Source organism: Massilia sp. TS11 (assembly GCF_022012445.1).
Classification (GTDB): Bacteria; Pseudomonadota; Gammaproteobacteria; order Burkholderiales; family Burkholderiaceae_D; genus Telluria.
On sequence record NZ_JAKLTS010000008.1, the window covers coordinates 110,907 to 166,670 of the forward strand.

Annotated in this window: 53 protein-coding genes and 1 riboswitch (2 of these 54 running past the window's edge); of the genes, 17 read left to right on the top strand and 36 right to left on the bottom strand. The window is 67.2% G+C overall.

Features of this window, described 5'->3' with window-relative positions; translation table 11 throughout:
• The 11 genes from LZ005_RS13775 to LZ005_RS13825 all read right to left on the bottom strand — a co-directional run.
• Positions 1–797, bottom strand: partial view of a UvrD-helicase domain-containing protein gene (locus LZ005_RS13775; RefSeq protein WP_237808648.1) — the 5' portion only. It extends 1,489 nt beyond the left edge of the window; only the first 797 of its 2,286 coding nucleotides appear in the window; the start codon lies at positions 795–797; its stop codon lies off the left edge, out of view.
• A 121-nt stretch (positions 798–918) separates the two neighbouring features.
• Positions 919–2,775, bottom strand: coding sequence for a M56 family metallopeptidase (locus tag LZ005_RS13780; protein WP_237808649.1), 1,857 nt, complete (start codon positions 2,773–2,775; stop codon positions 919–921).
• A 179-nt stretch (positions 2,776–2,954) separates the two neighbouring features.
• The gene (locus tag LZ005_RS13785) at positions 2,955–3,722 is read right to left on the bottom strand and encodes a response regulator (RefSeq protein WP_237808650.1); all 768 of its coding nucleotides are present in this window, start codon (positions 3,720–3,722) and stop codon (positions 2,955–2,957) included.
• Positions 3,723–3,732: 10 nt separating this feature from the next.
• A complete protein-coding gene (locus LZ005_RS13790) occupies positions 3,733–5,349 on the bottom strand; it encodes a methyl-accepting chemotaxis protein (RefSeq protein ID WP_307727805.1) in 1,617 nt (538 codons plus the stop codon).
• 226 nt (positions 5,350–5,575) lie between these two features.
• Positions 5,576–6,208 carry an ANTAR domain-containing response regulator gene (locus LZ005_RS13795; protein WP_237808651.1) on the bottom strand — a complete coding sequence of 211 codons (633 nt, stop codon included), beginning with the start codon at positions 6,206–6,208 and terminating at the stop codon, positions 5,576–5,578.
• Positions 6,209–6,271: 63 nt separating this feature from the next.
• On the bottom strand, positions 6,272–6,880 hold the full coding sequence (gene thiE, locus LZ005_RS13800; RefSeq protein ID WP_237808652.1) for a thiamine phosphate synthase: 609 nt from the start codon (positions 6,878–6,880) through the stop codon (positions 6,272–6,274).
• Positions 6,880–7,638 (bottom strand): bifunctional hydroxymethylpyrimidine kinase/phosphomethylpyrimidine kinase, encoded by a 759-nt coding sequence (locus LZ005_RS13805; protein ID WP_237808653.1) that lies wholly within the window; start codon positions 7,636–7,638, stop codon positions 6,880–6,882. Before LZ005_RS13805 ends, thiE begins: the two co-directional genes overlap by 1 nt.
• Positions 7,635–8,426, bottom strand: coding sequence for a thiazole synthase (locus LZ005_RS13810; protein ID WP_237808654.1), 792 nt, complete (start codon positions 8,424–8,426; stop codon positions 7,635–7,637). Before LZ005_RS13810 ends, LZ005_RS13805 begins: the two co-directional genes overlap by 4 nt.
• Before the next feature lie 19 nt (positions 8,427–8,445).
• A complete protein-coding gene (gene thiS, locus LZ005_RS13815) occupies positions 8,446–8,649 on the bottom strand; it encodes a sulfur carrier protein ThiS (RefSeq protein WP_237808655.1) in 204 nt (67 codons plus the stop codon).
• A 2-nt stretch (positions 8,650–8,651) separates the two neighbouring features.
• Positions 8,652–10,532 (bottom strand): phosphomethylpyrimidine synthase ThiC, encoded by a 1,881-nt coding sequence (gene thiC, locus LZ005_RS13820; RefSeq protein WP_237808656.1) that lies wholly within the window; start codon positions 10,530–10,532, stop codon positions 8,652–8,654.
• Positions 10,533–10,592: 60 nt separating this feature from the next.
• A riboswitch (TPP riboswitch) is annotated at positions 10,593–10,695 on the bottom strand.
• Between the two features lie 41 nt (positions 10,696–10,736).
• Positions 10,737–11,666, bottom strand: coding sequence for an MBL fold metallo-hydrolase (locus LZ005_RS13825; protein ID WP_237808657.1), 930 nt, complete (start codon positions 11,664–11,666; stop codon positions 10,737–10,739).
• An 88-nt stretch (positions 11,667–11,754) separates the two neighbouring features.
• On the opposite strand from LZ005_RS13825, the gene LZ005_RS13830 reads away from it, so the two are divergent.
• From LZ005_RS13830 to LZ005_RS13850, 5 genes are all read left to right on the top strand, one after another.
• On the top strand, positions 11,755–12,645 hold the full coding sequence (locus LZ005_RS13830; RefSeq protein WP_237808658.1) for a LysR family transcriptional regulator: 891 nt from the start codon (positions 11,755–11,757) through the stop codon (positions 12,643–12,645).
• Between the two features lie 163 nt (positions 12,646–12,808).
• The gene (locus LZ005_RS13835; protein WP_237808659.1) at positions 12,809–15,607 is read left to right on the top strand and encodes a valine--tRNA ligase; all 2,799 of its coding nucleotides are present in this window, start codon (positions 12,809–12,811) and stop codon (positions 15,605–15,607) included.
• Between the two features lie 21 nt (positions 15,608–15,628).
• Positions 15,629–16,078, top strand: coding sequence for a DUF2147 domain-containing protein (locus tag LZ005_RS13840; RefSeq protein WP_237808660.1), 450 nt, complete (start codon positions 15,629–15,631; stop codon positions 16,076–16,078).
• 9 nt (positions 16,079–16,087) lie between these two features.
• Positions 16,088–16,426, top strand: coding sequence for a hypothetical protein (locus LZ005_RS13845; protein WP_237808661.1), 339 nt, complete (start codon positions 16,088–16,090; stop codon positions 16,424–16,426).
• A 76-nt stretch (positions 16,427–16,502) separates the two neighbouring features.
• Positions 16,503–18,632, top strand: coding sequence for a TonB-dependent receptor (locus tag LZ005_RS13850; RefSeq protein ID WP_237808662.1), 2,130 nt, complete (start codon positions 16,503–16,505; stop codon positions 18,630–18,632).
• 38 nt (positions 18,633–18,670) lie between these two features.
• Here the strand turns inward: LZ005_RS13850 and LZ005_RS13855 are convergent, their stop codons facing one another.
• The 13 genes from LZ005_RS13855 to tyrS all read right to left on the bottom strand — a co-directional run bounded on the left by LZ005_RS13855 (position 18,671) and on the right by tyrS (position 29,282).
• Positions 18,671–19,912, bottom strand: coding sequence for a hypothetical protein (locus LZ005_RS13855; RefSeq protein ID WP_237808663.1), 1,242 nt, complete (start codon positions 19,910–19,912; stop codon positions 18,671–18,673).
• Positions 19,913–19,958: 46 nt separating this feature from the next.
• Positions 19,959–20,474 (bottom strand): phosphatase PAP2 family protein, encoded by a 516-nt coding sequence (locus LZ005_RS13860; protein ID WP_237808664.1) that lies wholly within the window; start codon positions 20,472–20,474, stop codon positions 19,959–19,961.
• 4 nt (positions 20,475–20,478) lie between these two features.
• Entirely contained in the window at positions 20,479–20,838 is a 360-nt protein-coding gene (locus LZ005_RS13865) for a DUF6404 family protein (RefSeq protein WP_237808665.1), read from the bottom strand.
• The gene (ruvB, locus tag LZ005_RS13870) at positions 20,829–21,881 is read right to left on the bottom strand and encodes a Holliday junction branch migration DNA helicase RuvB (RefSeq protein ID WP_237808666.1); all 1,053 of its coding nucleotides are present in this window, start codon (positions 21,879–21,881) and stop codon (positions 20,829–20,831) included. Before ruvB ends, LZ005_RS13865 begins: the two co-directional genes overlap by 10 nt.
• 3 nt (positions 21,882–21,884) lie before the next feature.
• The gene (gene ruvA, locus LZ005_RS13875) at positions 21,885–22,463 is read right to left on the bottom strand and encodes a Holliday junction branch migration protein RuvA (protein WP_237808667.1); all 579 of its coding nucleotides are present in this window, start codon (positions 22,461–22,463) and stop codon (positions 21,885–21,887) included.
• Between the two features lie 33 nt (positions 22,464–22,496).
• Positions 22,497–23,030 carry a crossover junction endodeoxyribonuclease RuvC gene (ruvC, locus tag LZ005_RS13880; protein ID WP_237808668.1) on the bottom strand — a complete coding sequence of 178 codons (534 nt, stop codon included), beginning with the start codon at positions 23,028–23,030 and terminating at the stop codon, positions 22,497–22,499.
• Positions 23,030–24,598 carry a bifunctional phosphoribosylaminoimidazolecarboxamide formyltransferase/IMP cyclohydrolase gene (gene purH / locus LZ005_RS13885; RefSeq protein ID WP_237808669.1) on the bottom strand — a complete coding sequence of 523 codons (1,569 nt, stop codon included), beginning with the start codon at positions 24,596–24,598 and terminating at the stop codon, positions 23,030–23,032. Before purH ends, ruvC begins: the two co-directional genes overlap by 1 nt.
• A 79-nt stretch (positions 24,599–24,677) precedes the next feature.
• The gene (locus tag LZ005_RS13890) at positions 24,678–24,911 is read right to left on the bottom strand and encodes a helix-turn-helix domain-containing protein (RefSeq protein WP_237808670.1); all 234 of its coding nucleotides are present in this window, start codon (positions 24,909–24,911) and stop codon (positions 24,678–24,680) included.
• A gap of 71 nt (positions 24,912–24,982) precedes the next feature.
• Positions 24,983–26,008 carry a tRNA dihydrouridine synthase DusB gene (gene dusB, locus LZ005_RS13895; protein ID WP_237808761.1) on the bottom strand — a complete coding sequence of 342 codons (1,026 nt, stop codon included), beginning with the start codon at positions 26,006–26,008 and terminating at the stop codon, positions 24,983–24,985.
• Positions 26,009–26,247: 239 nt separating this feature from the next.
• Positions 26,248–26,877 (bottom strand): histidine phosphatase family protein, encoded by a 630-nt coding sequence (locus tag LZ005_RS13900; protein ID WP_237808671.1) that lies wholly within the window; start codon positions 26,875–26,877, stop codon positions 26,248–26,250.
• Positions 26,877–27,536 carry a YbhB/YbcL family Raf kinase inhibitor-like protein gene (locus tag LZ005_RS13905; protein WP_237808672.1) on the bottom strand — a complete coding sequence of 220 codons (660 nt, stop codon included), beginning with the start codon at positions 27,534–27,536 and terminating at the stop codon, positions 26,877–26,879. Before LZ005_RS13905 ends, LZ005_RS13900 begins: the two co-directional genes overlap by 1 nt.
• A gap of 67 nt (positions 27,537–27,603) precedes the next feature.
• A complete protein-coding gene (dtd, locus tag LZ005_RS13910) occupies positions 27,604–28,050 on the bottom strand; it encodes a D-aminoacyl-tRNA deacylase (protein WP_237808673.1) in 447 nt (148 codons plus the stop codon).
• Positions 28,047–29,282, bottom strand: a complete 1,236-nt coding sequence (gene tyrS / locus LZ005_RS13915; protein ID WP_237808674.1) for a tyrosine--tRNA ligase — start codon at positions 29,280–29,282, stop codon at positions 28,047–28,049. Before tyrS ends, dtd begins: the two co-directional genes overlap by 4 nt.
• 157 nt (positions 29,283–29,439) lie before the next feature.
• Between tyrS and LZ005_RS13920 the strand changes: the two genes are divergently transcribed.
• Positions 29,440–30,819, top strand: a complete 1,380-nt coding sequence (locus LZ005_RS13920; RefSeq protein ID WP_237808675.1) for a M23 family metallopeptidase — start codon at positions 29,440–29,442, stop codon at positions 30,817–30,819.
• Between the two features lie 4 nt (positions 30,820–30,823).
• Positions 30,824–31,915, top strand: coding sequence for an anhydro-N-acetylmuramic acid kinase (locus tag LZ005_RS13925; RefSeq protein ID WP_237808676.1), 1,092 nt, complete (start codon positions 30,824–30,826; stop codon positions 31,913–31,915).
• 50 nt (positions 31,916–31,965) lie between these two features.
• On the opposite strand, the gene erpA is transcribed toward LZ005_RS13925, so the two are convergent.
• From erpA to rplM, 5 genes are all read right to left on the bottom strand, one after another.
• A complete protein-coding gene (gene erpA / locus LZ005_RS13930; protein WP_237808677.1) occupies positions 31,966–32,328 on the bottom strand; it encodes an iron-sulfur cluster insertion protein ErpA in 363 nt (120 codons plus the stop codon).
• Positions 32,329–32,351: 23 nt separating this feature from the next.
• Entirely contained in the window at positions 32,352–33,002 is a 651-nt protein-coding gene (locus LZ005_RS13935) for a hypothetical protein (protein WP_237808678.1), read from the bottom strand.
• Positions 33,003–34,034 (bottom strand): N-acetyl-gamma-glutamyl-phosphate reductase, encoded by a 1,032-nt coding sequence (gene argC / locus LZ005_RS13940; protein ID WP_237808679.1) that lies wholly within the window; start codon positions 34,032–34,034, stop codon positions 33,003–33,005.
• Between the two features lie 119 nt (positions 34,035–34,153).
• A complete protein-coding gene (gene rpsI, locus LZ005_RS13945; protein ID WP_237808680.1) occupies positions 34,154–34,546 on the bottom strand; it encodes a 30S ribosomal protein S9 in 393 nt (130 codons plus the stop codon).
• 9 nt (positions 34,547–34,555) lie between these two features.
• Entirely contained in the window at positions 34,556–34,984 is a 429-nt protein-coding gene (rplM, locus tag LZ005_RS13950) for a 50S ribosomal protein L13 (RefSeq protein WP_237808681.1), read from the bottom strand.
• 214 nt (positions 34,985–35,198) lie between these two features.
• Here rplM and LZ005_RS13955 point away from each other — a divergent pair, with 214 nt between their 5' ends.
• The 4 genes from LZ005_RS13955 to LZ005_RS13970 are packed head-to-tail and all read left to right on the top strand — an operon-like array spanning position 35,199 to position 39,011.
• Positions 35,199–36,632, top strand: a complete 1,434-nt coding sequence (locus LZ005_RS13955) for an alpha/beta fold hydrolase (RefSeq protein ID WP_237808682.1) — start codon at positions 35,199–35,201, stop codon at positions 36,630–36,632.
• A gap of 11 nt (positions 36,633–36,643) precedes the next feature.
• Positions 36,644–37,378, top strand: coding sequence for an ATP-binding cassette domain-containing protein (locus LZ005_RS13960; RefSeq protein ID WP_237808683.1), 735 nt, complete (start codon positions 36,644–36,646; stop codon positions 37,376–37,378).
• Complete coding sequence (locus LZ005_RS13965) at positions 37,375–38,559, top strand: ABC transporter permease (protein WP_237808684.1); 1,185 nt, start codon at positions 37,375–37,377, stop codon at positions 38,557–38,559. The genes LZ005_RS13960 and LZ005_RS13965 overlap by 4 nt, the downstream gene beginning before the upstream one ends.
• Before the next feature lie 29 nt (positions 38,560–38,588).
• Positions 38,589–39,011, top strand: coding sequence for an OsmC family protein (locus tag LZ005_RS13970; protein ID WP_237808685.1), 423 nt, complete (start codon positions 38,589–38,591; stop codon positions 39,009–39,011).
• Positions 39,012–39,098: 87 nt separating this feature from the next.
• On the opposite strand, the gene LZ005_RS13975 is transcribed toward LZ005_RS13970, so the two are convergent.
• From LZ005_RS13975 to LZ005_RS13985, 3 genes are read right to left on the bottom strand one after another with little or no spacing between them, the layout of a single operon-like run.
• A complete protein-coding gene (locus tag LZ005_RS13975; protein ID WP_237808686.1) occupies positions 39,099–40,682 on the bottom strand; it encodes an amidohydrolase family protein in 1,584 nt (527 codons plus the stop codon).
• Between the two features lie 18 nt (positions 40,683–40,700).
• Entirely contained in the window at positions 40,701–41,345 is a 645-nt protein-coding gene (coq7, locus tag LZ005_RS13980) for a 2-polyprenyl-3-methyl-6-methoxy-1,4-benzoquinone monooxygenase (protein WP_237808687.1), read from the bottom strand.
• Positions 41,346–41,401: 56 nt separating this feature from the next.
• Complete coding sequence (locus LZ005_RS13985; protein ID WP_307727806.1) at positions 41,402–41,824, bottom strand: hypothetical protein; 423 nt, start codon at positions 41,822–41,824, stop codon at positions 41,402–41,404.
• 44 nt (positions 41,825–41,868) lie between these two features.
• Here LZ005_RS13985 and LZ005_RS13990 point away from each other — a divergent pair, with 44 nt between their 5' ends.
• From LZ005_RS13990 to LZ005_RS14015, 6 genes are all read left to right on the top strand, one after another.
• Positions 41,869–42,696 (top strand): transporter substrate-binding domain-containing protein, encoded by an 828-nt coding sequence (locus LZ005_RS13990; protein ID WP_237808688.1) that lies wholly within the window; start codon positions 41,869–41,871, stop codon positions 42,694–42,696.
• Between the two features lie 135 nt (positions 42,697–42,831).
• The gene (locus LZ005_RS13995) at positions 42,832–43,734 is read left to right on the top strand and encodes an ABC transporter ATP-binding protein (RefSeq protein ID WP_237808689.1); all 903 of its coding nucleotides are present in this window, start codon (positions 42,832–42,834) and stop codon (positions 43,732–43,734) included.
• Positions 43,734–47,306 carry a M1 family aminopeptidase gene (locus LZ005_RS14000; protein WP_237808690.1) on the top strand — a complete coding sequence of 1,191 codons (3,573 nt, stop codon included), beginning with the start codon at positions 43,734–43,736 and terminating at the stop codon, positions 47,304–47,306. The genes LZ005_RS13995 and LZ005_RS14000 overlap by 1 nt, the downstream gene beginning before the upstream one ends.
• An 84-nt stretch (positions 47,307–47,390) precedes the next feature.
• On the top strand, positions 47,391–48,359 hold the full coding sequence (locus tag LZ005_RS14005; protein WP_237808691.1) for a methyl-accepting chemotaxis protein: 969 nt from the start codon (positions 47,391–47,393) through the stop codon (positions 48,357–48,359).
• A gap of 3 nt (positions 48,360–48,362) precedes the next feature.
• Positions 48,363–49,766 (top strand): chemotaxis protein CheW, encoded by a 1,404-nt coding sequence (locus tag LZ005_RS14010; protein ID WP_237808692.1) that lies wholly within the window; start codon positions 48,363–48,365, stop codon positions 49,764–49,766.
• A gap of 7 nt (positions 49,767–49,773) precedes the next feature.
• On the top strand, positions 49,774–50,400 hold the full coding sequence (locus tag LZ005_RS14015; RefSeq protein WP_237808693.1) for a hypothetical protein: 627 nt from the start codon (positions 49,774–49,776) through the stop codon (positions 50,398–50,400).
• Positions 50,401–50,527: 127 nt separating this feature from the next.
• Here the strand turns inward: LZ005_RS14015 and LZ005_RS14020 are convergent, their stop codons facing one another.
• The 4 genes from LZ005_RS14020 to LZ005_RS14035 form a co-directional block, all read right to left on the bottom strand.
• Positions 50,528–53,119 carry a DNA topoisomerase III gene (locus LZ005_RS14020; protein ID WP_237808694.1) on the bottom strand — a complete coding sequence of 864 codons (2,592 nt, stop codon included), beginning with the start codon at positions 53,117–53,119 and terminating at the stop codon, positions 50,528–50,530.
• Positions 53,120–53,239: 120 nt separating this feature from the next.
• Positions 53,240–53,707, bottom strand: a complete 468-nt coding sequence (locus tag LZ005_RS14025) for a DUF494 family protein (RefSeq protein WP_237808695.1) — start codon at positions 53,705–53,707, stop codon at positions 53,240–53,242.
• A gap of 40 nt (positions 53,708–53,747) precedes the next feature.
• Complete coding sequence (gene dprA / locus LZ005_RS14030) at positions 53,748–54,914, bottom strand: DNA-processing protein DprA (protein ID WP_237808696.1); 1,167 nt, start codon at positions 54,912–54,914, stop codon at positions 53,748–53,750.
• 11 nt (positions 54,915–54,925) lie between these two features.
• Positions 54,926–55,764: the 3' portion of a LysM peptidoglycan-binding domain-containing protein gene (locus tag LZ005_RS14035; RefSeq protein WP_237808697.1), read on the bottom strand. Its footprint extends 268 nt past the window's final position; 839 of the gene's 1,107 nt are visible here — the last part of the coding sequence; its start codon lies beyond the right edge, outside the window; its stop codon occupies positions 54,926–54,928.

The following is a 55,764-nucleotide window of genomic DNA, read 5'->3' on the forward strand; positions in this document are numbered from 1 at the left end:
CTCATATTGCCGACATTGGCGCCGCGGAAGGCGTAGATCGACTGGTCGTCGTCGCCGACGGCAAACAGGGCGCCGCCCTGGCCGCTGCCAAAGCCGGACATCAGCTTCAGCCATTTGTACTGCAGGTCGTTGGTATCCTGGAACTCGTCGACGAGGATGTGGCGGAAACGCGCCTGGTAGTGCTCGCGCAGCGGCTGATTGCGCAGCAGCAGTTCGTAGCAGCGCAGCAGCAGCTCGGCGAAATCGACCACGCCTTCGCGCTGGCATTGCTGCTCGTACAGCGCGTACAGCTCGAGCAGCTTGCGCTCGTTCGGATACACGGCCTCGACCTCGTGCGCGCGCAGACCCTGCTCCTTGTTGTTGTTGATGAAGTACATCAAGTCCTTGGGCGGGTAGCGCTCGTCGTCGACATTGTTCGCCTTCAGCAGGCGCTTGATCATCGACAGCTGGTCCTGGCTGTCCATGATCTGGAAGCTCTGGGGCAGACCGGCGTCGCGGTGGTGGGTGCGCAGCAGGCGGTTGCACAGGCCGTGGAAGGTGCCGATCCACATGCCGCGCGTATTAATCGGCAGCATGGCCGACAGACGCGTGAGCATTTCCTTGGCGGCCTTGTTGGTGAAGGTCACGGCCATGACGCCGCTCGGCCCGACCTGGCCGGTCTGGATCAGCCAGGCGATGCGGGTGGTCAGCACGCGGGTCTTGCCGGAGCCGGCGCCCGCCAGGATCAGGGCATGTTGGGGAGGAAGCGTGACCGCAGCCAGCTGTTCCGGATTGAGCGTGTCGAGGAGATTCTGCATCCCGGCATTATACCGGTGCAGGGCGGATCGCCAGGCGCACGCGCCCGTGAGCGAGGGCAGCTTTTGGGGGAAAGACTGTCTCGACGCGTGCGCCTGGCGATCCGCCCTGCGGGGTCTGCCCTTACAGGCTGACCGGCTGCACCAGGCCGGCCTTGCGGGCCTCCTGGATCAGGCCGCGCACCTCGGCTTCAGCGCGCCGGGATTCGGCTTCCATCTGCTTGCCCAGCTCGCCCATCTGCTTGCCCAGTTCGGACATCGGCTTGCTGGCCTCGCGCATCTGGCGGCCGATGGCCTCGGCCTGACCGGCGTGGCGCGCGGCGGCCTGCACATGCAGCTGCTCGGCCTGGGCTTCGGTCTGGGCGCGCGCCACTTCCATGGCCGCTTCGGCCGCTGCGCGCTTGGCCCGGGCCTGCTCGCTGTCGCCGTTCTGTTCGGCCTCGCGGGCGGCGCGCGCCAGCGCCCGGGCGGCCTTGCGCTGCTCGTTGGCGGCGCGCCGCATCTCCTGCTGCAGACGGCGCATCTCGGCGCGTTCGGGTTCGCGCGCCGCGGCTTCCTCGCGCATCTGATCGCCGAGGACGCGCATGCTGTCGCCGTGCACGCGCATCTGGGCGCCCAGGCCTTCCATCTGGCTGCTCAGGGCGTCGAGCGGGGCCAGGGCGGCGCGCGCCTTGGCGACGGTGGCGGCATCCTTCACGACATACGCCTTGCCGTCTTCGCGGAACCAGATGAAGTCGCTGCCGATCGTGGGCTTGAGCTTGTCGATCTCGGCGCGGTCGCCGGGGCCGGTGTTGTACATGCCGCCCTTGTCGTCGGCGCGCACGATGGCCAGGCCGTCGCCGTGCGTCTGGCGCACAGCGCGCAGCGGCTTGCTTGGGCGGGCCGGGGCCGCTTCCGGCGTGCTGGCCGGGACCGACGCGGCGGCGGCCACGGCCGGCGCAGCGGGGGCCGCCGGGGCGGGATTGCCGGCCCAGGCATACAGGCCGGTACAGGCGAGCGACAGGCCGAGGATCGGCAGCGCCAGCTTCCAGTTCAGCGGTTCTTGGGTGGGGCGAACCAGGCGTGTGATACGAGACATCAGTTTTCCTCCATGTGCCGCGGGGGCAAGTTGGGAAGTGGAGAACTGGAACAAGTCCAGTTCGGACAAAGCAAGCGCGAGACGCCTAGGTTCGCCCAGCATGCTTGCAGCAAGGTCATCCGCAATCTGCTCGCGTTCGACGCGAATCCGGTGCGACAGCCACCACACGGTCGGGTGGTAGAACAGCAGCACTTCGATCGCGCTTTGCAGCAGATTGACGAGGTAATCGTGGCGGCGCACATGCGCCAGTTCGTGCGCCAGCAGGGCTTCGAGCAGGGGCGCCGGCATGCCGCTGAGCAGCGCGACCGGCACCAGCACCAGCGGTTTGAGGCAGCCGGCCGTGACCGGGCCGCTGAGCGCATCGCTGAGCACCAGGCGCACCGGACGGCGCAGGCCCATGCGCGCGGCCAGCGCGTCGAGCCGGGCCTGCCACAGCGGCGGCGTGGGCGCGGCCGGGGTGTGGCGTTGGCGGCGTACCCAGGCCAGACCGCTGAGCAGGCGCAGACCGAGCAGCCCTGCCCCGGCCGACCAGAGCAGCACCACCAGCGGCAGGCGCGGCTGCAGTGCCGCGCGCCAGCCGGCCAGCTGGCCGAGCGTGGCCGCGGCCACCCCGCTGTCGGCGCCGCTGCCGGCGGCGTCCTCGGCGGCCAGCAGCGGCAAGGGCAGCAGGCTGGCCGGCGCGGCGGCGCTGTCGGCCAGGCGCGTCAGCAGCCCGGCCAGCGGCAGGGCCACACAGGCGCCCAGGGCCAGACAGGCCAACAGATAGCGCGTCTGCGGCCGCGCGCCGCGCAGGGCGCCGAGCAGCAGGGCCGTGATCCAGCCGATCAGCAGGCCCTGCCAGACAAAGTCGAGCAAGGCCCAGGCGAGGCTGGGCACGAGGTGGTTGAGCAGGCTGGCAGTCATGGTGTCTCCGTCGATGAAACTAGCGTAAATGATCTAGAGGCTTTTGTCTAGATCATTTTGTCTACTTTCGGATATGCATTAGCCTGGCCAGCTTAGGCCGGGCCGCTGGCCCAAGCCAGCGCGATGCGACGGAATGCACAAACAGCGCCCTGGAAAGCGGGCAGGCGCCCGCCCGGCGCTTAGAACGCCTCGGTTTCGGTTTCGGTCTCGGCCTCGATCTCGATGCCGAGCATGCGCGCGACGGTCTGCCAGATCTGGCGCTGGCTGCTCCACGGCTTGATCAGGAAGCCGTCGGCGCAGCTGTGCCAGGCGGCGTGCTGGCGCGCGTGCACGAGCAGCGCGGTGCTGCCCAGTTCGGGCAGCAGCTCGGCGCCGTCGCCGTCGGACAGTTCGGGGTCGAGCACGAGCAGCTCGAAATGCTGGTGGCGCAGCAGGGTGCGCGCTTCGGCCAGCGTGCCCACGTGGGTCACGCGGGCGTCGGTCGACAGCAGCGCGGCCAGGGTGGCGGCGCCGTCTTCGTCGCTGTCCACGTGCAGCACGCGCGGCACCGCCAGTTCGGCCGCGCGCTGGGCCACGCGGGCGCGCTCGGCAGCGGCCTGGCTGGCCGCGGCCGGCGCCAGTGCCGGCAGCACGCTGTCGCGCACCTGGTCGCGCAGGCGGGTCAGGTCGGCCAGAGCCGTTTCCAGATTGGCCAGGGCCTTGCGCACCGTCGCGGCCGGCATGCCGGTGGCCAGCTCGCCATCGAGGGCGCGGCGGGCCTGCTCGCCGATGCCGCCTTCGATATGGGCGAAGGCGTCGAGGGCTTGCGGCACCATCAGCAGCGGTGCGGCGGCGCGGCGCGGACGGCGGCGCGGCGCATGCGGGCCGGGCGGACGCTGGACCGGGGTGGCGCAGGTGGCGCTGGCGGCGCTGATCAGGCAGCGCAGGGCGGGGTAAGCGATCTTCATGCGGCCCTCCTCAATACGCGCTGAGCGCCGGTTTGCCACGGCCGGCCGGGCGCCGCGGCGCGGACGCGCCCAGCTGGTTGGCGTCGAGCTTGAACTGGCTGACCGTCTGCTTCAGGCCGGCCGCCTGGTTGCGCATCGCGTCGGCCGCGGCGGCGGCCTGTTCGACCAGGGCGGCATTCTGCTGGGTGCTGTGGTCCATCTGGGTGATCGCCTCGTTGACCTGGGCCACGCCCGAGGCCTGCTCGGCGCTGGCCAGGCTGATCTCGGAGATGACCTGGCCCACGCTCTGGATGCTGGTGACGATCTTTTCCATCGTCTCGCCGGTCTGGCGCACCAGCTCGGCGCCCTTGCCGACCTTGTCGACCGAGTCGTCGATCAGGGTCTTGATCTCCTTGGCGGCGCTGGCCGAACGCTGGGCCAGATTGCGCACCTCCTGGGCCACCACGGCGAAACCGCGCCCGGCCTCGCCGGCGCGCGCCGCTTCGACGGCGGCGTTCAGGGCCAGAATATTGGTCTGGAAGGCGATGCCGTCGATGGTGGTGATGATGTCTTCGATGCGGCGCGCCGATTCTTCGATCGAGCTCATGGTGCCGACCACTTCGCTGACCAGCATCCCGCCCTGCTGGGCCACGCCGGTGGCCTCGCGCGCCATCTTGTCGGCGTGCTGGGCATGGTCGGCGTTCTGGCGCACGGTCGAGGTCAGTTCCTCGACCGAAGCGGCGGTTTCTTCGAGCGAACCGGCCTGCTGTTCGGTGCGGGCCGACAGGTCCTGGTTGCCGGCGGCGATCTCGTCCGAGGCGGTGGCGATCATGTCGGTGCCGCTGCGCACTTCGCTGACCAGTTTCTGCAAGCTGCCATTCATGGTCTCGAGCGCTTCCAGCAGCTGCCCGGTTTCATCCTGCGATTCGGCGCGGATATGCGCGGTCAGGTCGCCCTCGGCCACGCGCTGGGCGACGCCGACGGCGGCGCGGATCGGCTGCGCGATCATGCGCGCCACCACGCTCGAGGTGACCAGGCCCAGGGCCACGGCCACGACGATGGCGGCGGCAATCGCCATGCGCGCGCTCTGGTAGGTGCTCTCCGCATGCTTGCCGGCGCGCGCGGCGCCCTCCACATTGACCTGCACCAGCTTGTCGAGATCGGTCATCACGGCCAGGAAGCTGGCCGCCAGCGGGCCGGCCATCAGGCGGCGCGCATCGTCAAAACGCGCTTCCTTCATCATCGCCAGGGCCTGCTGGTGGCCGGCCAGGAAGCTGTCGAGCTCACGCGAAATCTTCGGATACAGGCGCTTTTCTTCTTCCTCGCTGATCATCGGCTCGTACAGGGCGCGCGCTTTCTGCAGCGCGGCCAGGCTGTCGGCCAGACCCTTGTCGGCGCGCGCTTCGGCGGCCTCGTCGGCGGCGATCAGGCGCGCCAGCTGGAAGCGGCGAAACGCGTTCAGGCCCGACTTGTAATCATTGATGGTGGCCACCGAGGGGCCCCAGTTGGTCGTCAGTTCTTCGACCTCGTCATTGAGCACCGCCATGCGCCAGATCGCAAACACGCCGACGAAGACGGTCAACAGCAGAATGCCAACATTCACCACGAACAGTTTGTTGGCGATTCTCAGATTTTGAAACGCAGACATGAGTTCTCCCAAATCGCACTCCTGCACGCAATGGGGCAGGAACCACAATCGGCGGAGCTGGGCCGAGACGAAAATTCGGCCGCGGGGGACATGGCGGCTGGCGCCGTCAGGCAGCGGGGTGGGGCTGCGGGGGACGGGAAAGCGTACAGCGACGCTTCGTTAGCAAGTGTACTCTATTTTCCTGACGGGAACTTTACGCTTTACGAAATTAATTCTTCCGCAATGCTCATTTACCCTTGAGGCGGGAATTGAAGGCCGCGTGCAGGCTGTTCAAGACCTCCTCGGCGGCCAGCAGCTGCTCGGCCACTTCATTGATCTTGCGCCGGTTCGAGCGCGCATGGTCGCGCAGCACCTCGAAGGCGGTGTTGCGGTCGGACTGGAACTTGGCCATCAGCAGGCCGACGGCCAGGCTGGTCTCGCGCCCGGCGGCCAGGGCCGTGTTCAGATTGATTTCGGTGCGGCGCAGATGGCGGATCTCATCGGCGCGGGCCAGCGCCGCCTCGAAGGCCGGCATCAGGCGGGCCGCGTCGACCGGCTTGACCACATAGCCGACGGCGCCGTAGGCGGCGGCCTGCTTGGCCGAGTCGGAATCGCCGCTGGCGGACAGGAACATGAAGGGCACGGCCGTCTCGGCATGCAGCTGGCGCGCCAGCTCCAGGCCGGACATGCCGGGCATATTGATGTCGAGCAGGGCCATGTCCGGCTCGACCTTCTCGATGATGGCCAGGGCCTGCTCGGCCGAGGTCGCCTCCTGGGTTTCATAGCCGGCGCTGCTCAGTACGGCACTGAGAAACTGCAGCAACAGCTGGTCGTCGTCCACGATCAGAATGCGGCGTTTGGCGCGGGGCTGGCTCGTCATCATCTTTCCTCACGTCAATTCATTTGCCTCGATTATACGGCCCGTCCGAGGAAAAAAACCAGTTCATGCGAACAAGTTTGTGAAGGCGCGCGCGGCCGCTTCGGGATCGGGCGCGGCGCACACGCTGGTGATCGCGGCCACCATGTCGGCCCCGCGCGTGACCAGGGGCGCGGCCCGGTCCGGCGTCATGCCGCCGATCACCACCAGCGGCAGCGCATAGCGTGCGCGCGCCGTGTCGAGCAGGGCCGGCGGCGTGACGAAGTCGTAGCGCTTGACCGGCGACGGATAGAAGCCGCCGAAAGCCAGATAGCTGGCGCCCGCGGCCGCGGCAGCATCGGCGCGCGCCAGCTCGCCGTAGCAGGAGGCGCCGACGATCTTGTCCGGCCCGAGGGCGGCACGCGCCTCGGCCACGCTGATGTCGGTGCCGCCCACATGCAGGCCATCGGCGCCGAGCGCCTGGCACAGGGCCAGATGGTCATTGATCACTAGCGGCACCTGGTAGCGCCGGCACACGGCCAGCAGGGCCGCGCCCTGCTCCACCCGCAGCGCCGGCGCGGCCTCCTTGTGGCGGTACTGGACCAGCACGGCGCCGCCGCGCAGGGCGGCCTCGGTCACGGCCAGCAGACGGGCCGTGTCATCCCAGTTGGGGCTGACGAAATACAGTCCACGCATCAGATCTCCTTCTCACACCATCGTTCGGGAATGCGCTGGCCGGGGCCGATGGCATAGGCCCCGGCCAGCGTCGCATGGGTATAGGCCTGGGCCGCCTGCAGCGCCGCGTCGAGCGGCTCGCCCAGGGCCAGGCACGCGGCCAGGCTGGCCGCCAGGGTGCAGCCGCTGCCATGGAACTCGCCGTCCAGACGCGGCCAGCGCCAGCTGCGCTCGCCGTGGGGGCCGCGCCAGCGGTTGCAGACCTCGGGGCCGTCCCCATGGCCGCCGGTCTGCAGCACCTCGGGGCCGCCCTGCCACGGGCCGTCCAGACCCAGGGCGGCCGCCTCGGGGCCGTTCGGCAGCACCACGCTGGCCAGCGGCAGCAGGGTCTGCACGGCCAGACGCGCATCGTCGCGCGCCAGCGGATCGCCGCGCCCGCTGGCCAGCACCGGATCGAGCACAATCGGCAGGGCCGGCTGACGCGCGCGCAGGGCCGCCAGCTGCGTCGCCAGCGCGGCCGCATTGGCAAGGCTGCCGCAGATGCCGATCTTGACGGCGGCCAGCGGCAGCGCCGCCGTCAGCGCCTGCAGCTGCTGGTCCAGCAGGGCCGGATCGACCGGCTGCACGGCGTACACGCGGTTCTGGTCCTGGACGGTCAGTGCGGTGACCACGGGCAGCGCATGCGCGCCCTGGGCGGCGATGGCCTGCACATCGGCCGTGATGCCGGCCCCGCCCGACGGATCGAGCCCGGCCAGCACCAGCACGCACGGGCGCCTCATGCGTTGACGCGCCCGGCCATCGGCGACGAGGGCGCGGCCGCGAACTTGCGCGGCATGCGCCCGGCCAGGTAGGCTTGGCGACCGGCCTCGACGGCCAGCTTCATCGCACGCGCCATGCGCACCGGCTCGCGCGCGGCGGCGATGGCGGTGTTCATCAGCACGCCGTCGCAGCCGAGTTCCATCGCAATCGCCGCATCCGAGGCGGTGCCGACGCCGGCATCGACCAGCACCGGCACGCGCGCCTGTTCGATGATCAAGGACAGATTCCAGGGATTGAGGATGCCCATACCCGAGCCGATCAGCGAGGCCAGCGGCATGATCGCGCAGCAGCCGATGTCCTCCAGCATGCGCGCCTGGATCGGGTCGTCGCTGCAGTAGACCATCACGTCAAAGCCGTCCTGCACCAGCATGCGCGCGGCCTTCAGAGTCTCCGGCATATTCGGGAACAGGGTCTTCTCGTCGCCCAGCACTTCGAGCTTGACCAGCTTGTGCCCGTTGAGCAGCTCGCGCGCCATCTGCAGCGTGTAGACGGCGTCCTCGGCATTGAAGCAGCCGGCCGTGTTGGGCAGGATCGTGAATTCCTGCGGCGGCACATAGTCGAGCAGGCTGGGCGCGTGCGGGTCCTGGCCGATGTTCACGCGGCGGATCGCCACCGTGATGATCTCGGCCCCGGCGGCCAGCGTGGCCGCGCGCGTCTGCTCCAGGCTCTGGTATTTGCCGCTGCCGACCAGCAGGCGCGATTGGTAGGTTTTTCCTGCGATGCTCAGCAGGTCGGTATCGGTGTGCATGATGACTCCTGAAAAAAGTTCAGCCCCCGCCGATGGCGCGGACAATATCAATCTGCTGGCCCGGCTGCAGGCGGAAGCCGGCCCACTGGGGCCGCGGCACCACGCGCCGGTCGACCGCCACGGCCACGGCCTGCTGGCCGAGCGCCAGGCTGGCGACCAGCTCGGCCAGGGTCTGTTCCGGCGCCAGCGGCTGCGCCGTTCCGTTGACGAGAATGCTGGCCATGCTCACACCTTGCTGTACAGCTCGGCCCCGCGGCGCACGAACTCGACCGCCTTTTCCTGCATGCCCTGCTCGGCCGCCGCGCGCACGTCCTGGGTGATCTTCATCGAGCAGAAATGCGGGCCGCACATCGAGCAGAAATGGGCGACCTTGGACGACTCCTTGGGCAGGGTCTCGTCGTGGAACTGGCGCGCCTTGTCGGGGTCGAGGCCGAGGTTGAACTGGTCCTGCCAGCGAAATTCGAAGCGCGCCTTGGACAGGGCGTTGTCGCGCAGCTGGGCGCCCGGATGGCCCTTGGCCAGATCGGCCGCGTGGGCCGCGATCTTGTAGGTGATGATGCCGTCCTTGACGTCGTCCTTGTCGGGCAGGCCCAGGTGTTCCTTGGGCGTCACGTAGCACAGCATGGCGGTGCCGTACCAGCCGATCTGGGCCGCACCGATGCCCGAGGTGATGTGGTCGTAGCCAGGCGCGATATCGGTCGTCAGCGGGCCCAGCGTGTAGAACGGGGCCTCGCCGCACTGGGCCAGCTGCAGGTCCATGTTCTCCTTGATCAGCTGCATCGGCACATGGCCCGGGCCTTCGATCATCACCTGCACATCGTGGCGCCAGGCGATCTGGGTCAGCTCGCCCAGGGTGCGCAGTTCGCCCAGCTGGGCGGCGTCGTTGGCGTCGTAGATCGAGCCCGGACGCAGGCCGTCGCCGAGACTGAAGGCGACGTCATAGGCCTTCATGATCGCGCAGATGTCCTCGAAGTGGGTGTACAGGAAGTTCTCCCGATGGTGGGCCAGGCACCACTTGGCCATGATGGCGCCACCGCGCGAGACGATGCCGGTCAGGCGCTCGGCCGTCAGCGGCACATAGCGCAGCAGCACGCCGGCGTGGATGGTGAAGTAGTCGACGCCCTGCTCGGCCTGTTCGATCAGGGTGTCGCGGAAGATCTCCCACGTCAGGTCCTCGGCCTTGCCCTTGACCTTCTCGAGCGCCTGGTAGATCGGCACGGTGCCGATCGGGACCGGGCTGTTACGGATGATCCATTCGCGCGTCTCGTGGATGTGCTTGCCGGTGGACAGGTCCATCACCGTGTCCGCGCCCCAGCGGATCGCCCAGGTCATCTTCTCGACTTCCTCGCCGATCGAGGACGTGAGGGCCGAATTGCCGATATTGGCATTGACCTTGACGAGGAAATTGCGGCCGATGATCATCGGCTCGCTCTCCGGGTGGTTGATGTTGTTCGGCATGATGGCGCGGCCGCGCGCGATTTCGCTGCGCACGAATTCGGGCGTGATCTCGGCCGGGATGCTGGCCCCGAAGGCCTGGCCCGGATGCTGGCGCCCCATCACCTCGGCCAGGCGCGCGCCCTGCGGCCCGCTGGCGCGCAGCGCGGCCAGATAATCCTGGCGGCGCAGGTTCTCGCGCAGGGCGACGAATTCCATCTCGGGCGTGATGATGCCGCGCCGCGCATAGTGCATCTGGGTGACATTGGCGCCGGCGCGTGCGCGCCGCGGCGTGCGCTGCAGGTCGAAGCGCAGCGCCGCCAGTTCCGGGTCGTGCAGGCGGGCCGCACCAAAGGCCGAGCTGGGGCCGGCCAGCAGTTCGGTATCGGCGCGCTCATCGATCCAGGCCGCGCGCAGCGGCGCCAGGCCGCGCCGGATATCGATCTGCACGGCCGGGTCGGTGTAGGGGCCCGAGGTGTCGTACACGGGCAGCGGCGGATTGGCCTCGCCGCCAAAGCCGCTCGGCGTGGCGTCCTGGGCGATTTCGCGCATCGGCACGCGCAGGTCGGGCCGGCTGCCGGTCACATAGATTTTGCGGGATTGGGGCAGCGCGGACAGCGCGGCCGGGTCCGCCGAGGCGGTGGCGGACTGGAACTTCGGTGTAGCGTTCATGTGGCTCCTTTGCTTGCAGGAGCCAGCAAAGGAATGGACGGACGCCCGGCCGGATCGCGGCCACGCTCAATCTTGCTTCCCTTCGCTGGCATTATCCAGATCAGGTTCGGAGGGTATTTCTCACCCGCGCAGCTGGTGCAGCGCAGGACCCCTAGCGATTGCCGCCCCGTTGGCGGCGCGCCCATTATACGGGAAGCGTGCGCCTCATGGCTGATGGCCGAGGCGCACCCGCATGGCCGGATGGCGCGCCGCCAGCGCCAGCAGGCGTTCGAGCTGCCGCTGGTTGCCGTCCAGATCGGCCGTGAAGTCGCCCGGGCCGACCGCATGCTCCCAGCCCCAGCGCGTGTGGCAGGTGTCGCCGGCCAGCAGCACCGGGCCGTCGGGCGTGCGCACCACATAGGCCACGCTGCCCGGCGTGTGGCCCGGCACGCTGATGGCGAACAGGCTGGCGTCGCCGAACACATCGAGCACCCCGTCGAAGCGCCCGTCCGGATCGGGGCGGAAGGCGAATTCGCGCAGCGCCGCCTTGCCGTTGAGCAGAGCATCGCTGCTGCCGCGCACGAACAGGTTCTGCCAGCTGCGCGCGCGCGCCTCGCCCGGGCCGACGAACAGCGCGCTATTGGCCGGAATCGCCGGCAGGCCGCTGATGTGGTCCAGATGCAGGTGGGTAAACAGCACGCCCTGCAGCGGGCCGGACAGCTGGGCGAGCACGTCCTCGGTCGGCGTGCGCAGGCGCAGGGTGTCGAGCGCCATGGCACGCGCGACCAGCCAGCCGAGGCCGGCGCCGCCGGGGTCCGCGGCCAGCCGGCGCGCGACGCCCGTATCGACCAGGAAATTGCCATACACGGGATGGCGCAGCACATGCGTGTACACCTGGATGGCTTCGCTGTGATCGCGCAGGCCGGCGCGGCGTGCGGCCGCGTGATCGAGGTTCAGCAGGCCCGCCAGCGGCACCTGCCAGTCGGCCGTGTTGACCGATTCGAGCTGGATCGGGCCGGGCGTGTCGAGCAGACGCTCCATGGCCGAACTGGCCACAGGCACGCCGGGCGCGGCCACCGGACTCAGGGGATGGGTGCTGAGCGAGCAGGCCGCGAGACTGAGGGCGGCCACGGCCGCGCCAAGAGAACGCCACATGAGACTTTCCTTCCAAGACGAGATGCGCTATTGTCTCCATCCATAAATGCATTAGCAATTGACTAAATATTGATACAGTCATCCGATTATGAATAGCCAACTCGCCTGGGACGATCTGCGCCTGTTTCTGGCCGTGGCCGAGAATGGCAGCCTGAGCGCGGCGGCGCGCCAGCTGCGCCTGGGCCAGCCGACGCTGAGCCGGCGCATCGGCGAGCTCGAGGCGGCGGTCGGCGAGACCCTGTTCGTGCGCGAGAACCACGGCACCCGCCTGACCCCGCTCGGCGAGAAGCTGCTGCCGGCCGTGCAGCAGATGGCCGAGTGGGCGCGCGCGGCCGAGGCCGTGCTCGAGCAGGACGGGCGCCGGCCCGAGGGGCGCGTGCGCGTGACCGCCCCGCCCGGCATCGCGTTCGAGTTTCTGGCCCCGCTGGCGGCCGAGATCCGCCAGACCCATCCGCGCCTGCAGCTCGATGTGCTGTCCAGCATCGACATGCTCAACCTCAGCCGCGGCGAGGCCGACATCGCGCTGCGCAGCCTGCGCCCGCAGGATCCCGACCTGGTCGTGGTCGACCTGCTGCGCGTGCCGATGCGCGTGTACGCCAGCGCCGCCTATGCGGCGCGCCTGCCGGCCCAGCCGCGCGTCGAGCAGCTCGACTGGATCGCCTTCGCCGCCCCCTATGCCGATCTGAGCGTGAACCGCGAGCTGGCGCGCCGGATCCCCGATTTCCGGCCGGTATTCGCCTCGGACGACTTCAATGTGCAGGTGGCGGCCTGCAAGGCCGGGGTGGGCGCGATGGTGCTGGCGCACGCGCCGCATCCGCACTCCGTGCTGCAAGGCCTGGTGGCCTTGCCGATCGACCTCGGCGGGGCCGAGGGCGAGCTGGTGCTGGTCTGCCACAAGCGCCACCGCCACCTGCCCAAGGTCGAAGCCGTGCTGACCCATCTGCAGCGCGGCTTCGCCGCCGTGCGCGCCGCCCTCTGAGCCACCCGCGTTTCCGCGCAAACAAATCGGGGTCAGACCCCATTTTCCCGCACGGGAAAATGGGGTCTGACCCCGATTTGTTTGCGCGGAAACGGCTTTGTTTAGACTGCAAGGCGACGCCTCCCTTATAATCGAAGCTTTCGCCAAAAAAACACGTCGAATCATGGAATTAGCAAAATCTTTCGAGCCGGCCGAGATTGAGAAGCACTGGCGCGCCGAGTGGGAAGCGCGCGGCTATTTCGCCGCCAGCATGGACGCCCAGCAGCCCGCCTTCAGCATTCAGTTGCCGCCGCCCAATGTCACCGGGACCCTGCACATGGGCCACGCCTTCAACCAGACGGTGATGGACGGCCTGACGCGCTACTACCGCATGCGTGGCTTTAATACGGCCTGGGTGCCGGGCACCGACCACGCCGGCATCGCCACCCAGATCGTGGTGGAACGCCAGCTCGACGCGCAGAAGATTTCGCGCCATGACCTCGGCCGCGAGGCCTTCGTCGAGAAGGTCTGGGAGTGGAAGGAAAAATCGGGCTCGACCATCACCGGCCAGATGCGCCGCCTCGGTACCTCGCCCGACTGGCAGCGCGAATACTTCACGATGGACGAGCCGCGCTCGAAAGTCGTGGCCGAAGTCTTCGTGCGCCTGTATGAGCAGGGCCTGATCTACCGCGGCAAACGCCTGGTCAACTGGGACCCGGTGCTGGGCACGGCCGTGTCCGACCTGGAAGTGGCGCAGGAAGAAGAAGACGGTTCGATGTGGTTCATCCGCTACCCGCTGGCCGATGGCAGCGGGCATCTGACGGTGGCCACCACGCGTCCGGAAACCATGCTGGCCGACGTGGCCGTGGCGGTGGACCCGACCGACGAACGCTACCAGCACCTGGTCGGCAAGATGCTGACCCTGCCCCTGGTCGGCCGCGCCATCCCGATCATCGCCGACAGCTATGTCGACAAGGCCTTCGGCACCGGCTGCGTGAAGATCACCCCGGCCCACGATTTCAATGACTATCAGGTCGGCCAGCGCCACCAGCTCGACATGCCCTGCATGCTGACCCTGGACGCCAAGATCGCCGACTGGGCGCCGGAAGCCTATCGCGGCCTCGACCGCTTCGTGGCGCGCAAGGCCATCGTCGCCGACCTCGACGCCCTCGGCCTGCTCGAACAGGTCAAGCCGCACAAGCTGCAGGTGCCGCGCGGCGACCGCACCGGCGTCGTGATCGAACCGATGCTGACCGACCAGTGGTTCGTGGCGATGAGCAAACCGGCCCCGGCCGGCACGTTCAATCCGGGCAAATCGATTGCCGAAGTGGCGCTGGAAAAAGTCGCCAGCGGCGAAATCCAGTTCGTGCCGGAAAACTGGACGACCACCTACAACCAGTGGCTCAACAACATCCAGGACTGGTGCATCTCGCGCCAGCTGTGGTGGGGCCACCGCATTCCCGCCTGGTATGACGAGCAGGGCAAGGTGTACGTGGCGCGCAGCGAAGCCGAAGCCCAGGCCCAGGCCGGCGCCGGCGTCGCCCTCAAGCGCGACGACGATGTGCTCGATACCTGGTTCAGCTCGGCCCTCGTGCCCTTCTCGACCATGGGCTGGCCCGAGCAGACGCCCGATCTGGCGGCCTTCCTGCCGTCCTCGGTGCTGGTCACCGGCTTTGACATCATCTTCTTCTGGGTCGCGCGGATGGTCATGATGACGGCCCACTTCACCGGCAAGGTGCCGTTCAAGACTGTCTATGTGCACGGCCTGGTGCGCGATTCGAGCGGCCAGAAGATGTCCAAGTCCAAGGGCAATACGCTCGACCCGATCGACCTGATCGACGGCATCGACGTCGACACCCTGGTCAGCAAGCGCACCACCGGCCTGATGAACCCGCGCGACGCCGAGAAGATCGCCAAGGCCACGCGCAAGGAATTCCCGAACGGCATCCCGGCCTTCGGCGCCGACGCCGTGCGCTTCACGATGGCCTCGTATGCCTCGCTGGGCCGCAACATCAACTTCGACCTCGGCCGCTGCGAAGGCTACCGCAACTTCTGCAACAAGCTGTGGAATGCGACCCGCTTCGTGATGATGAATACCGAAGGCAAGGACTGCTCGGCCAGCGAGGCCGACCTGTCGCTGGCCGACAAGTGGATCATCTCCCTGCTCAACCGCACCGAACTCGAGGTGGCCCAGGGCTTTGCCGACTACCGCTTCGACAATATCGCCTCGGCCATCTACAAATTCGTGTGGGACGAATACTGCGACTGGTATCTGGAACTGGCCAAGGTCCAGGTCCAGAACGGCAGCGAAGGCCAGCAGCGCGCCACCCGCCACACCCTGCTGCGCGTGCTCGAAGTGGTGCTGCGCCTGGCCCACCCGGTGATTCCCTTCGTGACCGAAGAACTGTGGCAGGCCGTGGCCCCGCTGGCCGGCAAGGCGCCGGACGCGCAGCGCGCCACCATCATGCTGCAGCCCTACCCGATCGCCAATGAAGCGGCGCTCGATCCGGCGGCCGAAGCCTGGATGGCCGAGTTCAAGGCCCTGACCGACGCCACCCGCGGCCTGCGCGGCGAAATGAAGATCGCACCGACCGTGCGTCTGCCGCTGATCGTCGAGGCGGCCGACAGCGCCGAGCAGGCGCGCCTGGCCGTGTATGCCCCGTATCTGCAGACCCTGGCCAAGCTGTCCGAAGTGCAGATCGTGGCGGCCCTGCCGGAGTCCCCGGCCGCGGTCGCCGTGGTCGGCACCACCAAGCTGATGCTCAAGGTCGAGATCGACGTGGCCGCCGAACGTGAGCGCCTGCAGAAGGAAATGGCGCGCATGGAAGGCGAGATCGCCAAGGCCGCCGGCAAGCTGGCCAGCGAGAGCTTCGTGGCGCGCGCGCCGGCGGCCGTGGTGGCCCAGGAACGCGAACGGGTCGCGAATTTTTCGGCGACGCTTGAGAAATTGCGCGAACAGTTTGCTAAACTAGCCACCGCCTAATTCTCGACGGGGAGACCGACGATGCGCCGAACGATGTATGCATGTGTAATGCTGGCCGCCAGCCTGAGCGCCTTCAGCGCCTGGGCCCAGGAGGCCTCGCCCGTCGGTCTCTGGAAGAATATCGATGATGTGACGGGCAAGCCCAAGGCCCTGATCCGCATCAGCGAGGTCAACGGGGCCCTGCAGGGGCGCATCGAGAAGCTGTTCCGTGCGCCCGACCAGGACCAGAACCCCAAGTGCGACAAATGCACGGGCGAGCGCAAGGACCAGCCGGTGATCGGCATGGTCTTCATGTCCGGCCTGAAAAAGGACGGCGATGAATACAATGGCGGCGAGATCCTCGACCCCGACAACGGCAAGACCTACAAGTCCAAGCTGACCCTGATCGACGGCGGCCGCAAGCTCCAGGTGCGCGGCTATATCGGGATTCCGATGCTGGGCCGCTCGCAGGTCTGGGTGCGCGAACAGTAAGCCCCGCCCATGCTGCTGACCGCCCAACTGTTCCACTTCGCCCGCGCGCGCCGCGGCCGCGTGGTGGCGGCACGTTGGCTGCTCAGCCTGTTCATGGTTTTCAGTTTCGTGTCGCTGGCGACGGCGGCCGAGACCCATACCCATCATCCGGCCCAGGTCGTTCACGACTGTATGCTGTGCTCGGCTGCGGCCGACCAGCTGGGCGATACGCCGGCCCCGCCGGCCCTGGTGCTGCGCAGCACCGCCACCCTCAGCTACGCGGTCCGGACCGAACCGGTCCTGCCCGTGCTGGCGCGCGCGACGGCCCTGCTGCCGCCGGCCTGCGGCCCGCCCGTCTTTCCTGCTTGATCTCCGATAGCGCACTGCTGCGGCGGCCCTGCTCCGCCGCCCGGTGCTATTTCCGTATTCAAGACCAGGAAGCTTCATGACTTTATTTCGCCTCACCCCGATTGCGCTCGCCCTGTGCGCGCTGAGCGCCCACGCCGATGACACGGCCGCCGCGCCCGAAGCGGCCGCGCCCGACCAGACTGCCGAGATCCCCAAGGTCGAAGTGATCGGCTCCCACTTCAAGGCCGCGCGCGTCGAACTCGCGCCCAAGGTCGGCACCACCATCTACAGCCTCGACACCCATATGTTCGACAAGCTGGCCCAGGGCGACGCCGCCCAGTTCAATGATGTGCTGCAGCGCCTGCCGGGCGTGTCGGCCGACTCCAAGGGCTCGGGCTCGCTGCACATCCGCGGCGACCACTCGAACATGCAGTACCGCATCAACGGCGTCCAGCTGCCCGAGGGCATCAGCGGCTTCGGCCAGTCCTTCGACACCCGCCTCGTCGACCAGCTCGACTTCATGACCGGTGCCCTGCCCGCCCAGTACGGCATCCGCACGGCCGGCGTGATCGAGATCCAGACCAAGGAAGGCGGCCTGACCCCGGGCGGACGCGTCGGCGTACTGCTCGGCAGCCGCGACCATGTCGAGCCGAGCGGTGAAGTGTTCGGCAGCGTCGGCAAGTTCAATTACTACCTGTCGGCCAGCTATCTGAAGAACGCGATCGGCATCGAGAACCCGCAGCCGACCCGCAATGCCCTGCACGACGACACGCGCCAGGGCAAGGGCTTCGGCAGCCTCTCGTATTTCGTCGATGACGAGACGCGCGTCGGCGTGCTGTTCAGCAGCTACCGCGGGCGCTTCGAGATTCCGAATAATCCCGGACAGACGCCGGCCTACAGCTATGTGGGCGGCAGCAAGGCCTCGGACGCGCTCGACGACCGCCAGCGCGAGCAGAACCAGTTCATCATCCTGTCGCTGCAGAAGACCCTGGGCGACCGCGGCTACCAGCTGTCGGTGTTCAACCAGAGTTCCGAGCTGCACTACACGCCCGACCTCATGGGCGACCTGATCTACACGGGCGTGGCCTCGGACGCGCTGCGCCAGAGCCATGCGAGCGGCGTCCAGTTCGACGGCAATCTCAAGCTCAGCGCCGCCCACATCCTGCGCGCCGGCTTCGCCTGGACGCGCCAGACGACCGAGAGCCGCAACCTGGTCAGCGTGTTCCCGACCGATGCCGACGGCGTCCAGACCAGCACGACGCCGCGCCAGATCGTCGACAACAACGGCATGATGGGCAAGCAGTACTCGCTGTATGTGCAGGACGAGTGGCATCCGCTGCCGGACCTGACCGTCAACTACGGCCTGCGCCTCGACAAGGTGGCGGCCTATGTGCACGAGCAGCAGCTGAGCCCGCGCGTGAACCTGTCCTACCAGCTCGATCCCGAGACGGCCCTGCACGCCGGCTACTCGCGCTATTTCACGCCGCCCAAGCAGGAGATCGCGGCCCAGGCCAAGGCCAGCCTGTACGCGGGCACCAGCAATGCGGCCGAGATCACGGCGGCCGATCCGGTGCGCGCCGAGCGCACCCACTACTATGATGTCGGCCTGAGCCGCCAGATCAGCAAGGCGCTGAATGTCAGCATCGACGCCTACTACAAGGACATCCGCAATCTGCTCGACGCCGGCCAGTTCGGCCAGGCCCTGATCCTGACCCCGTTCAATTACGCCAAGGCGCATGCCCAGGGCATCGAACTGGCGCTGCTGTACACGGAGAAGAACTGGGGCGGCTTCCTGAATCTGGCCACGCAGAAGGCGGTGGCGACCCAGATCAACAGCGGCCAGAACCTGTTCGGCCAGGACGAGCTCGACCAGATCGCACGCCAGTACATCCACGTCGACCACGACCAGACCTACACCGCCTCGGCGGGCGGCCACTACCACATCGGCGCGCACCAGTTCAGTGGCGACGTGGTGTACGGCAGCGGCCTGCGCATGACGCCCGACGGCGCCGTGCCGAACAGCGGCCACCTGCCCGGCTACACGGTGTTCAACGTCAACTACACGCACACCTGGAAGACGGCGCTCGGCAAGCTCGAAGCGCGCCTGGCCCTGCTGAATGCCTTCGACCGCGTCTACCTGCTGCGCGACGGCAGCGGCGTCGGCGTCGGCGCGCCCCAGCACGGCCAGCGGCGCACCCTGTACGCCGGCCTCAACCTCTCCTTCTAATCCTCCAAAGAAAAATCGGGGTCAGACCCCGATTTTTCTTAGAGGTAAGCGCTGGCGGCCAGGAAGGCGCGCGCGTCGCGCACGTGCAGGATGTCGCGGATCGCCTGCCGCTTGTCCTTGGCCTGGGCGTAGTAGGCCTGGCAGATGCGAAAGCCGATGAAATAGCCGAGGTCGGACGGACGCTCGCCCTGCATGCTGCTGGAACCGAACCAGGCCTTGTCATCATTGGCCGCCATCGCCTGCGCGAACTCGCGCTTGAGCGCGTCCTCGTGCGCGTAACCGTAGCGGTAGGTGCCTTCGTTGAAATTGCCTTCGCTGACCAGCGAGGCGAGGAAGTCGGCCCCGCCCTCGTGGATCGCATGGCTGAGCAGGTCATCGACCTTGTTGCGCTGCTGGAAGTGCATGAGCTCGTGCAGCACGATGTTCTGCAGCAGGGCCGGCGATTTGGTCACGCCCAGCAGCCAGGGGCTCAGTTCCTCGGTCGGCGTGCTGTCGCTGCGGCTGAACATCTCAACACCCATGATCAGCCCGGCCGAGGTCGAGGTGCCGCCCGAATTGGCGGCGCCGACGACAAAATACATGTCGGGGAATTCGGCGTCCTCGTACAGCGCGCGGAACTTGTGCAGGGCGGCGCGCACGGCCGGTTCCATCCGCCCCATCTGCTCGGTGGTCGGGCGGATCGCGCTGTAGTAGCGCGGCATGCTGTTCAGTACGCGCAGCAGGTTCTTGCCGCTGGCGATGCGGTTGAGCACGAAGTCCTGCAGGCCGGGGCTGCCCGTCAGCAGATACTCGCGCTCGATCAGCTCGGCGCCGTCCTCGGCCTGGGCCAGGCGGTCGTAGACGCGCCAGAACTGGCTGATGTCGCTGGTGACGAAGCGGGCCGCGTCGGGATGGTTGTGCTCGCGCCGGTAGCGCGCCGCATTCGCTTCGACCTGGGCCGCCATCGGCGCCCAGCCCGGCAGGGCGCGGGCGGCGCTGAATTCTTCGCGCTCCAGCCACTGCGTGATGCGCAGGCCGGCGCTGGCGCCGCGCTGCAGACTGTCGAGCGCGGCCGCGGCCTGGTCCTGGCTGGCCTGGGCGCGCGCCAGCACGGCCCACAATTCGGGGTCCGGCGCGCCGGCCTCGATGGCCGCACGCAGCGCGGCGCTGGCGGCCGGCCAGTCTTTCTTGGTGACGGCTTTCAGGCCGGTCTGGGTCAGCTGGACATAGGTGGGCGCGGCATGCACGGGCGCCGCCAGCAGCAGCGCGGCGGCGATCAGGGTGGCGAACAGGGTCTTCATGGCCGTTTATGCAATATGGACACGGCAGTATCGCAGCTGTGTTCGCTTATTGCAAAGGCATTCCGGAGGCAGATTTTCCGCGCTGCACAGCCCAGCCGACCAGGCCGCCGATCAGCCAGCCGGCCGCCACGTCGACCGGGAAATGCGCGCCCACATTCACGCGCGCAAAGCCGATGAACAAGGCCCAGCCCAGCAGCAGCGCGCGCTGGCCGCGCGTGGCCAGCGGCCACAGCCAGGTGAGCAGCATGGCCGCGAACATCGCATGGCCGCTCGGGAAACTGAAGCTGTCGGGAATCGGACCGACCGGGTGCACCTGGGCGCCCAGGGCCTGCGGCGGGCGCGGCATGGCGAACGCGCGCTTCATGCCGAGCGAGAGCGCGCCCATCAGCGCGTAGGCCGGCACATAGCTGCGCAGCAGCACGCGCCAGCGCGGCACCAGCAGCAGCACGGCCAGCAGGATCAGGCCATTCCAGGCCTCGCCGACGACCGAGCCGAACACCACCAGGCGGTCGAGCCATTCGCCGCGCCACTGGTGGATCCAGAAAAACAGGGCGGTGTTCAAGCGCCTACAGGTCCTGCCAGGCCGGCAGCGCGTGCTTGCGCGCGGCGCGCTGGTAGATCAGGGCCATGACGAGTCCGAAGCAGGCGCCGCCGATGGCGGTGGCGAGCACGAAGGTCTGCGGATGGGTATGCGTGCTTTCCGGCCCCATCAGCCACATGATGGCGCCCCAGGCCACGGCGAAATAGGTGCCGGCCATCAGCACATTGGCGCCGAAGCCGGCGAAGTAAGGCGGCGGACAATCGATGCCGGCCGCCCACAGCAGGCGGTACAGGGGCGGAATCACGCCGCCGCGTTCGAGTCCCTTCTGGCCGATCAGGGCCAGGGCCCGGTCGTGCCGGGCGATTTGTGCGCTGCTCAGTCCCATAGCTCGCCGTTCGGATTGGTGCGCGGGGCCTTCACGCCGAAATGGGCATAGGCCGAGGGCGTGGCGATGCGCCCGCGCGGGGTGCGTTGCAGATAGCCTTGCTGGATCAGATAGGGCTCCAGCACGTCTTCGATGGTGTCGGCCTCCTCGCCGATGGCGGCGGCCAGATTGCCGACCCCGACCGGCCCGCCGCCGAATTTGAACAGCACGGCCTCCAGCAGCTTGCGGTCCATCAGGTCGAAGCCGGCGCCGTCGACGTCGAGCATCTTCAGGGCGGCGTCGGCCATCGGCTTGTTGATCGCGCCGCTGCCCTTGACCTCGGCATAGTCGCGCACGCGCCGCAGCAGGCGGTTGGCGATGCGCGGGGTGCCGCGCGCGCGCAGCGCCACTTCGCGCGCGCCCTCGTCGTCGATCGGCGCATTGAGCAGGGCCGCGCTACGCGCGACGATGCGGGTCAGCTCCTCGGGCCGGTAGAACTCGAGGCGGGCGACGATGCCGAAGCGGTCGCGCAGCGGATTGGTCAGCATGCCGGCGCGGGTGGTGGCGCCGACCAGGGTGAAGGGCTGCAGATCGAGCTTGACCGAGCGCGCGGCCGGGCCTTCGCCGATCATGATGTCGATCTGGTAGTCCTCCAGGGCCGGGTAGAGAATCTCCTCGACCACGGGCGAGAGGCGGTGGATCTCGTCGATGAACAGCACATCGTTCGGCTCCAGATTGGTCAGGATGGCGGCCAGGTCGCCCGGGCGCTCGAGCACGGGGCCCGAGGTCTGGCGCAGGTTGACGCCCATCTCGCGCGCGATGATGTGGGCCAGCGTGGTCTTGCCCAGGCCCGGCGGGCCGAACAGCAGCGTATGGTCGAGCGCCTCGCTGCGCTTGCGCGCGGCCGAGATGAAGATTTCGAGCTGGTCGCGGATCTTTTCCTGGCCCACGTATTCGTCGAGCAGCTTGGGCCGCAGCGCGCGTTCGATCGCCTCCTCATTGCTCGAGGCGGGGGCGGCGGAAACGATCCGCTGTTCGCTGAACTGATCGGTCTGAATGCTCATCGTTTAACCCTTGGACAAGGCCTTCAGCGCGTGCTTGATGCCATCCGAGACGCTCGCGCCCGCGGGCAGGCTCTTCAGCGCCAGCGTGGCTTCCTTGTCCGAATAGCCGAGCGCCAGCAGCGCATTCAGGATGTCGGCCTGGGCATCATTATGCACCGCGCCGCCGGCCGCGCCGAGATCGGCTCCGAGCTTGCCTTTCAGTTCGAGCAGCAGGCGCTCGGCCGTCTTCTTGCCGATGCCCGGAATCTTGACCAGGCGCCCGGCCTCCTGCAGCGTGATGGCCTGGGCCAGGTCGGCCACGGTCATGCCGGACAGAATCGCCAAGGCCGTGCGCGCGCCGATGCCGGAGATTTTAATCAGCTGGCGGAACACGGCGCGCTCGCTCTCGCTGCCGAAGCCGAACAGCAAGTGGGCGTCTTCGCGCACGGTCAGGTGGGTAAACAGGGTCACCTTCTCGCCCGTGTGCGGCAGATTGTAGAACGTGCTCATCGGCACATCGACCTCGTAGCCGACGCCGTGGCAATCCACCAGCAGGGTGGGCGGTGTTTTTTCGAGCAGCATGCCCGAGAGACGACCGATCATTGTCTTCCTTCGTGAGAGAGTGGCGGCGCAGCTTTATACCAGACGGCCGCGGCGCATGCGCAGGCCCGCCAGCGGGGAGGCGCTGCGCATCGCCAGCAAGCCATCATGGCTGTTTGCGTGGCAGATCGCAACCCCCAGCGCGTCGGCCGCGTCGGTGCCCGGCAGACCGGGCAGCTTGAGCAGGCGCGCCACCATGTCCTGCACCTGGGCCTTGGCGGCGCGGCCGGTCCCAACGATGGCCTGCTTGACCTGGGTCGGCGAGTATTCGGCCACCCCCAGGTCGGCCGACACCAGGGCCGTGATGGCGGCCCCGCGCGCCTGGCCCAGCAGCAGGGTCGACTGCGGATTGACGTTGACGAACACCTTCTCGATGGCGGCGCAATCGGGCCGGTACTGGGCGCTGATGGCGCGGATGCCATCGAGGATGGTGCGCAGACGCGCCGGCAGGTCCTGCGCGGCGTCGGTCTTGATCGTGCCCGAGGCGATGTAGCGCAGGGCCTGGCCCTGCTGGTCGACCAGGCCGAAGCCGGTCGTACGCAGGCCGGGGTCGATCCCCAGGATGATCATCAGTGGCGGAAGTGGCGGGTGCCGGTAAACAGCATCACCACGCCGCGCTCATTGGCGGCATCGATCACTTCCTGGTCGCGCATCGAACCACCGGGCTGGATCACGCAGGTGGCGCCCGCATCGACCACCACGTCGAGCCCGTCGCGGAAGGGGAAGAAGGCGTCCGAGGCCACGGCCGAACCGGCCAGCGACAGACCGGCGTTCTGGGCCTTGATCGACGCGATCCGGGCCGAGTCCACGCGGCTCATCTGGCCGGCGCCGACGCCGAGCGTCATGCCATTACCGCAGAACACGATGGCATTCGACTTGACGAATTTGGCCACGCGCCAGGCGAACATCAGGTCGGCCATCTGCTGCGGGCTCGGCTGCTTGACGCTGACCACTTTGAGCTCGTCCTGGCTGACCAGCTTGGCATCGGCCGACTGCACCAGCAGGCCGCCGCCGACGCGCTTGAAGTCATGCGGATTGACACCGGTACCGAGCGGAATTTCGAGCAGGCGCACGTTCTGCTTGGCGCTCATGATCTGGCGCGCCTCGGCCGTGAAGGACGGGGCGATCAGCACTTCGACGAACAGCTTGGCGATGGCCTCGGCCGCCTGGCCGTCGACTTCGACATTGAAGGCGATGATGCCGCCGAAGGCCGAGGTCGGATCGGTCTGCAGCGCGCGGCTGTAGGCCTCGAGGGCGCTGGCGCCGATCGCCACGCCGCAGGGATTGGCGTGCTTGATGATCACGCAGCCGGCCGGCTGGCCCATGCCGCCCAGGGTCTTCACGCATTCCCAGGCCGCATCGGCATCGGCGATGTTGTTGTAGGACAGCTCCTTGCCCTGCAGCTGGGTGTAATTGGCCAGCGCACCGGCCACCGGGGCCAGATCGCGGTAGAAGGCGGCGCTCTGGTGCGGGTTCTCGCCGTAGCGCATGTCCTGCACTTTTTCGAAATGCAGGTTCAGGGTCTGCGGATAGGCGCTGCGCGTGGCGTGCTGCTTGTCAGCGCCCAGGCTGCTCAGGTAATTGGTGATGGCGCCGTCGTACTGGGCCGTGTGGGCGAACACCTTCTTGGCCAGCATGAAGCGCGTGTCATAGCTGATACTGCCGGCCTTCACGCCATCGAGCACGAGCGCGTAGTCGGCCGGATCGCAGACCACCACCACGTCCTTGTGGTTCTTGGCTGCCGAGCGCAGCATGGTCGGGCCGCCGATGTCGATGTTCTCGATCGCGTCCTCGAGCGTGCAGCTGTCCTTGGCGACCGTGGCCTGGAACGGGTACAGGTTGACGACCACGAAGTCGATGGTCGGCATCTGGTGCTCGGACAGCTTGGCCATGTGCTCGGGGAAGTCGCGGCGCGCGAGGATGCCGCCGTGGACTTTCGGGTGCAGGGTCTTGACGCGCCCGTCCAGCATTTCGGGGAAGCCCGTGTAGTCCGCCACCTCGGTCACCGGCACGCCATTGTCCATCAGCAGCTTGGCGGTGCCGCCGGTCGACAGGATGTTGACGCCGAGCGCGGACAGTGCGCGCGCGAAGTCGAGCACGCCGGTTTTATCGGAAACGGAAATCAGGGCTTGTTTCATGGCTGGGCCTAATCAGAAGTAAAAGGAATTCGGGCGCTGCCAGCCGCGCCATGCGCGCGGCCCAGGCACGCGCAGGGGCTTACAGGAGGCCGTGCTCCTGCAGCTTCTTTCGCAAGGTATTGCGGTTGATGCCGAGCATTTGCGCGGCCTGCGACTGGTTGCCATCGGCGCGGCCCATGACCACTTCGAGGATCGGGCGTTCGACGGTCATCACGACCATGTCGTAGATGTTGCTGGCAGGCTGTTCACCGAGGTCGTTGAAGTACTCTTCCAGGCTCTTCTGGACTACTTCCTGAATGCTCTCTTTGCTCATCTCTACTTGCTCTATACGGCTTGTTAATATTGCGCCGCGCGCTCCTGGCGCACGGTCGTCCCCGTGGTGGTTCAGGCGGCCAGGGCTGCGTCGGCCGCGTCGGCGGGCTGGTATTGTAAGCGCTCGCCGTATTGCTTTTGTAATTCGAAAAACGCGGCCACAGCGTCGAGCTGGGCCTGCGTGTCTTCCAGCAGATTCATGCGCTGGCGGAAGGCTTCGCCGCCGGGCAGATCGCGCACATACCAGCCGATGTGCTTGCGCGCCGTGCGCACGCCCAGGTAGTCGCCATAGAAGGCGTAGTGGGCGCGCAGGTGCTGGTCCATCAGCGTGGCGACCTCGTCCACCTTGGGCGGGGCCAGCAGTTCGCCGGTGCGCAGATAATGGTCGACTTCGCGGCAGATCCAGGGGCGGCCCTGGGCCGCGCGGCCGATCATCACCGCATCCGCGCCCGTGTAGTCGAGCACATAGCGCGCCTTCTGCGGGCTGGTGATGTCGCCATTGGCCACCACCGGAATCGATACTGCCTGCTTGACGGCGGCAATCGTGTCGTATTCGGCCTCCCCCTTGTAGCCGTCGGCGCGCGTGCGCCCGTGCAGGGTCAGCATCGCGATGCCGGCGTCCTCGGCCATGCGGGCGATGGTCAGGGCATTCCGGTTCTGGCGGTCCCAGCCGGTGCGAAATTTCAGCGTGACGGGCACATCGACGGCCGCAACGACGGCCTGCAGAATCTGCTGGACCAGGTCTTCCTGCTGCAGCAGGGCCGAGCCGCACCAGTTGTTGCACACCTTCTTGACCGGGCAGCCCATATTGATGTCGATGATCTGGGCGCCGCGCGCGACATTGAACTGCGCGCATTCGGCCAGTTCCTGCGGCACCGCGCCGGCGATCTGCACGGCCTTGGGTTCCATCTCACCGTTGTGGTCGGTGCGGCGCGCCGATTTCTCGCTGGCCCAGAGGCGCGGATTGGAGGCCGCCATCTCCGAGACCGCGTAGCCGGCCCCGAGTTCCTTGCACAACTGGCGGAACGGACGGTCGGTCACCCCGGCCATGGGGGCGACGAACACATTGTTACGCAGTTGATAGGGACCGATGTTCACGGACAGGACAGGCGAGTTGCGGAAACCTGCCATTTTACCCGATCCCCTGCTCAATTTATAAGCACTATTTTTTCTGTTGCCCCCACTTGCTCATTTCCGCGAGCGATATTCGAACCGCTCCCGGTGCCCGCCAGAAAAATGGGGTCAGACCCCATTTGTTTGGCAGGCAATTCCGAAAAAATGGGGTCTGACCCCGATTTATCCGCCGAGAAAAATGGGGTCTGACCCCGATTTGTTTGTCAGGAAATTTCGTCGAGGGCGCTGCTGCGCAGGTGGCTGGCGTCGCCCCAGACGTCGAGCTGCAGGCGTCCGCCGTCGACCTGGAAGCGGTTCAGCGCGGCATTCGGGATCGTGAAGCTGCGCGGGCTGTCGAGCGGCAGGCCGGTCGCGGCCCGGTAGGCGCACTCGAGCACGCCGCCGTGGGCGACGATCACCAGGGTCTGGCCGGGATGCGCGGCGCTGGCCGCGAAAATCGCCGCAATGCAGCGCGCATGGAAATCGCCGTAGCGCTCGCCCTCGGGCGGGGCGGCGTCGATCACGCGCGCCTTCCAGTCGGCGTAGTGCTGCGGATAGCGCGCTTCGGCTTCGCTGTAGAGCAGGCCTTCGAACACGCCGTAGTGGCGCTCGCGCAGCTGGCGCGCGCGCCTCACACGCAGGCCGTGGTGGACGGCAATCGCGTCGGCCGTGGCGGCGGCGCGCTGCAAATCGCTCGAGATGATGGCGTCGATGCGCTCGCCCGCCAGGGCGGCGCCGAGCGCGGCCGCCTGGCGCTGGCCGCTGGCATTGAGCGGGATGTCGAGATGGCCTTGCAGGCGGCGCTCGGCGTTCCAGGCGGTCTCGCCGTGGCGCAGCAGAATCAGGCGGGTCATCAGAGCTGGGCCGCCACCTGCGGATGGAGCGAATACACGCCGACCAGCTGGGCTTCGTCGAGGATGTGGCCGCGGATCGCCGCCATCGCCTCGGCCCCGCTGAAACGCCCGTCGAGCGGCAGGCGCGGGATATCGAGCGCGTAGATGCGGAAAATATAGCGGTGCGGACGCTGGTCGTTCCACGGCGGACAGGGGCCGTCGTAGCCGTAGTAGTCGCCGGCCATGGCGGGGTCGCCGGCGAACCAGCCGGTGTAGTCGTTCAGGCCGTGGCGCAGGGTCAGCGCGGCGCCCTGCCGCGCGGCCACCGTGACGGCCGGGCCGGGCTTGCCGCGCGCGCTGACGCGGTCCGAGAACTGGCCCTCGGCGATCGCCTTCATCGTCGGCGGGATATCGCACAGGCTCCAGTGGTAAAAATCGACGCGCGCCAGATTGTGCGGCACCTCGCGCCCTTCCTGGTTGACGTCGGTGCCGACCGAGGGCACGTCGATGTCGATACAGAACAGAATCAGGCTCTCGGTGCCGGCCGGCACATCATCCCAGGCGAAATGGGGATTGCGGTTACTCGACAGACGCACATGGGTGTGCGCGTCTTGCACCCCGAAGGCACAGGCCTCGGGGATGATGTCGCCATCCTTGAAGGTGTCGCTCCACAAATGCATCGCTGCCTCCTGTTCCCTTTCTGGTATAGACCACGCCGGCGCGCGTGAGTTTTGGTCCGGATCAGAACTATTGTGCCTGAACCTGGAGCCAGAAGGTAACGGGGCCGTCGTTGGTCAGCGACACCTGCATGTCGGCGCCGAAGCGGCCGGTGGCGACATGCGGGTGGCGCTGGCGCGCCTGGGCCACCACATGCTCGAACAGGCGCAGGCCGTCGGCCGGGGCCGCGGCCGGGGTGAACGAGGGCCGGGTGCCGGAACGGGTATCGGCCGCCAGCGTGAACTGGGGCACCAACAGCAGGCCGCCGCCGATGTCGCTGAGGCTGCGGTTCATCTTGCCGGCCTCGTCGGGGAAGACGCGGTAGCCGAGCAGCTTGGCGAGCAGCTTGTCGCCCTCGGCCTCGGTGTCGCCCTTCTCGGCGCACAGCAGCACCAGCAGGCCGCGCCCGATGGCGCCGATCGTGGCCCCGTCGACGTCGACCTGGGCCGCGCTGACGCGTTGCAGCAGGGCGATCATGCGCTCAGGTGCACGCGCATGAATTTGCGCTTGCCGACCTGCAGCACGACGCTGCCGGCCGCCACCTGCAGGCCCTTGTCGCTGACCACCTGGCCGTCGATGCGCACGCCGCCCTGGTCGATCATGCGCAGGGCTTCCGAGGTCGACGCGCACAGGCCGGTGGTCTTGAGCAGCGGGCCGATCGCCAGCGGCGCCCCGCTCAGTTGCATCTCGGGCAGCTCGTCGGGGATGCCGCCCTTGGCGCGGTTGACGAAGTCGGCCAGCGCATCCTCGGCCGCCTGGGCCGAGTGGAAACGCGTCGTGATTTCCTTGGCCAGGGCCACCTTGGCGTCGCGCGGATTGGCGCCGCCCGCGACCGCAGCCTTGAGCGCGGCCACCTCGGCGATCGAGCGGAAGGACAGCAGATCGAAATATTTCCACATCATCGTGTCGGAAATACTCATCACCTTGGCGAACATGGTGTTGGCCGGCTCGGTGATGCCGATGTAGTTGTTCTTCGACTTGGACATCTTCTCGACGCCGTCGAGGCCTTCGAGCAGGGGCATGGTCAGGATGCACTGCGGCTCCTGGCCGTAGTCCTTCTGCAGCTCGCGCCCGACCAACAGATTGAATTTCTGGTCGGTACCCCCGAGCTCGAGATCGGACTTCAGGGCCACCGAATCGTAGCCTTGCATGAGCGGATACAGGAACTCATGGACCGAAATTGGTGTCCCAGCCTTGAAACGCTTGGTAAAGTCATCACGTTCCATCATGCGGGCCACCGTGTAGCGGCTGGCCAGCTGGATCAGGCCGCGCGCGCCGAGCGGGTCGCACCACTCGGAGTTGTAGCGGATTTCGGTGCGCGTCGGGTCCAGCACCAGCGAGGCCTGCTTGAAGTAGGTGGTGGCATTGGCTTCGATCTGCTCGCGCGTCAACGGCGGGCGGGTCGTGTTGCGGCCCGAGGGGTCGCCAATCATGGAGGTGAAGTCGCCAATCAGGAAGATCACCTGGTGGCCCAGATCTTGCAATTGACGCAACTTATTCAAGACCACGGTGTGGCCCAGGTGCAGGTCGGGGGCGGTCGGGTCGAGCCCGAGCTTGATCCGCAGCGGCACGCCCGTCTGCTCCGAACGGGCCAGCTTCTGGGCGAATTCGGCTTCGATCAGCAGTTCATCGACGCCGCGTTTGGTGATGGCCAGGGCTTCCTGGACACGGTCCGATAGCGGCAGGCGGGGTGCTTGAATAGCTTCCATAGAATAATTTGATGCGCTTGAAAAATGTTCGAGGGCGACCCGAGTTTGCTATAATCGCCGATCCTGTCAATCTTGCCGAATGAAAAGTAGTTCGTCCGACAAACAAAAAAGAAAAAACAAAGTTTGGACGGTCAAGCGGTAAATTTTAACTGATTGCATGAGCCGAACCAATAACGAAACAGGCAAAAGCTGGTTGAGCCTGCTAGGGAAGACGCGGAAGGCGCGCATCATCAGCGCCTCCGCCCTGTTCCTGGCCGCCTGTGCCTTTGGCGCGGCAGGGGTGGTGCCCCTGGCACCCGATCCCGCCGACTTGCCCGTCAAGTCGATCACCCAGGAACTTCCCCTCCCCACCCTGGCCGAACAGGTGGCCGCCCTCGAACAGCGCAACGCCCGCTTCATCCACGAAGAACGCGTGCGCCCGGGCGACACCCTGGCCTCGCTGCTGAACCGCCTCGGCGTCGACGACGAGGCGGCGGCCACCTTCATCAAGAGCGACAAGGTGGCGCGCGCCGTGATGCAGCTCAAGCCGGGCCGCACGGTCCAGGCCCAGACCGATGAGAACGGCAATCTGCTGTGGCTGCGTGCGGCCGTGGCCGACGCGAAGAACGACGCGATCAAGAATCTGTCGGTCCAGCGCAAGGGGAATAGTTTCGAGGCGGCCGAGGTCCCTGCCAAGCTCGAGCGGCGCATCGAAATGCGCACGCGCGAAATCACCAGCTCGCTGTACGCGGCCACCGACGCCTCCACCGACGGCAGCAAACTGCCGGATTCGGTGGTGGCCCAGATCATCGAGATGTTCTCCACCAGCATAGACTTCCGCGCCGACCTGAAACGCGGCGACCGCTTCAATGTGGTCTACGAAAGTTTCTGGCAGGACGGCGAACTCGTGCGCGTGGGGCGCGTGCTCGCGGGCGAATTCATCAACAAGGGCGTGGCCTACCAGTCGGTCTGGTTCGAGGACCCGGCCACCCACACGGGCGGCGGCTACTACACCTTCGACGGCAAGTCCCTGAAAAAGGCCTTCCTCAAGTCGCCGCTCGAATTTTCGCGCGTGACCTCGGGCTTCGCCATGCGCGTGCATCCGATCTCGGGCAACTGGAAACAGCACAAGGGCATCGACTTCGGCGCCGCCGTCGGCACGCCGATCCGCGCGGCCGGCGACGGCGTGGTCGACTTTGCCGGCGTCCAGGGCGGCTATGGCAATCTGGTGGTCATCAAGCACTGGGCCAATTACTCGACCGCCTATGCGCACATGAGCCGCTTCGCCTCCGGCCTGAAGAAAGGCCAGAAAGTGACCCAGGGCGATGTGATCGGCTATGTCGGCAGCACCGGCTGGTCGACCGGGCCCCACCTCCACTACGAATTCCGCGTCGGCAATGAGGCTCGCGATCCGAGCAAGCTGGCGGTGCAGCCGCAGGCGCCGCTGACGGCCGCAGAAATGTCGCGCTTCAAGGCCGTGGCGGGCGAAATGACCCACCGCTTCACCCTGCTGCGTCCGCAGGATGGGGCGGCCGGCCGCAGCCTGGCCGCGCGTTGATGGCATGAGCACGCTGTACATCGGCCTGATGTCGGGCACCAGCCTGGACGGGGTCGATGGCGTGCTGGCCGACATCTCGGCGGCCGGTATCCAGACCCTGGCCGCCGCCTTCACCCCCTTCCCCGAGGCCCTGCGCGCCGAACTGCTGGCCCTGCAGGCGCCGACCCCGAACGAAATTGAACGCGAAGCCCTGGCCGCGAACGGCCTGGCGCGCGTGTATGCCGACTGCGTACGCAGCCTGGTGGCACAGGCGCCCGGCCCGATCCGCGCGGTGGCCGTGCATGGCCAGACCATCCGCCACCGGCCCGAACTCGGCTTCACGCGCCAGACCAATAACCCGGCCCTGCTGGCCGAGCTGTGCCGCATCGACGTGGTGGCCGACTTCCGAGCGCGCGATGTGGCCGCCGGCGGCCAGGGTGCGCCGCTGGTGCCGGCCTTCCACCAGGCCCTGTTCTGGCATGCGGGCGAGGAGCGCGTGCTGCTGAATGTGGGCGGCATCGCCAATATCAGCATCCTGCGCGCCGATGGCCAGGTGCTCGGCTTTGATACCGGCCCCGGCAATGTGCTGATGGATGGCTGGATCGCGCGCCACCAGGGCGCGCCGTTCGACCGCGACGGCGCCTGGGCGGCCACGGGCCAGGTCCAGCCGGCCCTGCTGCAGCGTCTGCTGAGCGAGCCCTACTTCGCCCAGCCGGCACCCAAGAGCACCGGGCGCGACCTGTTCCATATGGACTGGCTCGACGCCATGCTGGCCCATGCGCCGGGCGCCGACCCGGCCGATGTGATGGCCACGCTGACCGCCCTGACCGCGCACAGCGTGGCGCGCGACATCCGGCAGCAGGCGCCGCACTGCGAGGCCGTGTATGTGTGCGGCGGCGGGGCCTACAACCCCACCCTGCTGGGCATGCTCGAACAGGCGCTGGGCGGGCAGATACGCGTGGCTTCGACAGCCGCGCTCGGCGTGGCGCCGAACCGGGTCGAGGCCCTGGCCTTCGCCTGGCTCGGCCAGCGCTTTCTCGCGCGCCTGCCGGGCAATGCGCCGGCCGTCACGGGCGCGGCCGGGCCGCGCCTGCTGGGCGCGCTATATCCGGCCTGAGCATGAAAAAAGGCGGGCCAGGCCCGCCTTTGCTTGTATGCCGAACGCGCTCAGGCCGAGAACGAGGAGCCGCAGCCGCAGGTCGAGGTGGCGTTGGGGTTCTTGATCACGAACTGGGCGCCTTCGAGATCGTCCTTGTAGTCGATTTCGGCGCCGACCAGATACTGGTAGCTCATCGCGTCGATCAACAGCTGGACGCCGTTCTTTTCCATCGTGGTGTCGTCATCGTTGACGATTTCATCGAAGGTGAAACCGTACTGGAAGCCGGAACAGCCACCACCCTGCACGAACACGCGCAGTTTCAGGTCGGGATTGCCTTCCTCCTCGATCAGCTGAGCCACTTTGCTGGCGGCAGCCTCGGTGAAGACGATCGGTTCCGGCATCACTTCCGGCATGTCAGCAACTGCAGTCATGGTTGACTCCTCAGGTAAGACTTTCATTCATTATAGACGTTCGCCGATTGCGCTGCGCGCAGCTGCCCTTTTTCGAGCAGGCGCGCCTCGAGCGCACTGACGCTGGCGCCGTCCGGCAGGTCCAGCTTGCCCTCACAGCGGGCGACTGCCGCCGATTTTAGGTCGCAGCCAGGGAATTTCAACACTCCTGACGGTGTGGTTAATGCCAGTTCCACGCTCGGCACGGCTTTCTTGTTACCCTGGGTAACAAAAAACCGGTAACGCAACTGCTTGCCGTCCATCACCGCGCGCAGCCGGTGAATCGCGGGTTTGCCCTTCTCCAGCGGCAGATGCACGGCCAGGGCATCGAGGTCCTCGTTCAGGCGGGCCAGCTCGGCTTCGAGCGGCTTGAGGCGCGCGCCCGCCGCTTCGGCCGCCTTCAGTTTGGCGCTTGCGGCCTGCTGCGCCTGTTCGTATTCGGCCTGCAGGCGCGTCAGTTCGGCGCGCGCGGCGGCCAGCTGCTGCTCGCTGCTGGCGGCGGCCGGCTTCGGCGCCGCGCTCGTGGCCGCGCTGATGCGCTTGCCGAGGTCGATGCCCCACATCACCAGGTAGACCAGCAGGCCGAGCGCGGCCAGCACGATCACGGCGCGGGCGGCGAGCAGCGGCAGCTTGCCGCCTGTCCAGCGGATGCGCATTCAGGGCAGCAGGGCGATGTGCTGCAGGCCCAGGGTTTCCTCGAGGCCGAACATCAGGTTCATGCACTGCACGGCCTGGCCGGACGCGCCCTTGACCAGATTGTCCTGCACCACGAGGATGATCAGCATCTGGCCGTGGCGATGCAGGGCCAGGCGCAGCATATTCGAGCCACGCGTCGAGCGCGTTTCCGGATGGGCGCCCCAGGGCATCACATCGACGAAGGCGGCATCGCGGTACTGATGCTCGAACAGGGCCTGGATCTCGGCATTGCTGATGTCGCGCGTCAGGCGCGCATACAGGGTCGAATGCATGCCGCGGATCATCGGCGTCAGATGAGGCGTGAAGATCAGGTTGACCGGCTGCTGGGTGTAGCGCTGCAGCTGGGCCACGGTCTCCGGCGTGTGGCGGTGGCCGGGCACGCCATAGGCCTTGAAGTTGTCGCTGGCCTCGGAGAACAGGGTGCCGATTTCGGCCTTGCGGCCGGCGCCCGAGACGCCCGATTTGCAGTCAGCAATCAGGCTGCCCGCATCGATCAGATCGGCCGCCAGCAGCGGCTGGAAGCCCAGCTGCATGGTGGTCGGGTAGCAGCCCGGATTGGCGATCAGGCGCGCGCCCTTGATCGCTTCACGGTTCAGCTCGGGCAGGCCGTACACGGCCTCGGCCAGCAGCTCCGGGCAGGTGTGGGGAATCTTGTACCACTGTTCGAACGTGGCCTGGTCCTGGATGCGGAAGTCGGCAGCCAGGTCGATCACCTTGACGCCGGCGGCCAGCAGTTCGGGCGCCTGGGCCATCGCCACGCCATGCGGGGTGGCGAAGAAGACCACGTCGCATTGTTTCAGATCGGCCTTTTCGGGGGCCGAGAAAGCCAGGGGCACGCGGCCGCGCAGCGACGGGTACATGTCGGCCACGGGCAGGCCGTCTTCCTTGCGCGAGGTAATGGCCGTCAGCTCTGCCTGCGGGTGCGCCGCGAGCAGGCGCAACAGTTCCACGCCCGTGTAACCGGTGCCGCCAACAATACCAACCTTGATCATGAAGTGCTCCTGAACGCGTAAAAATGAAGGGGACGCCTATTTTAAGGCAAATTGCTGCGCCGCTCCCAAAGACAAAAAAGCCGCCCGCAGGCGGCTTTTCCTGGCAGAACCAGAAACGATTAACGCTTCGAGAACTGCTTGGCGCGGCGTGCTTTGCGCAGACCGACCTTTTTACGCTCGACTTCACGGGCGTCGCGGGTAACGAAGCCAGCGCGGGCCAGATCGCCCTTCAGGCCCGAATCATAGTCGATCAGGGCGCGGGTGATGCCGTGGCGCACAGCACCGGCCTGGCCCGACTCACCACCACCGTGGACGTTGACTTTGATGTCGAACTTTTCGGTGTTGCCGGTCAGTTCCAGCGGCTGACGGATGACCATCAGGCCGGTTTCGCGCGAGAAGTACTCGTTGGCGGGTTTGCCGTTCACGATGATCAGGCCGGTGCCGGCCTTGATGAACACGCGAGCAACGGCGCTTTTGCGACGGCCAGTGCCGTAGTTGTAATTACCAATCATGACGGCTCCTTAGATCTCGAGGGCTTTCGGCTGCTGGGCGGTGTGCGGGTGCGAACCTTCAGCGTACACTTTCAGCTTCTTGATCATGGCGTAGCCCAGCGGGCCTTTCGGCAGCATGCCTTTGACGGCTTTTTCCAGGGCGCGGCCCGGGAAACGCTGTTGCATTTTCAGGAAGTTGGTTTCGTAGATACCGCCCGGGTAGCCCGAGTGACGGTAGTACTTCTTGTCGTTGGCTTTGGTGCCGGTCACGCGCAGTTTGCCAGCGTTGACGACGACGATGTAGTCACCCGTATCGACGTGCGGGGTGAATTCGGGCTTATGCTTGCCGCGCAGACGGCGTGCCACTTCGCTGGCGACACGGCCGAGGACTTTGTCCGTCGCGTCAATCACAAACCATTCGCGCTGGACTTCATGGCCCTTAGCGGAAAAAGTTTTCATGATTGCATCCTAATCAAAATAAGCGCTCAATGCGTGGAGGTTCCGCTGGAACAACAGCGGACGCTGCCTTGTTATCTCTTTCCTGAGCGTACGGAAAGCCCACAAGTATAGCGCGCTTCGGCTGGCATGGTCAAGCCTGCCTGTGGGCTGTGGTGATTGACCTTTACACATTGTCAATCTACTATGGCCGGGCTTTTGATTCAGGAGACTATTCGTGACACCTGCGCGCTTCCTGCTATTGGCCGCCTTCTGGCTGGCCGCCCCCCTGGCCCAGGCCGGCCCGGCCGCCCAACTGGGCAAGGCCTGCCACCTGCCCGGGACCGAAGACACGCTGCGCTGCCTGCAAGTGGCCGTGCCGCGCGACTATACCGGCGCGGCCGCCGGCCAGCTTCAGCTGCACATCACCATCGCCCCGGCCTACCGCGAGGCCAGCCGTCCCGATCCGCTGTTCGTGCTGGCCGGCGGCCCCGGCCAGGCCGGCAGCGACATCGTCAGCGTGATCAACAGCGCCTTTCGCGCCGTGCGCGCCACGCGCGACATCATCCTGATCGACCAGCGCGGCACCGGCCTGTCCGGCAAGCTCGACTGTCCGAACCTGCCCGACGAGGACCGCCTGAGCGAAGGCGCGGCCGAAGCCCAGCTCATGCAGTGCGTGAAAAGCACGACCCAGTCGCTGGCGCCCTACACGACAGCGAATGCGGCGCGCGACATCGAGCAGGTGCGCAAGGCCCTCGGCTACGGCCCCATCAATCTGTGGGGCGGCTCGTACGGCACCCGCCTGGCCCAGGCCTATGCGCGCGCCTTCCCCAGCGCCGTGCGCAGCCTGGTGCTGGACGGCGTGGCCCCGCCCGAGCAGGTGATTCCGGCCGGCGGCCACGACGCCCAGGCCGCGCTCGACAAACTGTTCGCCCAATGCGCGGCCGACAAGGAATGCGCGCGCGCCTTCCCCAATCTGAAGAGTGAATTCAGCGCCCTGCTCGAGCGCGCGGCCAGCGGCAAGCTGCAGGTCAGCCTGAACGATCCGCGCACGGCCGCGCCGCTGAGCCTGAACATCAGCACGCGCCGCCTGATCGGCACCGTGCAGAACGTGCTGTACGCGCCGCTCGACGCGCGCCGCCTGCCCTTCCTGATCCACAGCGCCTACCAGGGCAACTGGGCGCCCTTCGTGGCGCGCTCGAATGCCGCCTACGACTTCTCGACCGAGGGCGGGATGGCCGGCCTGCTGCACTTCGCCATCGTCTGCAGCGAAGACCTGCCGCGCCTGAGCCCGGCCCTGCTGGCCGAGGACAGCGCCGGCTCCTTCTACACGGCCGAGGCGATCACGCGCCTGCGCCCCTACTGCGCCGAGCTCAAGCTGCCGCCGCCGGCCACCCTGGCCAGCGACCCGATCGCGGCGCCGGTGCTGATGTTCTCGGGCGGGCTCGACCCGGTGACGCCGCCGCGCCGCGCCGAAGCGGCCGGCCGCCACATGCAGAAGGTCCAGCACCTGATCGTCGAGAACGCCGGGCATGGCGTGTCCAACCTCGGCTGCGCGCCGCGCCTGATCCGCGAATTTCTCGACAGCCCCGGCCTGATCAAGGACCCGAGCTGCCTGAACAAGATCGCCGCCCAGCCCTTCCAGACCGGCAGCGCCGGCCCCAAACCCTGAGCGAGGCCCGCATGATTGAAGTCAAGGACGTCCGCAAACAATTCGGCTCCGTGCAGGCCCTGGCCGGCGTGAGCTTCCGCGCTGAGGACGGGCGCATCACCGCCCTGCTCGGCCCGAACGGCGCCGGCAAGACCACCCTGCTGCGCATCCTCACCGGCGTGCTGCAGCGCGACCACGGCACGGTCTCGATCAATGGCATCGACCCGCGCCAGGATCCGCTGGCCGTGCGCCGCGACATCGGCTTTCTGACCGACCAGTTCGGCCTCTACGAGCGCCTGTCGACGCGCGAATACCTCGTCTATTTCGGCGAGCTGCACGGCATGAGCCGGGCCGCCATCGCCCGCCGCATCGACGAAGTGGTGCCGCTGCTGGCCATGGAAGACATCATCGAGCGCCGCTCGAAAGGCTTTTCCCAGGGCCAGCGCATCAAGGTCGCGCTGGCGCGCACCCTGCTGCACCGCCCGCGCCACCTGCTGCTCGACGAACCGAGTCGCGGCCTGGACGTGATGAGCACGCGCGCCCTGCGCCGCGCCCTGCAGACGCTGCGCGAGGACGGCTGCTGCGTGATCATGGCCACCCACGTGATGCAGGAAGTGACCGCCCTGTGTGAGGACGTGATCGTCATTGCCCAGGGGCGCAGCGTGGCCCAGGGCTCGCCCGCCCAGCTGTGCGAACAGACCGGCATCGCCAATCTGGAAGACGCCTTCGTCAGCCTGGTCGGCACCGAAGAAGGGATCGCCGCATGAAACCGAAATTCCTGATCGTCTACCTCAAGGAAATCAAAGAGGCCCTGCGCGACCGCCGCACCCTGACCATGCTGGCCATGTTCGTGCTCATGTATCCGATGCTGGTCGGCTTCCTGCTGCAAAAGCAGATCAGTGAAACGCTCAAGCCGAAGAACGAGGGCATCAGCCTGACGGTGATCCACGGCCAGCAGGCGCCCACGCTGATGGGCCTGCTGGCCCAAAGGAATATGAACGTCAAGGACAGCGGCCCGCTCGACGACGCCGCGATCAGCGAGCTGCTGAGCCGGCGCGAGACCGTGGCCGTGCTCAAGCTGCATGAGAAATATGGCGAGCAGTACGCCAGCATGCGTCCGGCCCAGCTCGAGCTCTGGTACGACTCGGCCTCGGACAACAACGGCAAGCGCCAGAAAGTCGAGGACGTGCTGCGCGAATACAGCAACACCGTGGCCGGGGCGCGCCTGCTGGCCCATGGCGTCTCGCCCGTGATCCTGCAGCCGGTGCGCGTGCAGCGCTACGACACGGCGACCAATGCCTCGCGCTCGGCGACGATGTTCAAGAGCCTGCTGGCGATGTTCCTGCTGCCGGCCTTCATCTTCTGCATCAGCACGGCGATCGACGCCACCGCCGGCGAGCGCGAGCGCCGTTCGCTCGAAGTGCTGATCGCCCAGCCGACCGGGCCGGGCGCCATCATCGGCGGCAAATGGCTGGCCGCGGCCTCGCTGTCGGTGATCGGCCTGGCGCTCGAACTGGGTCTGGCCCACGTGGTGCTGAAGACCCTGGCGCTGGAGGAGCTCGGCATGTCCTGGCGCGTGTCCGAGCTGACCATGGCCGGCGCGATCCTGGTCTGCATCCCGCTGTGCCTGATGGCCGCCTCCCTGCAGATCGTGATGGCGATGAATGCCAAGACCTTCAAGGAGGCCCAGACCACGGTCAGCCTGGTGACCCTGGTGCCCTTCCTGCCCCTGTTCGTGGTGCCGATGCTGAACCTGCCGCCGGGCCTGTGGCAATACGCGGTGCCGGTGATGGCCAACCAGTCGCTGCTGACCGAGCTGGCCAAGGGCAGCGAGGTCGGCCTGCTGCCGGTCGTGCTGACGGCCGGCGTGCCGCTGCTGCTGAGCCTGCTCTGCTATGGTCTGGCCGTGTGGCGCCTGCGCAGCGAGAAATACGTTTTGTCGGTATGATTTTGCTTCCCACGCAATAAGGAAACACCATGGAAGTCAAAGTCAGCTGGAACGGCCCGAGCGGCATGAGTTTCCGGGCCCAGACCGGGTCCGGCCATATGGTCAGCATGGATGGGGCGCCCGAGGGCGGCGGCCACAATCTGGCGCCGCGCCCGATGGAGATGGTGCTGCTCGGCACCGGCGGCTGTACGGCCTACGACGTGGTGCTGATTCTCAAGCGCGGGCGCGAGGATGTGCGCGGCTGCGAGGTCACGCTCAAGGCCGAGCGTGCCGAGAGCGATCCCAAGGTCTTCACCCAGATCCACTTCCACTTCATCGTCACGGGCAAGGACCTGAAGCCGGCCGCAGTCGAGCGCGCGGTCGCGCTCTCGCACGACAAATACTGCAGCGCCTCGATCATGCTGGCCAAGACCGCCACGATCACCCACTCGTTCGAGATCGTCGACGCCTGAATTTCCACCCAAACAAATCGGGGTCAGACCCCATTTATCCGGCTGGATAAATGGGGTCTGACCCCGATTTTTCTGGTGGGTACTGGCTTACTCGCCGGGCTGGGGCAGCACCGTGATGCCGGCGCGCGCTTTTTCGGCCGCCACGATCTTGCGCACATCGGCACGCAGCTTGGCCGCGTCGTAGATGATGCCGTCCTTGATCGTGTAGTCGACCCCGCCCACGCGGTGCGGCTTGCCATCGGCCCCCATGCGGATGTGGCCGGTGCCGTACAGGACCTTGAAGTTGGCCAGCGGGTTCTCTTTGGTGACCAGCAGATCGGCCAGCTTGCCCGGCTGCAGGGTGCCGATGTCGGCCTCCGCCCCCAGCAGCTGGGCGCCGTTCAGGGTCGCGCTGCGCACCACTTCGAGCGGATGGAAACCGGCCTCGCGCAGCAGCTCGAGCTCCTGGATCGTGCCGAATCCATAGGTCTGGTAGATGTAGCCGGAGTCGGAACCGACCGTCACGCGCCCGCCGTGGTTCTTGTAATCGTTCACGAAGGCCATCCACAGCTTGTAGTTCTCGCGCCAGGCCACCTCGTCCTCGGTGCCCCAGTCGTAGAAGAAACTGCCGTGGTTGTTGCGGTTCGGCTCGAAGAAGCGCCACAGCGAAGGCAGGGTGTAGGCCTCGTGCCAGTCGGCGCGGCGCGCGCGCATCAGGTCGCGCCCGGCCAGATAGATCGTGAAGGTCGGGTCGATCGTGAAGTCCAGCTTGATCAGCTCGTCACGCACGGCATTCCATTTCGGCGTGCCCGGCAGCGCGGCCTGCTTCCACAGGCGGCCGGCCTGGCCGAAGCGGTCGGCTTCGTTCTGGTAGTTGTAGTCGGCCGGGTACTGCTGCACGGTCTGGCCGTCGAACAGGGCCTCGGGCAGGCCGTACCAGTGCTCCATCGAGGACAGGCCCCAGCGCGCCGTGGTCAGCACATTCACATTCACGACGTCGAGCTGGGCGTGGTGGCAGGCGCTGCGCATGCCCTGCTTCTTCACTTCGTCGAGCGCGGCCGACAGGATCTCGGGCCGGTAGCCGAAGCACTTGATGCCGACCGCGCCCTGGGCCTTCATCGCGCGCACCCACTCGCGCGCCTGCTCGGGCTGGGTGAACGGCTCTTTGCGGCCCATGCCGAAGAACACATACGGATAGATGCGCGGGGCCGTGATCGCATTCGCGGCGCTGCGCTTGCTCTCGCTGGCGCAGAAGGCGATGCCATTGCCGCAGCCGGGGTCGCGCACGGTAGTGATGCCGTGGCCGAGCCACAGCTTGTAGACGTATTCGGCCGGCGTGCCCTGCTCCTCGCCGCCGATGTGGCCGTGCACGTCGACAATGCCGGGCATCACCGTGTAGCCGCTCAGGTCGATCTCGCGGCCGCCGGCCTTGAGCGCCGGCCGGGCGCTGGCCGGTACTGGGCTGCCCGGCACGCCAACGATGACCACATCCTTGATGCGGTTGCCTTCGATGACGACGTCGGCCGGACCGAAGGCCGGGGCCCCGGTGCCGCTGATGACGTTCACGCCGCGCAGGATCAGCTGGGCATACGGGCCCTCGCCTTCGGCCCGCGCCGGGGCCGGCGTGATGCTGGCCGCGCCAGCCTGGAACACACAGAGGGAGAGGAGCGTGGCAAGCAAGCGGCGCTTCATGGGCGGGCCTTTCGTGGTTTAGAGGTAGTAGGCGGTGCTGGTCATCACTTTGGCCATGGCCTGCATCAGGGCCTTGACCGGGGCGGGGGTGGCGCTGGCGCCCATATCCTGGGCCGTGTTCGCATGCACGACCTCGTCGTCGCGCATGACTTCGACGATCGCGCGCGACTTGGCGTCCTGGGCCGGCAACAGGTCGAGGTGGCTGTTCAGGTGGGCTTCGACCTGGCGCTCGGTCTCGACCACGAAGCCGAGGCTGGGCCCGTCGCCGAGCCTGGCCGCCACGCTGCCGATCGCATACGCGCCCGCATACCAGAGCGGATTGAGCAGGCTGGGGCGCGAACCGAGCTCCTTCAGGCGCTCGGCGGTCCAGGCCAGGTGGTCTTCTTCTTCCTTGCCGGCCTGGATGAACTGCTCGCGCAGCGCCGGGCTGCGCGCGAAGCGGGCCTGGGCGTTGTACAGGGCCTGGGCGCAGACTTCGCCGACATGGTTCACCCGCATCAGGCCGGCCGCATGGCGCTGCTCCTGTTCGCTGAGGGCGGCGTCGTCGACGTGCAGGGCCGGGGTCGGGCGCGCCGCATGGGCGACGCCGGCCATCACGCGCAGCACGCCGTCGGCGCGCGTGATCAGGGCATCGAGGGGAGTCGTGTGTCGGGCAGGCAGCATGATCAAACCGCTTTCATGTCTCAAATTCGCCCATTATAGGCGGGTACTGCCGGCGGTCAATGCTGCTTCTGGCGTTCGATCCATTCGGCCACGGGGCCGTCGACCTCGAGCTTGGAAATATTCTTGGCCACGCCCAGGTTCATCGCCATCAGGAAGGGGATCAGGTCGGGGCTGACCTCGGGGCAATGGGTCTTGAAGGCGTTCAGGAAACGCTCGGACTCGATCACCGGCAGCACCTTGGCCCCGCTCATCCATTGCAGGATCGAGGTGATCGAATGGCCCTTGCCCACGGTCTGGTAGATGAAACGGTTGAAGACCTTGTCGAGCGCCTTGAAGTCGATCGCTTGATCGGTCATCAAGCCTGCCAAATAGTAAAGACCGAGGGCGACGCGGAAGAAGCCCATGGCCTCTTCGCGGTCGCGCCCGAGGCGCATCACGGCCAACACGTTCTGCTTGATCTGCACATCCATGTCGGACATTATGGCGCAAGGGATCAGACCAACAAAATAAAAATTTCACGCTCATGAATCGACTGCGCCGCCTGCTATTGGCGGCTCTGGCGGCCGCGCCGGCCGCCGCTGCGGCCGTGCGCCGTGTCCATTATCCGGCCCAGGACCTCGACAACCGCGCCAACCGCTACCCCCTGCAGCTGCTGCGGGCGGCCCTGGCGCGCGCCGGCGCGCATTATCAGCTGGCGCCCGTGCAGCGCATGCAGCAGGGCCGCGCCCTGGCCGAGATCGGCAGCGCGCGCGGCCCCGATGTGATCTGGAGCGCCACCAGCCAGGCGCGCGAGCGCAGCCTGCTGCCGATCCGCATTCCGCTCTACAAGGGCCTGATCGGCTGGCGTCTGCTGCTGGTGCGCAAGGACGATCTCGCGCGCTTCGCCAGCCTGGCGCCGGCCCAGCTGCGCGGCCTGCGCTGCGCTTCCGGCCACGACTGGCCCGACACCGACATCCTGGAACAGGGCGGCCTCCAGGTGGCGCGCGTGCGCGGCACCGACAGTATCCTGCGCCTGCTCGAGGACGGGCATATCGACTTCTTCCCGCGCTCGGCCGTCGAAATCTGGGACGAGGCGGCCGCCCATCCGCGCCTGGCCGTGGCCCCGCGCCTGGCCATCCATTACCCGCTGGCCAGCTATTTCTTCGTCCACCGCGACGGCGAGCGCCTCGCCAGCGACCTGCGCACGGGCCTCGAAGCCCTGCTCCAGGATGGTAGCTTCGACAAGCTTTTCCAGGAGAACTTTGGCGAGCTGCTCAAGCAGGCGCGCCTGCAGGAACGCCAGATCCTGGAACTGAACAATCCGGACCTGCCGCCCCAGACCCCGCTGGCGCGGCGCGCGCTGTGGCTCTAGTCCCCATACATACAGCTGCGGCCTGCCCTGGCGTGGTGCATTCCAGGGCGCCGTTCCTGCGGCCCGTCGCAGGAACTGTCCGCGTTGGAACGACTTCGCCTACAATGCGAGCGTGAGAAATCCGGAGACTGATCCATGGAACTACGCATCCGTAACTTGTCCAAGACCTACGCCAATGGCGTGGTGGCCCTGGACAAAGTCACGCTGACCATCCCGACCGGGATGTTCGGTTTGCTCGGCCCGAACGGCGCCGGCAAATCGACGCTGATGCGTACCCTGGCCACCTTGCAGGAATGCGATGCCGGCTCGGTCTTCCTCGGCGATATCGATGTGCTCGACGAAAAAGACGCGGTGCGCCGCATGCTCGGCTACCTGCCCCAGGACTTCGGCGTCTACCCGAAGGTGACGGCCTATGAAATGCTCGAGCACTTCGCCGTGCTCAAGGGCCTGTCGCACCGGGCGCGCCGGCGCGAAGTGGTGGACGGCCTGCTGCAGCAGACCAATCTGTGGGAAGTGCGCCACCAGCGCCTCGGCGGTTTTTCGGGCGGCATGCGCCAGCGCTTCGGCATCGCCCAGGCCCTGCTCGGCGACCCCAAGCTGATCATCGTCGACGAACCGACGGCCGGCCTCGACCCGCAGGAACGCGTGCGCTTTCATAATCTGCTGTCCGACATCAGCGAGGACAAGACCGTCATCCTGTCGACCCACATCGTGTCCGACGTGGCCGATCTGTGCGCCCAGATGGCGATCATCAACAAGGGCCATGTGCTGTTGTGCGGTAAGCCGCAGGAACTGATTTACGACATCGAAGAAAGCATCTGGGAGCGCTTCGTCACCAAGGCCGAGCTGCCCGACTTCCAGCGCCGCCATGCCGTGATCTCGACCCGCCTGCTGGCCGGGCGCACCCTGATCCGCGCCTACTCCGAGCAGGACCCGGGCGACGGCTTCTGCCCGGCCAAGGCCGATCTCGAGGACGTCTACTTCGCCACCATCGCCGGCCGCTACACGGCAGAAACCGACTGTCAGGAAGCGCGCTGATGCTGGCCATCGCCCTGTTCGAATGCCGGCAGCGCCTGAAGCTGCTGTCCACCTGGGTCTACTTCGCGATGTTCCTCGCGCTGGCCCTGCTGTGGATGGCCACGGCCGGCGGCGTGTTCAAGGGCGCCTATGTGTCGTTCGGCTCGAAAGTCTGGATCAATGCGCCGCGCTCGGTGGCGATCACCACCGCCTTCCTCGGCAGCCTCGGGGTGATCATCACGGCCGCCATGGTCGGCCGCTCGGTGCAGCAGGACTTCGAGTACGAGATGCACCATTTCTTCTTCACCAGTCCGGTACGCAAATACCAGTACTGGTTCGGCCGCCTGTGCGGGGCCTGGGCCGCGCTGGCCGTGGTGTTCGCCTCGATCGTGCTCGGCGCCTGGCTCGGCCAGTACCTGCCCGGCGTCGATCCCGAGCGGCTCGGGCCCGTGCACTGGCAGGCCTATGTGCAGCCGTACCTGTTCACGATCCTGCCGAACCTGTTCATCTTCGGCTCGGTGTTCTTCGTGCTGGCCGCGCTGACGCGCCGCATGCTGCCCGTGTATGTGGCCAGCGTGGTCATGCTGATCGGCTATATCGTGGCCCCGGGCCTCGCGCGCGACCTCGACTACAAGACCCTGGCCGCCCTGATCGACCCCTTCGGCACCACCACCCTGATCCGCGTGACCGAGTACTGGTCTGTGGCCGAACGCAATACCCGCTTCGTCGAGCTCGACGGCCTGTACCTGGTCAACCGCCTGCTGTGGGGCGGGGTGGCGGCCGTGGCCCTGATGCTCGGCTACTGGCGCTTCCATTTCTTCGGCAGCGCCGACAGCGCCAAGGCCCCGCACGTCGACACCGACGCCCCCGTGCACCTGTCGCAGACGGCGGTCGATACACGCGCCACGCCCGACTTCGCCCAGCGCAGCCTGGCCCTGCTGCTGCTGCAGTCGAGCTGGCTGAACCTGCGCGAGGCGGTCAAGAACATCTACTTCTTCGTGATCCTGCTGGCCGGCGTGCTGGCCCTGGTGGCCGGCTCGCTCGACATGGGCGCCCTGTACGGCACCAGCACCTATCCGCTGACCTACCAGGTGCTCGAGCTGATGAGCGAGACCTATTCGCTGTTCCTGCTGGTGGTGACCACCTTCTATGCGGGCGAACTGGTGTGGCGCGAGCGCGAGGCGCGCGTGGCCCAGATCCTCGACGCCCTGCCGGTGCCGAGCTGGCTGCCGCTGCTGTCCAAGCTGTTCGCCCTGGTCGGCCTGCAGGCCCTGATGCTGGCGGTCGGCATGCTGACCGGGATCCTGATCCAGCTCGTACGTGGCTACACCCATCTGGAGCTGGGCCTGTACGTGCAGACCCTGTTCAGCGGCGTGCTGCCCGCCTATGTGCTGCTGGCCGTGCTGGCGATCGCGGTCCAGGTGCTGCTCAATCACAAGTACCTAGCCTACTTCGTGATGATCCTGTACTACCTGGCCATCCTCAGCTTCCCGGTACTCGGCCTCGACCATCCGATGCTGCTGTACGGGGTGTCGCCGCGGGTCGTGTATTCGGATATGAACGGCTGGGGCCACTATCTGGCGACCGAGCGCTGGTTCAGCGCCTACTGGGGCGGCGTGGCCGTGATCCTGATGACGGCCGCCCTCGTATTCTGGCAGCGCGGCAATAACGACGCGCTGAAGACGCGCCTGCAGCTGGCCCGGCGCAGCCTGTCGCGCGCCGTCCTGATGAGCTTTGGGATCGGCCTGGCGATCGCCCTCGGCGCCGGCGGCGTGCTGTATTACACGCTGCACGTGGCCAACCACTACCAGACCCAGTTCCAGCAGGACGCCCTGCGCGCCAGCTACGAGCGCCTGTACAAGCAGTACGAAACCCAGCCGCAGCCGCGCATCACCGACGTGCGCCTGGACGTCGACCTGATGCCGGAGACGCGCAGCGCCAGCGTGCGCGGCCACTACACCCTGGTCAACAAGACGGCCAGCCCGGTCAGCGAAATCTTCCTGCAGGAAGACCCGCGCGCCGACATCCGCAGCCTGCGCTTCTCGCAGCGCGTCTACCCGGCCCTGGCCGACAAGACGCGCGGCTTCTACAGCTTCCGCCTGAGCACGCCGCTGGCCCCGGGCGCGCGCCTGACCCTGGACTTCGCCATCGACATGCAGGCCAAGGGCCTGTTCGGCGCCGGCGTCGAGATGCCGGTGGTGGCCAATGGCACCTTCTTCAATACGGCGCTGATGCCGCACATCGGCTACCAGTCGATGGCCGAGCTGGTCGACGACCGCGACCGCAAGCACCACGGCCTCGCGCCCAAGGAGCGCATGCTGCCGCGCGACGACCCGAAAGGCCTGGCCAACAACTACATCAGCAACGACGCCGACTGGATCAATTTCGAGGCGACCGTCAGCACCGCGCCCGACCAGATCGCCGTCGCCCCGGGCACCCTGGTCAACGAGTGGGTGGCCAAGGAGCGCCGCTATTTCCACTACAAGATGGACAAGCCGATCCTCAACTTCTATGCGTTCCAGTCGGCCCGCTACGAGGTCAAGCACGACCGCTGGCAGGACGTGTCGATCGAGATCTACTACCACAAGGGCCACGAGTACAACATCGAGCGCATGCTGCGCGGGGTGAAGGCTTCGCTCGACTACTACGCGAGCCAGTTCAGCCCCTACCAGCACAAGGTGCTGCGCATCGTCGAGTTCCCGCGTTACGCGCGCTATGCCCAGTCCTACCCGAACACGATTCCCTACTCCGAGGGCCTGGGCTTCATCGCCAAGGTCGACGACAGGAATCCGAAGGACATCGACTATCCGTTCTACGTGACGGCGCATGAAGTGGCGCACCAGTGGTGGGCCCATCAGCTGGTGGGCGGCAATACGCGCGGCTCGACCGTGCTGTCCGAAACCCTGGCCGAATACTCGGCCCTGATGGTGATGAAGCGCACCTATGGGCCGGACAAGATGCGCCGCTTCCTGCGCTACGACCTCGACCTCTACCTGCGCGGGCGCGCCCTGGAGAACAAGAAGGAACTGCCGCTGGCCCAGAACGAGAACCAGGACTACATCCACTACCGCAAGGGCAGCCTGGCCCTGTACCAGCTGCAGGACATCCTCGGCGAAGACGTGGTCAATGGCGTGCTGCACCAGATCCTGGCGCGCTACGCCTTCCAGAGCGCGCCCTACCCGAACGTGGCGGTGCTGGTCGACGGCCTGCGCGCGGCCGTCAAGCCCGAGCAGGCCTATCTGATCGACGACCTGTTCGAGAGCATCATCCTGTACGACAACCGCGCGATCTCGGCCGTGGCCCACAAGCTGGCCGACGGCAAGTACGAGGTCAAGCTGACGGCCAGCGCCAACAAGATGCGCGCCGACGAGCTGGGCGCCGAGAAGGACATGCCGCTCAAGGACATCATCGAGTTCGGCGTCGACGACAAGGACGGCAATGCGCTGGCGCGCGTCAAGCGCGTGGTCACCAGCCGCAGCCTGAGCGAGACCCTGGTCGTCAATGGGCGCCCGGCGCGCGCCGGGATCGACCCCGACAACAAGCTGATCGACCGCAAGCCGAACGACAATCTGGTGGACGTCGAAGTGCGCTAAGTTTTCCGGCCCGGCCGCGTCGCGAGGGTGCCAATGTGGTTACAATGTGTGATATTTTTCCTTTGACCGAGGCTCTCAATCGCCATGTCGCACGCCGCTTCCACCACCAGTGATGACGCCGCCCTGATCCAGGCCCTGCAGCGCACCCAGGCCATCATCGAGTTCGATCTGGCCGGCAATGTGTTAACTGCCAATGCCAACTTCCTGCGCACCATGGGCTATACGCTCGAGGAGGTGCGCGGCAAGCACCATGCGATGTTCTGCGAGGCCGATCTGGTCACCTCGACCGCCTACCGCCATTTCTGGGCCGACCTGGCCGAAGGCAAGTTCCACAGCGCCCGCTTCAAGCGCCTGGGCAAGCACGGTGCCGAGATCTGGCTGCAGGCCAGCTACAACCCGATCCTCGACGCCAACGGCAAGCCCTACAAGGTGGTCAAGTTCGCCACTGACATCAGCGCCCACGTCGCGCGCGAACGCAGGGTGGCCGAGCGCGTGCGCGCAATCAACCACGATCTCGAGGAAATGGCCACGGCCAGCGCCAGCATCGACCGCTTTGCCGAACGCGCGAGCGAACTCGGCAAGCAGACCCAGACTGAAGCGGCCGACGGCAAGCAGCTGCTGCTGGCGGCCCACGCCGCCACCGAGCAGATCCAGCGCTCGGCCAAGGACGTGCAGGCGATCATCGACACGATTTCCGACATCGCCGGCCAGACCCATCTGCTGGCCTTCAATGCCGCGATCGAGGCGGCGCGCGCCGGTGAACACGGGCTCGGCTTCTCGGTCGTGGCCGACGAGGTGCGCAAGCTGGCCGAGAAGTCGGCCCAGGCCGCGCGCGAAATCGGCAAGGTGATGGGCGAGACCGTGCAGAAGGTGAACGAAGGCGGCCTGCTGTCGCAGCAGGTCCAGCATGCGTTCGACCGCATCGGGCGCGCCGTCGACAGCACCGCCGCCGCCGTCGGCGACATCCACAGCGCCACCCAGGAGCAGGCCGCCGCCAATCAGGACGCGGCGCGCCAGCTGGCCGAACTCGACGCCAATATCGACCGCGTCTGAGCCATGGCCCTGCTCGACTACGCCCGCGTCGAACTCGGCGGCGTGCAATTCGCCCTGCCGGCCAGCCAGGTGCGGCGCGCCATGACGCGGCCGCAGGACATCAGCCCCCTGCCCCAGGCCCACCGCAGTGTGGACGGGGTGTTCCGCGGACGCGGCCAGGGCGAGCTGGTGCCCGTGGTCGACCTGCGCCGCTGGATGGACCCGCCGCTGCCGAGCACGAGCACGCCGCGCCGCGTGCTGCTGGTCAGCGACGGCGCCCACTGCGTCGGCCTGGCCGTCGATGCCATCCACGGCATCCTGCGCGTGGACGAGGCGGCCGTCACCCAGATCGTGCATGGCGGCGCGCGCGAACAGCTGTTCCACAGTGTGGCCACGCCGCCCGAGCCGGACGCCGCGCCGATCGGCCTGCTCGACACCGCCCAGCTGCTGGCCCTGGTGCCGGTGTGGGCGCCCGACAGCGGCCGGAGCGCGGCCACCACGAGCGCGCGCACGCGCGTGGACGAGGCCCCGTATGCGATCGTGCGCAGCGGCAGCCGCCTGCTGGCCATCGCCGCCACCGATGTCGGCCAGGTGCTGCCGATGCCCGAGCTGCCGGCCCTGTTCTGGTTCCAGAGCCACGTGCTCGGCATGGCGCGCTGGCGCCAGCGCGATCTGCCCGTGCTCGACCTGGCCCACCTCGACCCCGGCCTGGACGGCGTGGCCGGACGCGCCGGGCGCCTGCTGCTGGTGCTCGACCGCGCGCAGCAGGCGGCCGGCATCCCCATCGATGAAGTGATCGCCGTGCGCCGCCTGCGCGCCGACCGGCTGCAGGCGCGCGGCCCGCAGGACCCCGAACTGGCGGCCGGCGCCTTCCTGCTCGACAGCGGCGAGCATGTCCAGCTGCTCGAAAGCGCGGGCGTGCTCGGCGCCTGCCCGAGCAGCGCGCTGGCCGAAGCCAAGCCGCACACCGCGCGCGCCAGCGCCAGCGCCCACGTCGCCCACGTCGTGTTCCGCGCCGACGGCGACTGGGCCGCCCCGCTCGAGAAGCTCGAAGCGATCGCCCCGCTGCCGCCGCTGCTGCAGGAAAGCGAGGTCGCCTACGGCCAGATCGGCGCCAGCTGCGAATGGCGCGGCCAGACCCTGCCGCTGATCGATCTGCGCGGCCCCGCGCGCGGCGCCGGCCGCCTGATGGTGCTGCGCGGGACGGCCAAGCCGGTCGGCGTGGCGGTCGAAGAAGTGGTGGCCCTGCTGCCCGGCCACCTGATCGCCGCGCACAGCTTCAACTTCGCCGGCGGCGACCTCATCAAAATGCTGAGCGCGCGCCAGGATGGTGTGACGCGCAGCTACCGGCTGATGGAATTCGAGCGCCTGCTCGGCGTGGCCCAGCTGGCCTGGATGGGCGGCGGCTTCGGCGGCGGCATGTTCTGAGGCAGCGATGCGGCGCCGCCTGCTACTGCTCAGCCTGCTTAGCCTGCCCCAGCTGGTGAAGGCCCAGGCGCGCAGCGCGCCCGTGTTCCTGCTGTTCGGCGGGCCAGGCGCGCTGTACGCCTATCTGCTGCCCAGCTACCGCAACGGGCAGGCCCAGCAGCTGCTATGCCGCATCCACCTCGACGAAGCCAGCATCGACCAGGCCCTGCGTGCCCAACTGGCGGGCAGCGCCGCCGTCTGGACGCTGGAAGGGCAGGCTGTCCTGCCCGAGCGCCTGGCGCCCGGGGAACGCCTGAGCGCGCGCGTGCTGAGCGGCCATCCGGCGCGCGGCGGCAGTGTGCGCTGGCACAGCGCCACCGTGGTGATCGACGAGATTTTGCAGCAGCGCCCGTTGAGCGCGGCGGCCAGCCAGGACGCGCCGCTCAGCTACCAGCGCTACGGAAATTTTCTGATCAAAGAGATCGACAGCCGGCCCGACTTCATCCACGTGGTCCAGCTCGAGAAGCCAGCCGGCCTGAGCCGATTCAGCCTGGCGCGCCACGGCCTGCTGCAGCCAGACGTGCGCAGCCTCGAAGCCGCCAGCGGCGCCCGCATCCGCGCCACCCTCTACTTCGACAACACCGATCTCCAGTAACCAATCGGGGTCAGGTCCGGCAATCGGACATGTGCGAACTTTTCGTCGCGCGAGAGGTCGTGCGATCGCCGCGACAGCAGCTACGCGAATTAGTTCGCCGATGTCCGATTGCCGGACCTGACCCCGTTCATGATTTGGCTTTTTTGGCGGGGGCCTTCTTCGGCTTGGCGGCGGCTTTGGGGGCGCTGCCTTCGTCGGTGGCCGTGGCCGCTGCGGCGGCGGTCTTGCCTTTCGCCGGGGCCTTGGCTTTGCGCTCTTCAAACTCGAAACCGATCTTGCCGTCCTTGCCGCGCACCAGGAAGGCCTTGAACGGCCGGCGCGTGCGCTGCGAGATGAAACCCGGCAGCAGGTCGGTCTTGCCGGCGTTGAGCAGCTTGGCCATCTGCTCGGGCAGGATCTCTTGCTGCAGAATGATGCGGCTGGACCGGAAATCACAGGTCTTGGGCTTGGCCACCGTGTGCTCGCACACGTAGGCCAGACCCATCTCGTACACCTGACCGGCACACTTGGGACAGGGGCCGAGCGCAGTCTGCCCGCTGAAGTCGACGGCCTCGGCGTCCTCGTCGTCTTCCTTGCTCTGGCCGAAGTCGAACTCGAGCTTGTGGTTCTTGAGCTCTTCGTCGAACACGATGTTGAGAATCGCGGCGAAGGGACGCCCCATCTTCGAACGGAAACCCTGCAGCGGACCGATGGTCTTGTTCTTCAGCAGCTCTTCGACTTCCGCGATCTCGAACTGGCGCCCGCCAGGCACCTTGGTCATCGAGAATTCGCAGTTGCTGCAGGCGAAGCGGCGGTAGTTTTCCTTGACCACGCCGCCGCAGTGCGGACACGGGGTCTTCAGGGTCGCATAGTCGCCCGGGATGGTGTCGTTGTCGTATTCCTTGGCGCGCTTGACGATGATCTGGGTCATCTGCGCAATCTCGCGCATGAACTCTTCGCGCGAAATCTTGCCGCGCTCCATCTGCGCGAGCTTGTGCTCCCATTCGCCGGTCAGCTCGGGCGCCGTCAGTTCGTCGACGCCGAGGCCGCGCAGCAGGGTCATCAGCTGGAAGGCCTTGGCGGTCGGAATCAGCTCGCGCCCTTCGCGCAGCAGGTATTTCTCGGTCAGCAGACCTTCGATGATGGCCGCGCGCGTGGCCGGCGTGCCCAGGCCCTTGCCGGCCATGGCGTCGCGCAGCTCGTCGTCCTCGACCAGCTTGCCCGCGCCTTCCATCGCCGACAGCAGCGTCGCTTCGGTGTAGCGCGCGGGCGGCTTGGTCACCAGGCAATTGGCCGTCACCTTCTCGGTCTGCACTTTCTCGCCCTTGGCCACGGCCACCAGCGTGGCGCCGCCGCCTTCCTTGTCGTCCACGGCTTCCTTGCCGTAGATGGCCATCCAGCCGGCCTGGGTCATCACCTTGCCTTCGGACTTGAACTGGTGGCCTGACACCTCGGTGTAGCGGGTGGTCACCTGGAATTCAGCCGGCGGGAAGAACACGGCCATGAAGCGGCGCGTGACGAGGTCGTAGAGCTTCTGCTCGGGCTCGCTCAGATTCTTGGGCACCACGCCGGTCGGCACGATCGCGAAGTGGTCGCTGATCTTGGTGTTGTCGAAGATGCGTTTGTTCGGCTTGACCCAGCCCTTGTCGAGGATCTGCTTGGCGAACTGGTGGTAGTTGTGGTTCTCCTGCAGCACGCTGAGCACGTCCTTGACGGTGCCGATATAGTCTTCCGGCAGGGCGCGCGAATCGGTACGCGGATAGGTCAGCACCTTGTGCTTTTCGTACAGGGCCTGGGCCAGGCCGAGCGTGTTCTTGGCCGAGAAACCGAAGCGCGAGTTGGCCTCGCGCTGCAGGCTGGTCAGATCGAACAGGGCCGGCGACAGCGAACTGGTCGGCTTGGACTCCTCGCTCACGCTGCCCTGGCGGCCTTTGCAGGCCAGCACGATGGTCTCGGCCGCCGCCTTGCTCCACAGGCGCTCGGCGCGCTTCTCGGGATCGTTCTCGTCCTTCTTGAACTTGTCGTCGAACCAGCGCCCTTCGTAGATGCCATTCGCGCAGACGAATTCGGCCTTCACTTCCCAGAAGTCGCGCGCCACGAATTTTTTGATCTTCTCTTCGCGCTCGACCACGATCGACAGGGTCGGGGTCTGCACGCGCCCGACCGTGGTCAGGTAGAAGCCGCCCTCCTTCGAGTTGAAGGCGGTCATCGCGCGGGTGCCGTTAATGCCGATCAGCCAGTCGGCCTCGGACCGGCAGCGCGCCGCATCGGCCAGCGGCAGCATCTCGTCGTCGCTGCGCAGATGGGCGAAGCCTTCGCGGATCGCGTTCGGCGTCATCGACTGCAGCCACAGGCGCTTGACCGGCTGCTTGGCCTTGGCGTTCTGGGCGATCAGGCGGAAGATCAGCTCCCCTTCGCGGCCCGCGTCACATGCATTGATCAGCATGCCGACGTCCTTGCGCTTGATCAGCTTGTTCAGCACCTTGAGGCGCGACTCGGTCTTGGCGATCGGGTTGAGCGCGAAGTAAGGCGGAATCACCGGCAGATGGGTGAAGGTCCATTTGCCGCGCTTGACCTCGTATTCCTCGGGCACGGCGATCTCGAGCAGGTGGCCGACGGCCGAGGACAGCACGAACTCGTCCGACTCGAAATATTCGTCATGTTTGACAAAGCCGCCGAGCGCCTTGGCGATGTCATTCGCCACGGAGGGCTTTTCGGCAATGATGAGGGCTTTGGTCATAACGAATAGATAACGGTCTGAAATCGAGCGGCCAATGATAAGCGGGACTCGCAACAGTGTGCAAGTAGCGCGCCATCGGTCACGCTGGCTGGAAACGCGGCCTGGCGCAGCACGCCGGGCTTAATGCAGTTGACGCGGGGCCGCTTCTTCGTCGCCGCTGAACAGATCGTCGAACATCAGGGCGTCGGGTTCGGTGCCCTGGCTCCACAGCAGCATCAGCACGATGATCTTCAGCTTGCCGAGGCCGACCGGGGAGTCGCCCAGGGCCAGCGCGCGCTCGATGACGATCTCGCGCTGGGCGGGGCTGAGCACGCCGGCGCTCTCGAGGAACTGGATGAATCCCAGGGCCGGCTGGCCGAGGGCGTCGACTTCCTGCGCAACGTAAAAGCGGGTGCCGGTCGACTGGGCAGTGGCGCTGTTCGACTCGGCGCCGGCGGCGGCGGTCAAGTCGGTCAGCCAGATCAATGCCTGAGAAATTTCGAGCTCATCGAAGCCGACGGCGGAGAGCTTGCGCGCCAGGGCGGCCGGCTCTGGGCAGGCATCCGGGCGGAAATACGTCTCGTACAAATAAACCAGGACATCGAACATGGCCCTACTTTAACAGCCTTTCTTGAGGTGCGACAAGTGCTTACGAATCTTTCAACAATTGGAATAATCCACCGGGCTGGCGTTCGATTATTTCCGCCAGCTCCAGGGCCAGCAGGCGCGCCTGGACCTCGCCCAGGGGCCAGCCGAGCGCCTCGGCCAGCAGCTCGGCCGGGGCCGCCGCCGCGCCGAGGGCGTCCAGCAGCTGGCGGCTGCGCCCGTCCAGGCGCAGGCCGGACGGCGTGGGCGCGGGGCGGGCCGCGCGCGCGCCGCTCATGCCGAGCGCGTCCAGCACGTCCTGCGCCCCCTCGGCCAGGGCGGCGCCCTGCTTGATCAGACGGTGGCAGCCGGCCGCCAGCGGCGACTGGATGGCGCCCGGCACGGCCAGCACCTCGCGCCCCTGCTCGAGCGCGAGCTCGGCCGTGATCAGGCTGCCGGAACGGGCCGCCGCCTCGACCACCAGCACGGCGTCGGCCAGCACGCTGATCACCCGGTTGCGCTGGGGGAAGTTGAGGCCCTGGGGACCGGTTCCGAGTGGGTACTCACTAACCAGACAGCCGGCGCCCGCAATCGCGCCCATCAGGCCGTGGTGGCGCGCCGGATAGCAGCGGTCGATGCCGGTGCCGAGCACGGCGACGGTGGCGCCGCCGGCCGCCAGGGCGCCGCGGTGGGCCGCGCCGTCGATGCCCTGGGCCAGGCCGGAGACGATGCACAGCCCGGCCTCGGCCAGCTCGGCCGCGATGCGCTGGGCGGTGGCCATGCCGCCCGCGCTGGCGCGCCGGCTGCCGACGATGGCGACGGCGCGCTGCGCCAGCAGGGCCGGCGCGCCGTGCAGGTAGAGCAGCAGCGGCGGGTCGGGCAGCGCACGCAGGCGCGCCGGGTAGGCGGGGTCGCTCAGGGTCAGCAGGGTATGCCCGGGCTCGGCGCTCCAGGCGGCCAGGGCCGCCACGCGCGCCGCGAGTTCGGGCCGCGCCTGACGCTGCCAGGCGGCCAGCGCGCCGCGCAGGGTCGCGTTCGGCTCGGCCCCGCCGGCTTCGAGGATATCGATCAGGCGCGCCGGCGGCAGCTGCAGCAGGACTTCGGGATCGGGCACGGCGCGCAGCAGACGGGCGGCGCTGGTGCGGCCGATGTGCTCGGCCTCGGACAGGCGCAGCCAGGCCGCCAGGGCGGCGCGGCTGCGACAGGGACTGGGGGGAACCGTGGCGGGCACGGCGTCACCTCTTATTCAGGAGAGCGCGCTGCGTCTCCCACCTGCACCGGTGCGCGCACCTGCATCACCAGGCCATACGACACCTTCTTGAACACCCGGAAAATAAACACGCGGCCGTATTCCTCGTCGGGCAGGTGGACCTTGGGCGAACCGAGGTTGAACCAGCCTTTATCGCCGCCACCATCGGGAACCGCCTTGCCCGCATGGTAAAGCTGCAGCACGGCGCCGATGTCGAGTCCATCAAGTGCGCCGCGATTGAGGCTGACGACGGCGTTCTGGGCGCCGGCGTCCATGCCGCCGTAGATGCCGAGCACGCGCGCCTCGACCTGGCGCTCGGGCTGGTGCGGCACATAGTTGCGCATCGGCGTGGGCGGGGCCGGCACCAGCAGGTCGCCCACGCCCATTTCCTGTTTGCTCGAGGCCACGCTGAAGGTGTGCACGTCGGCCTTGCCCTTGGCTTCCTGCACCAGTTTCACGGTGCCCAGGTAGAAGGCTTCGTGCGCCACCACCTGGCGCGTGACGGGGTCGACCAGCGGCTTGCCCGGGCGATACACCTGGAACGAGGTCCCGCCCTTCAGATCGCCCTTGACGAAGGCCTTGTCGTCCTTGCCCAGGTAGAGGTGGCCCTCCTGGGTGGCAGCGATGCGCGGGGCCGCTTTCATGTCCTCGTCTTCGACAATCTGCGGCTGCGACAGGAAGGGTTCGATCACCCCGGTCGGGATCGCCGCGACGGCGTCGCGCCCGAGGCCCTCGGTGCGCAGCTGGGGCGAGAGTTTAAAGGTCTTCAGGCCGTCGGCGCCGAGCGTGCCGTCGGCGCTGCCCGGCTTGTTCAGCGACAGGCGCTTGTGCT

What these genes read in the sequence shown, in the direction of transcription:
- LZ005_RS13780 (WP_237808649.1), bottom strand. Translation starts at nt 2,775, where the DNA reads ATGACTGCCAGCCTGCTCAACCACCTCGTGCCCAGCCTCGCCTGGGCC.
- LZ005_RS13785 (WP_237808650.1), bottom strand. Translation starts at nt 3,722, where the DNA reads ATGAAGATCGCTTACCCCGCCCTGCGCTGCCTGATCAGCGCCGCCAGC.
- LZ005_RS13790 (WP_307727805.1), bottom strand. Translation starts at nt 5,349, where the DNA reads ATGTCTGCGTTTCAAAATCTGAGAATCGCCAACAAACTGTTCGTGGTG.
- LZ005_RS13795 (WP_237808651.1), bottom strand. Translation starts at nt 6,208, where the DNA reads ATGACGAGCCAGCCCCGCGCCAAACGCCGCATTCTGATCGTGGACGAC.
- thiE (WP_237808652.1), bottom strand. Translation starts at nt 6,880, where the DNA reads ATGCGTGGACTGTATTTCGTCAGCCCCAACTGGGATGACACGGCCCGT.
- LZ005_RS13805 (WP_237808653.1), bottom strand. Translation starts at nt 7,638, where the DNA reads ATGAGGCGCCCGTGCGTGCTGGTGCTGGCCGGGCTCGATCCGTCGGGC.
- LZ005_RS13810 (WP_237808654.1), bottom strand. Translation starts at nt 8,426, where the DNA reads ATGCACACCGATACCGACCTGCTGAGCATCGCAGGAAAAACCTACCAA.
- thiS (WP_237808655.1), bottom strand. Translation starts at nt 8,649, where the DNA reads ATGGCCAGCATTCTCGTCAACGGAACGGCGCAGCCGCTGGCGCCGGAA.
- thiC (WP_237808656.1), bottom strand. Translation starts at nt 10,532, where the DNA reads ATGAACGCTACACCGAAGTTCCAGTCCGCCACCGCCTCGGCGGACCCG.
- LZ005_RS13825 (WP_237808657.1), bottom strand. Translation starts at nt 11,666, where the DNA reads ATGTGGCGTTCTCTTGGCGCGGCCGTGGCCGCCCTCAGTCTCGCGGCC.
- LZ005_RS13830 (WP_237808658.1), top strand. Translation starts at nt 11,755, where the DNA reads ATGAATAGCCAACTCGCCTGGGACGATCTGCGCCTGTTTCTGGCCGTG.
- LZ005_RS13835 (WP_237808659.1), top strand. Translation starts at nt 12,809, where the DNA reads ATGGAATTAGCAAAATCTTTCGAGCCGGCCGAGATTGAGAAGCACTGG.
- LZ005_RS13840 (WP_237808660.1), top strand. Translation starts at nt 15,629, where the DNA reads ATGCGCCGAACGATGTATGCATGTGTAATGCTGGCCGCCAGCCTGAGC.
- LZ005_RS13845 (WP_237808661.1), top strand. Translation starts at nt 16,088, where the DNA reads ATGCTGCTGACCGCCCAACTGTTCCACTTCGCCCGCGCGCGCCGCGGC.
- LZ005_RS13850 (WP_237808662.1), top strand. Translation starts at nt 16,503, where the DNA reads ATGACTTTATTTCGCCTCACCCCGATTGCGCTCGCCCTGTGCGCGCTG.
- LZ005_RS13855 (WP_237808663.1), bottom strand. Translation starts at nt 19,912, where the DNA reads ATGAAGACCCTGTTCGCCACCCTGATCGCCGCCGCGCTGCTGCTGGCG.
- LZ005_RS13865 (WP_237808665.1), bottom strand. Translation starts at nt 20,838, where the DNA reads ATGGGACTGAGCAGCGCACAAATCGCCCGGCACGACCGGGCCCTGGCC.
- ruvB (WP_237808666.1), bottom strand. Translation starts at nt 21,881, where the DNA reads ATGAGCATTCAGACCGATCAGTTCAGCGAACAGCGGATCGTTTCCGCC.
- ruvA (WP_237808667.1), bottom strand. Translation starts at nt 22,463, where the DNA reads ATGATCGGTCGTCTCTCGGGCATGCTGCTCGAAAAAACACCGCCCACC.
- ruvC (WP_237808668.1), bottom strand. Translation starts at nt 23,030, where the DNA reads ATGATCATCCTGGGGATCGACCCCGGCCTGCGTACGACCGGCTTCGGC.
- purH (WP_237808669.1), bottom strand. Translation starts at nt 24,598, where the DNA reads ATGAAACAAGCCCTGATTTCCGTTTCCGATAAAACCGGCGTGCTCGAC.
- LZ005_RS13890 (WP_237808670.1), bottom strand. Translation starts at nt 24,911, where the DNA reads ATGAGCAAAGAGAGCATTCAGGAAGTAGTCCAGAAGAGCCTGGAAGAG.
- LZ005_RS13900 (WP_237808671.1), bottom strand. Translation starts at nt 26,877, where the DNA reads ATGACCCGCCTGATTCTGCTGCGCCACGGCGAGACCGCCTGGAACGCC.
- LZ005_RS13905 (WP_237808672.1), bottom strand. Translation starts at nt 27,536, where the DNA reads ATGCATTTGTGGAGCGACACCTTCAAGGATGGCGACATCATCCCCGAG.
- dtd (WP_237808673.1), bottom strand. Translation starts at nt 28,050, where the DNA reads ATGATCGCCCTGCTGCAACGCGTCAGCGCGGCCCAGGTCGACGTCGAC.
- tyrS (WP_237808674.1), bottom strand. Translation starts at nt 29,282, where the DNA reads ATGGAAGCTATTCAAGCACCCCGCCTGCCGCTATCGGACCGTGTCCAG.
- LZ005_RS13920 (WP_237808675.1), top strand. Translation starts at nt 29,440, where the DNA reads ATGAGCCGAACCAATAACGAAACAGGCAAAAGCTGGTTGAGCCTGCTA.
- LZ005_RS13925 (WP_237808676.1), top strand. Translation starts at nt 30,824, where the DNA reads ATGAGCACGCTGTACATCGGCCTGATGTCGGGCACCAGCCTGGACGGG.
- erpA (WP_237808677.1), bottom strand. Translation starts at nt 32,328, where the DNA reads ATGACTGCAGTTGCTGACATGCCGGAAGTGATGCCGGAACCGATCGTC.
- LZ005_RS13935 (WP_237808678.1), bottom strand. Translation starts at nt 33,002, where the DNA reads ATGCGCATCCGCTGGACAGGCGGCAAGCTGCCGCTGCTCGCCGCCCGC.
- argC (WP_237808679.1), bottom strand. Translation starts at nt 34,034, where the DNA reads ATGATCAAGGTTGGTATTGTTGGCGGCACCGGTTACACGGGCGTGGAA.
- rpsI (WP_237808680.1), bottom strand. Translation starts at nt 34,546, where the DNA reads ATGATTGGTAATTACAACTACGGCACTGGCCGTCGCAAAAGCGCCGTT.
- rplM (WP_237808681.1), bottom strand. Translation starts at nt 34,984, where the DNA reads ATGAAAACTTTTTCCGCTAAGGGCCATGAAGTCCAGCGCGAATGGTTT.
- LZ005_RS13960 (WP_237808683.1), top strand. Translation starts at nt 36,644, where the DNA reads ATGATTGAAGTCAAGGACGTCCGCAAACAATTCGGCTCCGTGCAGGCC.
- LZ005_RS13965 (WP_237808684.1), top strand. Translation starts at nt 37,375, where the DNA reads ATGAAACCGAAATTCCTGATCGTCTACCTCAAGGAAATCAAAGAGGCC.
- LZ005_RS13970 (WP_237808685.1), top strand. Translation starts at nt 38,589, where the DNA reads ATGGAAGTCAAAGTCAGCTGGAACGGCCCGAGCGGCATGAGTTTCCGG.
- LZ005_RS13975 (WP_237808686.1), bottom strand. Translation starts at nt 40,682, where the DNA reads ATGAAGCGCCGCTTGCTTGCCACGCTCCTCTCCCTCTGTGTGTTCCAG.
- coq7 (WP_237808687.1), bottom strand. Translation starts at nt 41,345, where the DNA reads ATGCTGCCTGCCCGACACACGACTCCCCTCGATGCCCTGATCACGCGC.
- LZ005_RS13985 (WP_307727806.1), bottom strand. Translation starts at nt 41,824, where the DNA reads ATGTCCGACATGGATGTGCAGATCAAGCAGAACGTGTTGGCCGTGATG.
- LZ005_RS13990 (WP_237808688.1), top strand. Translation starts at nt 41,869, where the DNA reads ATGAATCGACTGCGCCGCCTGCTATTGGCGGCTCTGGCGGCCGCGCCG.
- LZ005_RS13995 (WP_237808689.1), top strand. Translation starts at nt 42,832, where the DNA reads ATGGAACTACGCATCCGTAACTTGTCCAAGACCTACGCCAATGGCGTG.
- LZ005_RS14000 (WP_237808690.1), top strand. Translation starts at nt 43,734, where the DNA reads ATGCTGGCCATCGCCCTGTTCGAATGCCGGCAGCGCCTGAAGCTGCTG.
- LZ005_RS14005 (WP_237808691.1), top strand. Translation starts at nt 47,391, where the DNA reads ATGTCGCACGCCGCTTCCACCACCAGTGATGACGCCGCCCTGATCCAG.
- LZ005_RS14010 (WP_237808692.1), top strand. Translation starts at nt 48,363, where the DNA reads ATGGCCCTGCTCGACTACGCCCGCGTCGAACTCGGCGGCGTGCAATTC.
- LZ005_RS14015 (WP_237808693.1), top strand. Translation starts at nt 49,774, where the DNA reads ATGCGGCGCCGCCTGCTACTGCTCAGCCTGCTTAGCCTGCCCCAGCTG.
- LZ005_RS14020 (WP_237808694.1), bottom strand. Translation starts at nt 53,119, where the DNA reads ATGACCAAAGCCCTCATCATTGCCGAAAAGCCCTCCGTGGCGAATGAC.
- LZ005_RS14025 (WP_237808695.1), bottom strand. Translation starts at nt 53,707, where the DNA reads ATGTTCGATGTCCTGGTTTATTTGTACGAGACGTATTTCCGCCCGGAT.